Source organism: Nitrospirillum amazonense (genome assembly GCF_007828045.1).
Classification (GTDB): Bacteria; Pseudomonadota; Alphaproteobacteria; order Azospirillales; family Azospirillaceae; genus Nitrospirillum; species Nitrospirillum amazonense_C.
In genome coordinates this window covers 56,175-113,158 of sequence record NZ_VITN01000003.1, presented here as the reverse complement: position 1 = coordinate 113,158, position 56,984 = coordinate 56,175, and the positions used below count along the sequence as shown (strand labels likewise).

Genomic DNA, 56,984 nt, shown 5'->3' with positions numbered 1-56,984 from the left:
ACGGCGTCCGACACGATGGACCGGGCGAAGGGGAACAGCAGGCGCGGCGCCTCGATCAGCAGCACGGCGCGGGTCTGGTCCAGCGGCATGGGCGGCATGGAGAAGATGCCGGCGTAGGACAGCTCGACGATGAAGGCGGTGCGGCCTTCGTGGCTGGCCTCGGCACGGATGTTCAGCGCCACCTCGTGCACGTTTTCCGCCACGTTGCGGGCCTGCACGTCGACCTGCAAGTCGACCTTGGGCTGCTGGGCGTTCATCAGGCTGGCCGGGGCGTTCGGGTTCTCGAACGACAGATCCCGGACGTACTGGGCATTGACCACCAGCGGCAGCATGCCGGCGCCTTCAGTGGCGGTGGCGCCATTGCCGCCGTCTGCGCTCCCGTTGGGGGCGGCGCCGTTCAGGCTGGTCTCATCGGACATAGGTCTGGGACTCCCGGTAAAGCAAATCAGCTATTCCGCCGACGCGGACTGACGCGCGCGGGACTAGCACGGAAGCGGCCGGCCGGCAACCGGGCATTATGGCCTGGGCACTGCCCGGACCCCTTTGGAGTCCTCCGCGGTCCGCCGATGTAGCCGGCCGCCAGCCAGGCCGTTCCCGGACCGTGTGCCGGCCCGGCTGCATTGTCGCGATGACAAGGTGGCCGTTGACGCTTCCCCCGGGGCAGGCCTAAAACCAATCCCCGTGGTGATTTGCTGACCGGCTTGCAGACCACGTTAAACAAGCTGCTAAAAGGTCGGGCCGTACATAAGGTACACCGACCACATTGCACCGTGCCGGTCGCGGTTGCCTTATGATCGGAGTGACGGCCATGGGCCAGACGCCTGACAATTCCAATCCCCCGGCCACCTTGCGTCCCCGTACCCAGCTGGTGCACGGCGGTACCCGCCGCAGCGGCTTCGAGGAAACCTCCGAAGCCTTGTTCCTGACCTCGGGCTTCATCTACGGCAGCGCCGAGGAGGCCGAAGCCGCCTTCGTCAACGACGGCTCGCGCTTCGTCTATTCCCGTTTCCGCAACCCCACCGTGGCCATGCTGGAGGAACGGCTGGCCGGCTATGAGGGCTTCGCCCGCTGTATCGCCACGGCCAGCGGCATGGCGGCCGTCAACCTGGCGGTCATGGGCCTGCTGAAGGCCGGCGACCGGGTGGTGGCGCCGCACGCGCTGTTCGGGTCCTGCCTCTACATCATAAAGGATCTGGCCCCGCGCTACGGCATCCGGTGCACCCTGGTGGAGGGCACCGACCTGAAGCAGTGGGAAGAGGCGCTGTCCACCCCGGCCACCGTCGTCTTCCTGGAGAGCCCCAGCAACCCCACCATGCAGGTGGTGGACGTGGCGGCCGTGGCCGACTTGGCGCACAAGGCCGGCGCCCGCGTGGTGGTCGACAATGTCTTCGCCACCCCTGTGCTGCAGCGCCCCAAGGACATGGGCGCCGACGTGGTCGTCTATTCGGCCACCAAGCATATCGACGGCCAGGGCCGCTGCCTGGGCGGCGCCGTGCTGTGCGATGACGAGGTGGCGGCCCTGATCTCCCCCGTCCTGCGGCACACCGGCCCGTCCATGAGCCCCTTCAACGCCTGGGTGCTGCTGAAGGGCCTGGAGACGCTGGAACTGCGCGTGAACGCCCAGGCGGCCTCCGCCCTGGCGCTGGCCCAATTCCTGGAAAGCCACCCGGCGGTGGAGACGGTGCTGTACCCCGGCCTGGCCAGCCACCCGCAGCATGACCTGGCCATGCGCCAGATGAAGGCCGGCGGCACCCTGGTCACCTTCGACGTCAAGGGTGGGAAGGAGGCGGCGTTCCGCCTGCTGAACGCGTTGAAGATCATCAGGATCTCCAACAACCTGGGCGACGCCAAGAGCCTGATCACCCACAACGCCACCACCACCCACCAGCGCCTGACCGACGAGGAAAAGGCCAAGGTGGGCATCAGCCCCGGCACCCTGCGCTTTTCCGTGGGGCTGGAGGACGCGGACGATCTGCGCGACGATTTGGCCGCCGGTCTGGCCGCCGCTGCCGGCTAAATCACCATCACTACAGGTGTGGGCGGCGGCGCGGACTTGACCCCGCGCCGCCGCGACATCGGCCGGGCTATCCTCTAGCCCGGTGGCGCCTTAGACTTTGGATCGAGGGCTGGCGCCCACTTCCTTTATGGACGCGACGACGCGTTTCCCCTAATGTTGCAGCGCACCATCGCGGCGCAACATAAGGGAGCGCTCACCATGCCGGATCGGCATATCCCTTACCCCACCGCCCCGCGTCCGGCCAAAAGGGCGGGCAGGGGGCGCATCGGCATGGTCATTCCCGGCACGCCGGAGGCCATGCACCTGAAGCGGGCCCAGGTGGAACTGGACCGGGTGGCGGCCCGGGTGCATGAGACCGCCTTCGCCTCCGCCCACACCATCACCGCGCGCCTGGGCTTGCTGGCCCAGACCGGCGGCGACCCGGTGGCGTTGGGCACCAATCCCGAATTCGAACGCATGGGCCGCGAAAAGGTCGAGGCCTTCACGGACTCCGCCCTGGCCCTGGTGGGGGGCATGCGCGCCTTTCACGACGCCTGGTGGCGCTGGCGCGACCACCAGGTCGATGCGCTGGGCGAATTCGCCCGCGCCGCCTGGTCGTCCTGGCATCCCGGGGATTGGGTGACGGCGGAGCGCCGGCTGGTCACCTCCACCCTGCGCGCCGCCACCGGCGCCTTCACCCGTTTCAGCCATGCCACCAGCCGCCTGGGCGGCCTGGGCTTGGCGCCCATCCACCGCGCCGCCTCGGCCAACGCCCGCCGTTTGTCGCTGGTCCCGCGCCTGCTGCCACGCCGGGGCATGGAGGGACGGGATAAACCGGCGTGAAGCGCGTGCCCGATGACAGGGAGGGGCGCGCGTCAGGATCAAGTCAGCCTGAAGCCTGAAAACGGAACAACAAATCCGGGAGGCTGCCATGGGACATATGGGCAGGGATGGGTCCGCCGGCACATCGGGAGCCGATGACGCCGCGGTGATTGACGAAAAAGCGATTGGACCCGGAAAAGAGTCCGGGAGCAAACGGCTAGCCAAGGCATCGGGCCGCGCATGGGGTGATGCGTGGGAAAAAGTTTGTGCCATACTCCCGGTCCGTCCCGGGACCCGCGGTGCTGGTGCCCCGACCCTGGATGGCGCCCGCCCGCCCGGCTGGAACCGCCGGGCTTTGCCAGAGATTCGCCGCGCCATGTCCCCTGTCGCCAAAACCGCCCCGATCCCGCTGGATGAAACCGCCTTGCCGGAGGCGCTGCCCACGGCCGAGGCGCTGACCACCCGCATGGCCAACCTGGCGGATGGCGACCTGCGGCCGGACGCCCTGCGCGCCGGCATCCTGGCCCTGATGCGGCAAACGTTGGACCAGGGCCGTGCCCTCATCCGCCGTCGGCTGGAAAATGGCGGCCGGGGAGAGGTCTGCCTGCGCGAGGCCACGGCCTTGACCGACGCCATCGTCGTGTCGCTGGCCGACTTCGCCCTGCATCGCGTCTTCCCCACCGCCGGCCCGACGCGCGGTGAGCAGTTCGCCGTGGTGGCCACCGGCGGTTACGGCCGCAAGGAGATGGCGCCCTTCTCCGATGTCGACCTGTTATTCCTTCTGCCCTACAAGCGCACGCCGCGCATCGAGCAGGTGGTGGAATACGTCCTCTACCTGCTGTGGGACATGGGCCTGAAGGTCGGCCATGCCGTGCGTTCGGTGGATGAATGTGTGCGCCAGGCCCTGGGCGACATCACCATCCGCACCAGCCTGCTGGAGGCCCGCTTCCTCTATGGCGACGACAAGCTGTACGCGGAGTTCCGCAAGCGTTTCACCAAGGAGGTGGTGGCCAACACCGGTCCCGCCTTCATCGAGGCCAAGCTGGCCGAGCGCGACAGCCGCCACCTGAAGTTCTGTGACAGCCGCTATGTGCTGGAACCGAACGTGAAGGAGGGCAAGGGCGGCCTGCGCGACCTGCAGACCCTGTTCTGGATCGCCAAGTACGTCTACCAGGTCGACAAGGTGAAGGATCTGGTGGCCAACGGCGTGCTGCTGGCTGAGGAGGCGCAGCGCTTCGCCAAGGCGCAGAACTTCCTGTGGACCTGCCGCTGCCACCTGCACTACCTGACCGGCCGGGGTGAGGACCGCCTGACCTTCGACGTGCAGGGCGAGATGGCGCGGCGGCTGGGCTACACCGACCACGCCGGCACCAGCGATGTCGAGCGCTTCATGAAGCACTATTTCCTGATGGCCAAGGACGTGGGGGATCTCACCCGCATCCTGTGCGCCACCCTGGAACAGGAAAGCCAGCGGCCGCCCCGCTTCGCCTTCCTGCGGCGCGTGAAGCCCAGCGAGCTGGAAGGCTTCGTCATCGACAACGGCCGCCTCAGCATCCGTGACGAGCGGCATTTCCGCGACAAGCCGGTGGACATGGTGCGCCTGTTCCGCGTGGCGCAATGGCATAACCTGGACATCCACCCCAAGGCGCTGCGGGCGCTCGCGCGCTCCATCTCCGCCCTGGGCCCCAAGGTGCGCAACGATCCGGAGGCCAATCGGCTGTTCCTGGAAATCCTGGGCTCGCGCAAGGATCCCGAGGTCACGCTGCGCCGCATGAACGAGGCCGGGGTGCTGGGCCGCTTCCTGCCGGATTTCGGCCGGGTCGTGGCGCAGATGCAATACGACATGTACCACATGTTCACGGTGGACGAGCACACGCTGTTCGCCATGGGCATCCTGCACGACATCGAAAAGGGCAACCTGAAGGACGAGGTGCCGCTGGCCTGCGAGGTCATCCACACCCTCAGTTCCAAGCGCGCGCTGTCGGTGGCCCTGCTGCTGCACGACGTGGCCAAGGGCCGGGGCGGCGACCATTCCATCCTGGGCGCCAAGGTGGCGGAAAAACTGTGCCCGCGCCTGGGCATGACGGAGGAGGAGACGGAGACGGTGGCCTGGCTGGTGCGCCAGCACCTGACCATGTCCATCGTCGCCTTCAAGCGCGACCTGGATGACGAGAAGACCATCCGCGACTTCGTCGACATCGTGAAGTCACCGGAACGCCTGAAGCTGCTGCTGGTCCTGACCGTGGCCGACATCCGCGCCGTGGGCCCCGGCCGCTGGAACAATTGGAAGGCCACGCTGCTGCGCCAGCTGTACTGGCGGGCGGAGGAAATGATGTCCGGCGGCGTCGTTGGCGCCGATGGGCGCGAGGCGCGCATCATCAATGCGCAAGGCGCGTTGCGCGCCCAGTTGCCCGACTGGGCCCCGGCCGATGTCGACCACCATCTGGCGCTGGGCTACCCCAACTACTGGCTGGCCTTCGACCCGCCCACCCTGGCCCAGCACGCCCGCCTGATCCATGAGGCGGAATCCGGGCAGGCGCCGCTGACCATCGAGACTCGCTACGACCCCGGCCGCTCGGTGACCGAGGTGACGATCTACACCGCCGACCATGCCGGCCTGTTCTCCCGCCTGGCGGGGGCCATGGCGCTGGCCGGCGGCGACATCGTCGACGCCCGCATCACCACCATGACCAACGGCATGGCGCTGGATGTCTTCTCCCTGCAGGGGGCGGGCCCCAGCGGCGCCCGCTTCGACAGCGGGGAAAAGCGCACGCGGCTTAAGTCCTCGGTGGAAAAGGCGCTGGCCGGCGACATCAAGCTGGCGCCGGAACTGGCCAAGCGCGCCTCGCCCCTGCCGTCGCGCACCCGCGTGTTCCGCGTGCCGCCGCGCGTGCTGGTCGATAACAAGGCCAGCGCCGGCTACACCGTCATCGAGGTCAATGGTCGCGACCGGCCGGGCCTGCTGTATGACCTGACCCGGGCGCTGACAGCGCTGAACCTGCAGATCGCCTCGGCCAAGATCTCGACCTATGGCAACGCGGCGGTCGATGTGTTCTATGTGAAGGACATCTTCGGTTTGAAGGTGGCGCACGAGGCCAAGCTGACCCAGATTCGCAAGGAACTGCTGGCTGTGCTGGACGACCCCGATCCGGCGGCGGAACAACCCAAGGCCAAGCCGGCCGCCCGGCGCCGCACCGCGGCGGCGGCGGAGTGAGCGCCGGGCGCTTGAGAACACACGAACAACACTGGTGTGGGCCCACGTTTTCGGATAATGCGCGAGCACTATGAGCTTCGCACGCGCTACCGCCACCGTCGGCGGCCTCACCCTCATCTCCCGCGTCGGCGGGTTTATTCGTGACCTGCTGACCGCCTGGGTGCTGGGGGCGGGGGTGTCGGCCGACATCTTCATCGTGGCGCAGCGCCTGCCCAACTACTTCCGTTCCATGTTTGCGGAAGGGGCCTTCACCGTCAGCTTCGTGCCCATGTACTCGGCCGACCTGAAGGCGCGGGGGCGGGGGCCGGCGGACCAGTTCGCCGACCAGGCCTTATCCTTCATGGTGCTGGTGCTGCTGCCCATCACCGCCCTGGTGATGATGGCCATGCCCTGGGTGATGCTGGGCTTGGCCAGCGGGTACGCCGACCAGCCGGAACACTTTTCCCGGTTGGTGGAGCTGGGGCGCATCACCTTCCCCTACCTCATGTTCATCTCCATCACCGCCCTGCAGACCGGCGTGCTGAACGCGCTGGGCCGGTTCGCGCCGGGGGCGGCGGCGCCCATCGCCTTCAACATCTGCATGATCGCGGCCTTGGGCTGCACCGTCTGGCTGCACCTTGAGGCCAATTTGGGCCAGGCCTGGGGCCTGACCATTTCGGGCATGGTGCAGATGATCTGGCTGGCGGTGTCCTGCCACCGGGCGGGGGTGGCGCTGCGCATCACCTGGCCACGTCTGACGCCGGATCTGAAGCGCCTGTTCCGCCAGATGGTGCCGGGCGCCATCAGCGCCAGCGTCATCCAGATCAACCTGATCATCGGCACCCATGTGGCCTCGCTGCTGCCCTCGGGGTCCATCTCCTACCTTTATTATGCCGACCGCCTGAACCAGCTGCCGCTGGGGGTCATCGGCATCGCCATCGGCACGGCCCTGCTGCCCACCCTGTCCCGCCATGTCCAGGCTGGGGAGCGGGACGCCATCGACCACCATGTCAGCCGGGGCATCGAGTTCGGTCTGCTGCTGGCCCTGCCGGCGGCCTTCGCCCTGGGTCTGGTGCCGGAGCCCATCTACAAGGCGCTGTTCCATGGTGGCCGCTTCGGCCTGGCGGAGGCGCACCAGACCGCCCTGGCCCTGGCCGTCTACGCCCCCGGCATCCCGGCCTATGTCGCCTCCAAGGTGCTGACGGCCATTTATTTCGCCCACCAGGACACGCGCACCCCCATGCGCATCGCCATCGCCACCCTGGCGGGCAACATGGTCCTGGCCACGGTGCTGGCGCTTTACACGCCGCTGGCCCATGTAGGCATCGCGCTGGCCAGCACCATCACCGCCTGGGGCAACATCAGCCTGCTGGCCCTGTCGCTGGCCCGGCGCGGCTGGCTGCGGCTGGACCGCCAGCTGCTGACCCGGGCGCCGCGCATCCTGGCGGCCAGCCTGGTCATGGCGGGCTGCCTTATCCCCCTGGCGACGGCACTGGATCCGTATTTCGTGGACAGCGTCTGGGTGCGCGTGCCGGCGCTGGCGGGGCTGGTGACGGCGGGGCTGGTGACCTACGGCGTCGCGGTGGTGGCCTTGCGGGGCGTGGTGGTCACCGACTTCCTGGCGCGCCTGCGGCGTAGACGCAAGTGAGGGCGCGGAAGTGAGGGGAGCCCCGGCCTGGCTTGACCGCCAGGGGGCCGGGGCCCTACTTTCGCCATCCGGTTTTATCTTCCTGCCAAGGCCATATCCATGAACCGCATCTTCTCCGGCATGCAGCCGACCCGCCTGCTCCATCTCGGCAATTACCTGGGCGCGCTGCGGAACTGGGTGGCCTTGCAGGACCAGTACGAATGCATCTTCTGCGTCGTTGATTTGCACGCCCTGACCCTGCCGCAGGACGCGCCGACGCTGACCAAGAACATCCGCGCCGTGGCCGCGGCCTACATCGCCGCCGGCATCGATCCCGACCGCAACCTGATCTACAACCAGTCGGCCGTGTCGGGTCATTCCGAACTGGCCTGGATCTTCTCCTGCCACACCCCCATGGGCTGGCTGAACCGCATGACCCAGTTCAAGGAGAAGGCGGGCAAGCAGAAGGACATGGCGGCCCTGGGCCTCTACGCCTATCCTGTGCTGATGGCCGCCGACATCCTGCTGTACAAGGCGACCCACGTGCCGGTGGGCGAGGACCAGAAGCAGCACCTGGAACTGGCCCGCGACATTGCCGGCGCCTTCAACCGGTTCTATGAGAAGGACGTGTTCCCCCTGCCGGAACCGCAGATCCTGGGCGAGGCGACCCGGGTGATGAGCCTGCGCGACGGCACCAAGAAGATGAGCAAGTCGGACGAGTCCGATTACAGCCGCATCAACCTGACGGACGACGCCGACGCCATCGCCCTGAAGATCCGCAAGGCCAAGACCGATCCGGAACCGTTGCCGGCCACGCTGGAGGAATTGGCCAAGCGGGCCGAGGCCGACAACCTGGTCACCATCTACGCGGCGCTGGAGAACATCTCCAAGCAGGATGCCCTGTCCCGCCACGCCGGCGCCACCTTCTCCGCCTTCAAGGCCGATCTGTGCGACCTGGCGGTGGCCAAGCTGTCGCCCATCACCGACAAGATGAACCAGCTGCTGGCCGACCCGGCCGAGCTGGACCGGATCCTGCGCAAGGGGGCCGACAAGGCCAACGAGATCGCGGCCCGGACCATGGCCGAGGTGAAGGACATCGTGGGCCTGCTGCGGCCCTGAGCCGCGCGGAGGTTCCGGTGCTTTGAGATCAACGGCATGGGGCCCGTTCCCGTGCCGTTTTTCTTTGGGCGCGGCGGCAAGGGCCATGGCCCGCGTGCCGCCGCTCGGGTAGAGTTGGACCCATGGCCGGCACGCCTTAAGGGTCCCATGCAAATCTACCTGCCGATCGCCGAGATGTCGGTCAACGTCTTCTGGGTCCTGGGCCTGGGGGCCATGGTCGGCTTCCTGTCAGGCCTGTTCGGCGTGGGCGGCGGTTTCCTCATGACGCCGCTCTTGATCTTCATCGGCGTGCCGCCGGCGGTGGCGGTGGGCACCCAGGCCAACCAGCTGGTGGGGGCCGGCGTCTCCGGCGTCATGTACCACTGGCGCAAGCGCAACGTGGATGTGAAGCTGGGCCTGGTGATGCAGGCCGGCGGCATCGTCGGCACCGTGCTGGGCGTCCTGCTGTTCGGCATGTTGCAGCGCCTGGGCCATATCGACCTGGTCATCTCCTTGTCCTACGTCATCTTCCTGGGCGGCATCAGCGGCCTGATGCTGATGGAAAGCGTGCGGGCCCTGTTCCGCGGCCGGCGCAAGGGGGCGACGCGGGGCAAGCTGCACCATCACACCTGGCTGCACGGCCTGCCGTTCAAGATGCGCTTTCCCCGCTCTCGCCTGTACATCAGCGTGCTGCTGCCGGTGGGCATCGGCTTCATCGGCGGCGTGCTGGTGGCCATCATGGGCATCGGCGGCGGTTTCCTGCTGGTACCGGCCATGATCTACATCCTGGGCATGCCCACCACCCTGGTGGCCGGCACCTCGCTGCTGCAGATCATCCTGACCACGGCGGTCGCCGCCGTCCTTCAGGCCGCCACCAACCACACGGTCGACATCCTGCTGGCCATGATGCTGCTGATCGGCGGCGTGCTGGGGGCCCAGCTGGGGTCGCGGGCCAGCGGCTATCTCAAGGGCGAACAGGCCCGCGCCCTGCTGGCCCTGACCGTGCTGGGGGTGGCCGTGAAGCTGGCGGTGGACCTGGTGCTGACGCCGGACGACCTCTATTCCATCACCACCACGGCGGGCCCGAAATGAGGGCGCGGCGCTGGGGCGGGGCGATGGCTGTGCTGGCGTTGCTGGCAATTTGGACGCCGGCGCGAGCCCAGACCCTGGTGGCCGACCTGTCCAGTCATTTGATCGCCATCACCACCGGTTTCACCGGCACCGACGTGGTGCTGTTCGGCGCCATCGACCAGCCCGGCGATGTCGCCGTGGTGATCGAGGGGCCGGAAACCTCGCAAACCGTGCGGCGCAAGGACCGCATGGCCGGCATCTGGATCAATAACGAGACCCTGAAATTCTCCCATGTGCCCGGTTTCTACGGCGTCGCCAGCAACAAACCGCTGGATGCGCTGCTGCCGCCGGCGGTTGCCCAGCGCCACGAAATCGGGCTTGATCATGTGCGCATGCTGCCGCGCGCCGATGTTGATGCGGCCACGGTGGCGGAATTCCGCGCCGCCCTGATCCGCAACAAGCAGCGCGAGGGGCTGTACGGCACCGAGGTGGGGGAGGTGGTCTTCCTGGGCCAGCGCCTGTTCCGCACCTCGATCAGCTTTCCGGCCAACGTGCCGATCGGGCTGTACACCGTCAGCGTCTACCTTATCCGCGACCAGGACGTGGTGGGGGCTCAGACCACGCCGCTGGCCGTCAGCAAGATCGGCTTCTCCGCTGACATCTTCGACTTCGCCCAGCACAACGGCCTGGTCTATGGCCTGCTGGGCGTGCTGTTGGCGATGGGCGCCGGCTGGCTGGCCGGCAGCGTCTTCCGCAAGGGCTGAGGCCTGGTCGTTCCAATCGTTGAGCAGAGGGGTGCCGCGTCCCATGTCCACAGAAGATCCCACCTCCGCGCTGAGCGCCGCTCCCGCCGCCTGCCAGACCCGCATCTTCCTGGTGGTGGTGGACGAGACGGAGGAGATGACCGTCGCCCTGCACTACGCTGCCCGGCGCGCCCGCAGCACCGGCGGCCGCGTCGCCCTGATGCACTGCATCGAGCCCGGCGACTTCCAGCACTGGGCGGCGGTAGAGGACCTGATGCGCCAGGAACGACGGGAGGAGGCGGAGCAGCTGCTGCAGCGCCTGGCCCGTGACGTGGTGGACATCTGCGGTTCCCCTCCGGCGATCTATCTGCGCGAGGGCGACACCCGCGACGAGCTGCTGGCCCTGATCGCCGAGGAGCCCACCATCTCTATCCTGGTGCTGGCCGCCGGCACCGGCACCGCCGGGCCCGGCCCCCTCATTACCTATATCGTGGGCAAGATGTCGGGCACGCTGCGCATCCCCATCACCATCGTTCCCGGCTCGCTGAATGACCTGCAGCTGGATTTGATAACTTAAGCATGCCTCAAACGCCGGCGGGGCATCCGCCCCCGGGCTTGTCCTCGCTCCGCCCTTCGGTACCCGCTCCGGCGGCCCCGGTCGGGGCCTATCAAGGGCGGCAGAGGCGGTGGGGTGAGGGCGTTGCAAGGATCGTTTCGCGGGCTGTTTTAAAACTGTGACCGGGATTTTAAAAGCGGTGATGGCGGGTCATTCCGCTTTTGAAAATCCGATCTTTTAAAATCCGACAGCGCTCGCAATCGCGGGCGCGGCATCGCGTCGCCAGAGGCACTAATTCCAGGCGATTGCGAGGGTTTTCGCGGCTTGTTTTGCGGCCGTGCCAGTCCCGGCGCGGGGTCGCGCAGACCGGGTCTGTGACGGGACGCCTTGATATTGGCGGACAATCGCCCCATTTTGGCTAAAATGCTGGTGCACATACGGCGCGCTGCCGTATTTTAAATCCGCATTTCCGTATTGTCTTTCAAGGTTTTCCGAATGTTCATCCAGACCGAGGACACCCCCAATCCGGCCACCCTGAAGTTCATTCCGGGCCGGGAGGTGTTGGCGCGGGGAACGGCCGATTTCGCCGACCGGACGGCCGCCGACCGCTCTCCCCTGGCGCAGGCGCTGTTTGATGTCGATGGCGTGGAACGGGTCTTCCTGGGCGGTGATTTCGTCACCGTTACCAAGGGCGGAAGCCAGGATTGGTTTACGCTGAAGCCCCAGATCCTGGGCCGGATCATGGAGCATTTCGCCGCCGAACGCCCCGTCCTGCTGGATGAGGCGGAAGACGGCCACAGCGAAGGTGAAGAAGAAGATTCCGAGATCATCACCCAGATCAAGGAATTGCTGGACACCCGCGTGCGTCCGGCCGTGGCGCAGGATGGTGGCGACATCACTTTCCACGGTTTCGACAAGGGCGTGGTCTACCTGACCATGAAGGGTTCGTGCGCGGGCTGCCCCAGCTCGACCGCGACATTGAAGGCCGGCATCGAAAACATGCTGCGTTACTACATTCCTGAGGTTGTCGAAGTGCGCGCTGCCCGCTAGTATGCGCGCCGCCCACCCCCCGGATCGGAACGGGGAGGATGTTTGGTGGGCGGCACCTGATGGGGATTGGGACCGACAGAGACGCGCCCCCCCGACGGTGTAAGGTACCGTGCAGCCATGCCGGCCTGGAGAATGGCCCACATAGTGGCGGGCCCATTGGGCATGGCTGAACGGATTATCCCGGATTTGATTTCCGGCAGCAAAAACGTCCCATGGACGCGTACCCCGATCGCCCTATGTCCCTGAACTGTGGACGCGATCGATGGGGCGGGCGTCTGGACGTTCCTCGGTAACTGTTCGGAGCATTCATTAATGGCGAAGGTCGACACTGCGGGGATTCCCGCGCAGCGCTGGCTGGCTATTGGTTCCGTGCTCGTGATGGTTTTCGCGGTGTTCCCGTTGACCCTCGCTGAGCTGGCGTCCGGAAGCGGTCCGCTTCTGGCACCCACCGGTTTTATCATTCCCGTGACGCGCCCGGCCGCCCCGGCCGTGGTTCAGGTACAACAGCCCGTGACCGTCCAGCCCAAGCTGGATGCGCAGAACCTGCTGGCCCTGTTCAAGGAAAAGAATTTCACGCTGGACGAGGTGCGCACCGGCGAGCGTCCGGTGCCCCGCATCGTGCTGGCGGGCCTCCCCCGCGACTTGGGCAAGATGGACAGCGTGGACGACCGCAAGCAGATCTTCGTGAACACCATGCTGCCCCTGCTGCTGCTGGTGAATGAGGAGATCGAGCGTGACCGCGCCCGCCTGATGGCGCTGCGCGACAGCATGAAGGGCGTGCCGGCCGATGCCGCCGCCAAGGCCGCCCCAAGCAATTCCGGTGGACCCAATTCCAATGCTTCCACCGGTGCACCCACCGGCGGCAAGGTGGTCACCGCCGCCCTGCGCGCGGCGGCCCCGGGCGTAGCGCCGCATGGCGCTATCGATCCCGCCCCGGCCGACGCCGCGCCGACCCCGGGTGCGGCCATGTCGCCGCTGGACCAGGTGTGGGTGGCGCGGCTGGCGGTCCGCTACGGCATGGATCCCGCCCGCAAGATCGACCTGGACGCCCTGCTGCGCCGGGTGGACGTGGTGCCGGTGTCCATGGCGCTGGCCCAGGCGGCCGAGGAAAGCGGCTGGGGCACCTCCCGCTTCGCCCAGCACGGCAACGCCCTGTTCGGCCAGCTGACCTGGTCGGAAGAGGAGAAGGAGGGCATCACCCCCCGCAACCGTCACCCCGGCGACACCTCACGCTTCCGCAAGTTCGAGGATCTGCTGGAATGCGTGCGCGTCTACATGCAGAACCTGAACACGCACGACGCCTACGCCCAGTTCCGTGCCACCCGTGCCACCCTGCGCCGCCAGGGCAAGCCGCTGGACACCATGCTGCTGCTGAATACGCTGGATAAGTATTCCGAGCTGGGTCCGGTCTATGTGAAGGCGGTGCGCTCCCTCATCCGCACCAACAACCTGCGCGATTTCGACCAGGCGGTGCTGCACAACGAGCCGCAACAGACCGTGGTGCAGGTGAAGCGGGCCAGCTGACGGGCCCACTTGCCCAAGGCTCACTTGCCAAGGCCCACTTGCACGCGCCCGCCCGCTCTCTTGACGGTTTCTTGATTTTCCGGGCGCCGCAAAGCCGGCAGTCTTGCGGCGCCCCGGACCCCCCGGCATGCTTCGGGGTGCCACCCGGACAATCACAGGCAGGAAACCGGATCCCATGAGCGAACCCTTGACCGAGGCAGGCAAGGACCTGCTGTTCCGTACCGCGCGCACCCAGAACGGCTGGATCGACAAGCCGGTGCCCGAGGCGCTGCTGCGCGAACTCTATGACCTGTTCAAGTTCGGCCCCACCAGCGCCAACTGCAGCCCGGCCCGCGTCGTCTTCGTGACCTCGGCCGAGGGCAAGGAACGGCTGAAGCCCGCCCTGTCCGGCAACAACACCGAAAAGACCATGAAGGCGCCGGTCACCGCCATCATCGGCCATGACCTGGCCTTCTATGACCAGCTGCCCCGCCTGTTCCCCCATGCCGACGCCCGGTCCTGGTTCACCAGCAGCGAGGAGCTGGCCCGCACCACGGCCTTCCGCAACGGCACCCTGCAGGGCGCCTACCTCATGCTGGCCGCCCGCTCCCTGGGCCTGGACTGCGGCCCCATGTCCGGCTTCGACAACGCCAAGGTCGATGCTGAGTTCTTTCCCGACAGCACGGTGAAGTCCAACTTCCTGTGCAACATCGGCTACGGTGATCCGTCCAAGGTGTTTCCGCGCCTGCCACGCCTGGAGTTCGAGGAAGCGTGCAGCATCGTTTGAGGTTTGACCGGACGGCCTGGGCGCTGGCTCGGGCCGTCACCCTCGGGCGGAAAGGCGGGGTCCCAGTGCGCCGTCGTCCACCAGCGGGTAGCGGTGGGCGTCCGGCAACTGGTAGTGCCACCATTCCGACATGTAGTGTGTCCACCCCGCCACGGCCATGATGCCCGTCAGCAGGGCGCGGTTGCGCTGGACCTCCGCCGGCACCGTGTCATCGGTGTGGTAGGCGCGCGGGCTCATGTCGTCGAAGCCCGTGCCCATGTCCAGCGGCGTGCCGTCGCCTTGAGCCAGGGTCAGATCCACCGCCACGCCGCGCGTGTGGTTTGAGCCCTCGCGGGGGTCGGCGATGAACACCGGATCCGGCAGGGCCCGCCACAGCGCCCACTGCGCCTGCGGCGGGCGATAGGCGTCGAAGATGCGCAGCCGCAAGCCCAGCGCGCCGGCGCGGGTGACGGCCCGGGCCAGGCAGGCGGCGGCGGCCGGATGCAGCAGGCAGGTCGGCCGGCTATACAGGGGGCTTCCCGTCAGGTTGTCGGCCGTGGCATAGCGAAGGTCGAGGTCGACGTCGAACCCCGTCTCTGGGGCGATGGTCATGAAATGCGGTTGACCGGTGGGCGCCATGGTCGCGTGCTGCCTCGTTTGGGTATGTCTTGGGTTCGGGAACGTTCTAGGGAAACCGCCATATGGGCCAAACCAGCGCCAGCTCACCGGCCGATGCCTTCGTGCCGGGGCCCACGATAGCATTGGGCATCGACACCGCCACCAGCGTCTGCGCCGCGGCCCTGTGGCGGGTGGATCCCGTCACGGGCCAGTCCCGCGCCCTGGCGGCCAAGGCGGAGGCGCTGGCCCGGGGCCAGGCCGAGCGCCTGCTGCCCCTGGTGGAAGAGGTGCTGGCCGAGGCCGGGCTGGATTACGCCGCCATCGACCGCTACGGCGTCACCATCGGCCCCGGTGCCTTCACCGGCCTGCGCGTGGGCTTGGCGGCGGCGCGCGGCTTGGCGCTGGCCGCCGGCCGTCCGCTGATGGGCGTCACCGGCCTGCAGGCCTTCGCCCACGCCGCCGTTCATGGCCTGGGGGGCACGGTGCCCGATGGCCGGCCCCTGTTGGTCGCCATCGACAGCCGGCGCGAGGATTTCTACCTGCAGGCGTTCGACGCCGCCGGCGTGGCCCTGTCCGAACCGGATGCGGTGCTGCCGGCCGACGTGCCGGCCTTCGCCGCCCGCCTGACCGGCATGCCGCTGCTGCTGGGCGACGCGTCGCCAGCGGTGGCGACGGTGCTGAGCATCGCCGGCTGTGACCATTTGGTGGCCGCGCTCTCCGCCGAGGGGCCGGCGCTGGCGGTGGCGCGCATGACGGCGCTGGCCATCCCGGCCGTGTTGGCCGCCCATCCGGCCAACCCCCTCTACATCCGGGCGCCGGATGTCACGGTGGCCCCGGGGAAACCGGCCTGATGGCGACCGCCTGGTGGATCCGCCCCGCGTCAGCGGTCGAGGCCGAGGTGTTGGCGGCGGTGCACGCCCTGTGCTTCGCCGATCCCGACGTGGCCGGACCGCCCTGGTCGGCCCAGGCCATCGCCGATCTCATGGGCCTGCCCGGCGTGGCCGCCCTGATCGCCCAGGATGAGCAGGAACCCCTGGGCATGGCCCTGATCCGCACCGTGGTGGACGAGGCGGAGATCCTGACCATCGGTGTTACCCCCACGGCCCGGGGCCGGGGCCTTGGCACCGCCCTGACCCAGGCCTGTGTCGATACGGCCGCCACCGCCGGCGCCGCCGCGCTTTATTTGGAAGTGGCGGAGACCAACGCGCCGGCCCGCCGTCTTTACGCCGCCACAGGGTTTGAACCGGTGGGCCGCCGGGCGAATTACTACCACCTTGGCGGCCAGCCGGTGGCGGCGCTGCTGCTGCGTCGCGTGGTGGACGCCAATGCCGTGGTGTAAAGCCGCACGCCCGGCCACGGAAACAAAATAAGCGGGTGGATTTTACTTTGTTACACGTATTCGGTGTATGCCTTCCGGCTGATCAATCCGCTCCGGCCCGCGCAACTCCACTGTATAGCCGTGTTCGGCCAATGACCTCGGAACGTTCTGAAGCGGCTCACCGCTGTTGAGCCGAATTTCCAGCGTTTCACCTGGCTTCAGCTTTTCCACCGCAAGCTTGGCTCTCACAAAGGTAATAGGGCAAACCTGTGTCGTTATATCCAAAAGACTGGGTATAGGCGTCTCGGTTATCAATCTGTCCTCACGCGATGGACTTGAACGTTATTGCCATGCCTATGGTTTAGACTTATACAAGTCAGGTACTGAATCCTTGGAGTAAGGAAAATGACCGGTCCGTCCGCGGCGAGTGAGTTGTTATCCCTGACCACGGAAATTGTTTCCGCCCACGTCTCCAATAATACAGTGCCCCCGGCCGACCTGACGGCGCTGATCGAACAGGTCTACAAGACGCTGACCAACATTGGCCAGGATCAGCCGGTGGCGGTGGAGAAGCCCCAGCCCGCCGTTCCGATCAAGCGGTCGGTCACGCCTGAATACATTGTGTGCCTTGAGGATGGAAAAAAGCTGAAAATGCTGAAGCGCCATCTGAAGACGGCCTACAACATGACGCCCGAGGAATACCGCGAGAAGTGGTCCCTGCCGACGGATTACCCCATGGTGGCCCCGAACTACGCCAAGCAGCGCTCGCGCCTGGCCAAGGAAATCGGGCTGGGAACCCGGGCGCGCGGCGACGCCTGAGACCCCCGCGTAGGCCTCGGCACGGTCGGCTTTGCCTGTCGGCCGAGGCGAAACGCCGGATCCGGCCGGCCGCAGGGCAGGGCTGCGCCGCGGCCGTCCAGCGCCCCTGCGGCCTCCGGAATGGACCACGCCGCCCACCTTTCGGCCATGGGTGCGGGCCGGGGCCCGCGAAGGTTGGGGGGCGGACCGCCCCAACCCGTTTTCCAAGCGATGGTGCCATTCGCGGCCGCCCTCCCCATCGGTGCCGGGCGCGCTGGACAGGCCCCGCCGCCAGCCGAGCGCCGGGCGTTTCCACAGCTTTGGCGAAACCGTGGGGATTGTTTCTTCGACCTAACAGACGCGTGAATCTTTCGTGACCCGGTGGGGTTCCCCCGCATGAGTCGGTTGACCGCCCCGCGTTGCTTTGTGGTATGCCAATGTCGGAAGCGTCCTCCCGGGGGGTCGTAAGCCCGGCTTCGACAGGCCAGGACTTCGAACGGGAACGCGTCACGCAAATCGCGACCGCCTCTGGCGCCGCTCAAGGACCGCGAACGAGAGCATGGCTGACATCACGATCGACGCTCTGACCTCTGGCGATCTTCGCATGGGGAGCCTGGAGGTCCGCCTCGCCGAAACCAAGGCTGAGGTCGAGGCCGCCCAGGCCATCCGCTACCAGGTCTTCTACGAAGAGATGGAAGCGCGCCCGACGCCGGAGATGCTGCGCCTGCGCCGCGACTTCGATGATTTCGACCCGCTGTGCGATCACCTGCTGGTCATCGACCACGCCCGGGGCGCCGGCCCCGCCGGGGTGGTGGGGACCTACCGCCTGATCCGCCGCGCCGCCGCCGCCCGCGCCGGTTCCTTCTACTCCTGCGACGAATACGACATCGCCCGCCTGGAAGAATACCGGGGCGAGATCCTGGAGCTGGGCCGTTCGTGCGTGGACGCCGCCTATCGCAGCCGGCACGCCATGCAGCTGCTGTGGCGCGGCATCGCGGCCTATGTCGCCGTGCACGACATCCACCTGCTGTTCGGCTGCGCCAGCCTGCCCGGTACCGACCCCAAGGCGCTGGCCCTGCCGCTGTCCTACCTGCACTATCATCACCTGGCCCCGCCGGCCCTGCGCCCGGTGGCCCTGCCGCACCGCTACGTCGATATGCGGCTGATGGAAGAGCATGACGTGGATCCTCGCCGCGGCCTGGCCATGGTGCCGCCGCTGATCAAGGGCTATCTGCGTCTGGGCGGTTTCGTGGGCGATGGCGCCGTGGTCGACCATCAGTTCAACACCACCGACGTCTCTATCGTGGTGAAGACCGACATGATCACCGACAAGTACCTGCGCCATTACGAGCGGCGCGGCTCGTCCCTGATCTGATCCTGTCCGCTTCCCCCGCATCCGCAACCTCGTCCGGAGGAGGGCATACCATGGCGATCGGCTCCACCCGTGCCGGTTTCCTGCGCTTGGCCCTCTACATGGCGTGGACCTTCCTGTGCATTCCGGTGCAGGCGGTCCTGGTATCGCTGAACCTGCCGGGGCAGGCGCGCTTCCCCCGTTTCTACCACCGGGTCTGCTGCCGGTTGATGCTGGCGCTGGACGTCGATGTGGTGGGTGAACCGTCGGTGGGCCGGCCGACGCTGTTCGTCTCCAACCATTCCTCCTACCTGGACATTCCGGTCCTGGGCTCCCTCATCAACTGCTCCTTCGTGGCGAAGTCCGAGGTGGGCTTGTGGCCGCTGTTCGGCCTGCTGGCCAAGCTGCAGCGTACCGTCTTCGTCAACCGCGCCAACAAGCGCGAGGCCGGGAAGCAGCGCGACGACATGGCGGGCCGCCTGATCGGGGGGGACAGCTTGGTACTGTTCCCCGAGGGCACCAGCAGCGACGGCAACCGCGTCCTGCCGTTCAAGACCGCCCTGTTCGCCGTGGCCAACACCCAGGTGGACGGCCACCCGGTGGCGGTGCAGCCGGTCAGCGTGACCTGCACCCACCTGGACGACCTGCCGCTGGGTCATGAACTGCGTCCCTTGTACGCCTGGTATGGCGACATGGAGCTGCCGCCCCACCTGTGGCAGATGATCGGCGCCGGCCGCCTGCGCATCCGGGTGGAATTCCACCCCGTGGTGTCGCTGGAGGACTTCTCCTCCCGCAAGGCCTTGGCCGACCATTGCTGGCAGGTGGTGGCCGCCGGCGTGGACCGCGCCGTGTCCGGGCGCTGGTCGCGGGCCTTGGCATCCACCCGCCCCGCATCGTCCGCACCGGCGGGCATCACGCCGGAAGCGGCGGCCGGGGCGGCCTGACCAGCGTCATGACGTGCTCCGCCCCGCTTGCCGCCCGGATCAGCCCAGGCCGAACCCCACCTTGACTACGATCCCCGGCCGCCTAATGTTACGGCCAGCGCGCCAGCCCCGAGCCGGCGCGCTTTTTCCCGTTCGTGCGGTGCCCGCGGCCTGTGATCCGGCGCGGCAAGGAGTTCGGTGTGGCGACGTCGCGTAAGAAGCTGTTCATCAAGACCTACGGCTGCCAGATGAACGTTTATGACAGCGGCCGCATGGCCGACGTTTTGGCGCCGCTGGGCTATGAGCCGGCGGAGCAGGCGGAGGGGGCCGACATGGTCATCCTCAACACCTGCCACATCCGCGAGAAGGCGTCGGAGAAGGTTTATTCCGAACTGGGCCGGCTGCGCCTGCAGCAGCAGGAGAAGGCGGCGGCGGGCGAGCGCATGATCATCGCCGTGGCCGGCTGCGTCGCCCAGGCGGAGGGCGCGGAGATCATGGCGCGGGCCCCCCATGTCGACATGGTGTTCGGGCCGCAGACCTATCACCAGCTGCCGGAGATGGTGACCCGCGCCGTGCGTGGCGCCGGCGGCGTCATCAACACCGATTTTCCGGTGGAGAGCAAATTCGACCTGCTGCCGGGCGAGGGCGCTACGCCCCAGGGGCCGTCGGCCTTCGTCTCCGTCCAGGAAGGCTGCGACAAATTCTGCACCTTCTGCGTCGTGCCCTACACGCGGGGTGCGGAATATTCCCGGTCCGCCGCGCAGATCCTGGAAGAGACGCGCCGCATGGTGGCCAACGGCACGGTGGAGATCACCCTGCTGGGCCAGAACGTCAACGCCTACCACGGCGAAGGGCCGGCCACATCGTCCGGGGGGACCGGCACCTGGGGCCTGGGCCGGCTCATCCGTGAGCTGGCGGAGATCGATGGGTTGCGGCGCATCCGCTACACCACCTCCCATCCCCGCGACATGGACGACGACCTGATCAGCGCCCACGGCCAGGTGCCGCAGCTGATGCCCTTCGTCCACCTGCCGGTGCAAAGCGGGTCGGACCGCATCCTGGCGGCCATGAACCGCAAGCACACGGCCGACGACTACCGCCGCATCGTCGACAAGCTGCGCCAAGCCCGGCCGGGCTTGGCGCTCAGCAGCGACTTCATCGTCGGCTTCCCCGGTGAGACGGCGGAGGATTTCGCCGCCACCCTGCGGCTGATCACCGACGTGACCTACGCCAGCGCCTATTCCTTCAAATACAGCGCCCGCCCCGGCACCCCCGCCGCCGCCATGGCGGAGGGCCGCCTGACCGAGGACGACAAGTCGGCGCGGCTGGAGGCGGTGCAGTACCTGCTGGCCGAACAGCAGCGCGCCTTCAACGCCGGCCTGCTGGGCACGGTGCAGGAGGTGCTGTTCGACCGCCGGGGCAAGCATGCCGGCCAGCTGCTGGGCCGCAGCCCCTACATGCAGGCCGTCCACGCCGCCGCCCCCGACCGCCTGCTGGGCCAGGTGGTGCCGGTGCGCGTCACCGCGGTGTCGGCCAGTAGCCTGGGCGGCGAGGTCGTGACCACCGAAAGCGTGCACGGCGAGGCCCAGCAGGGCGCGGGCGGCCCCCCGTCCTTCATCAGCCCCGATATCAAGGCCAATCATCAGGAGATGACGGCGTGACCCAAGTGTCCGGACCGGACCAGCGTATCGATCTGCAGTTCGATGACAATCGCCTGCTGCCCCTGCTGTTCGGGGAACATGAGCAGTATCTGAGCCGAGTCGAGCGCCAACTGGGCGTCAACCTCATCAGCCGCGGCAACTGCCTGACGATCACCGGGCCCGAGGATGCCACGGGTGCCGCCCGCGCCGCCCTGGACGCCCTATGGGAACGGCTGAAGCGCGGCATGCCCGTGGGGCCGGCCGAGGTCGATGCCGCCATGCGCATCGCCACCGGCGTGGACGCCGAAAGCCGGGGCCGGGCCCTGGCCTCCATCACCCGGCCGGAGGCGGTGCTGAAGACCCGCCGCCGCGACATCACCCCGCGCTCCCCCACCCAGGCCGCCTATCTGAAGGCGCTGGCGGAGAACGAGCTGGTGTTCGGCCTGGGCCCCGCCGGCACGGGCAAGACCTATCTCGCCATGGCGCAGGCCGTGTCGCTGCTGATCACCGGCCGGGTGGATCGCATCGTCCTGTCCCGCCCGGCGGTCGAGGCGGGGGAGAAGCTGGGCTTCCTGCCCGGCGACATGCGCGAGAAGGTGGACCCCTACCTGCGCCCGCTGTACGACGCGCTGCACGACATGCTGCCGGCGGAGCAGGTGGCCAAGCGCCTGGTGTCGGGCGAGATCGAGGTGGCGCCCCTGGCCTTCATGCGCGGCCGCACCCTGGCGAATGCGTTCGTCGTGCTGGACGAGGCGCAGAACACCACGCCCATGCAGATGAAGATGTTCCTGACCCGCCTGGGCGAAGGCAGCCGCATGGCCATCACCGGCGACCTCAGCCAGGTGGACCTGCCCAGCGGCGTGAAGTCCGGCCTGCGCGAGGCGGTGGAGGTGCTGGAGGGTGTGGAGGGGGCGGCCTTCGTCCACTTCTCCGCCGCCGACGTGGTGCGCCATCCCTTGGTCGGACGCATCGTCGACGCCTATGACCGCGCCGACGCCCGCAGAAGGCGCCTGGCGGATAAGGCCAAGGCGCCGGTGGACGCCGTGGAATGACCATGGACACGACCCGGGCCGACGCCCTGGAGATCATCGTCGAGGTCGAGGCCGGCGACTGGCAGGCCACCATCCCCGGCGTGGAGGATCTCGTGACCGCCGCCGCGCGCAAGGCCCTGCGCCAGGTGCTGGCGGTGGACGCCGACGCCCTGCCGGAGGGTGAGGGCGAGGTTTCCATCCTGCTGTCCGACAACGCCGCCGTGCGGGTGCTGAACCACCAGTACCGGGGCAAGGACAAGCCCACCAACGTCCTCTCTTTCCCCATGCTGGGTGACGAGGATGAGGACGAGGAATTTGAGCTGCCGGAAGGTATGGAACGCCCGCCCTACCTGCTGGGCGACATCATCCTGGCGTATGAAACCTTGATGACGGAGGCGGCGGAACAGAACAAACCCGTCGCCAACCACTTGACCCACCTTGTGATCCATGGCGTGCTGCACTTATTGGGCTATGATCACATTGAGGACGCCGAGGCCGAGACCATGGAACGGCTGGAGACGGCGATCCTGGCGGACATGGGCATCGCCGATCCCTACCGGGACGGTGCCGGCCCCACCCGCGAAGACCCTCAGAGCGAAGAGACCACGCACTAACCGATGGCCGATCTTTCCGACAGTCGAACGCCCCGTGAAGACGGGGCCGAAGATCACGGGTCACTGACCCAGCAATTCCGGGGCTGGCTGCGGGCCGCCTTGGGCGGGCGCGTGGATCCCACGCTGCGCGACACCATTGAAGAGCTGATCGAAGACAGCAGCGCGGACGAGACGTCCGTGGGCGGCAATGAGCGCACGCTGCTGGCCAACATCCTGAAGCTCCGGGGGCGCACCGTGGTCGATATCATGGTGCCGCGCGCCGACATCCTGGGCATCGAGGCTTCGATCAGCCTGCCCGACCTCATCCGTCGCTTTTCGGAGGACGCGCACTCGCGCATGCCAGTCTACCGCGAGACCTTGGACGACGTCATCGGCATGGTCCACATCAAGGACATCCTGGCGGTGGTGGCCGACCAGCGGCCTTTCGACCTGGAATCCATCGTGCGCGAGGTGCAGATCGTGGCGCCCAGCATGCCGGTACTGGACCTGCTGCTGCATATGCGCCAGGCGCACCAGCACATGGCCTTGGTGGTGGATGAGTTCGGCGGCATCGACGGCCTGGTGACCATCGAGGATCTGGTGGAGGAGATCGTCGGCGAGATCGAGGACGAACACGACGACGCGGTGCAGCCGCGTATCGTGGAACGGCCCGACGGCACCCTGATCGCCGACGCCCGCCTGCCGTTGGAGGATTTCGAGGCGCGCGTCGGTGCCGTCCTGGATGACGAGGAGCGGGAGGAGGTCGACACCTTGGGCGGCCTCGTGTTCTCGCTGGCCGGCCGCATCCCCCGCCGGGGCGAAACACTGGTCCACCCCTCGGGCATCGAGTTCGAGGTGGTGGACGCCGACCCCCGCCGCATCAAGCGGCTGCGCGTCCGCAACCTGCCCCAGGCGGCCGGCCAGGATATGCCGCTGGCGACCGGCTCCTGAACGTCCCGGCGCCGCCCGTAATCGGAGACCACCCCCATCGTGAGCCTGCCTGACCGTCTGGCCCGCCTCGCCACCCGCCTGCGCGGGGGCGGACGCTGGCGCCGCCTGGGCTTGGCCGCCCTGCTGGGTGGCCTCGCCACCCTGGCCATGCCGCCCGTCAACGCCGTGCCGGTGCTGTGGCTGGCCTTTCCTGGGCTGATCTGGCTGCTGGACGGGGTGGAGCGCCCGGCCGCCGCCTTCTGGACGGGCCTGGCCTTCGCCTTCGGCCATTTCGTGCTGAGCCTCTACTGGGTGGGCGAGGCGCTGCTGGTCTTCCCCCGCTTCTGGGCGCTGCTGCCCTTCGCCGTGGCGGGTTTGCCCTTCCTGCTGGGCCTGTTCGTGGGCACCGGCACGCTGCTGTGGTGGGCCCTGGTGCGGCGCTTTCGGATCGGGGGTGTCGCCCGCTGCCTGCTGTTCGCGGTGCTGTGGACGGTGGTGGAGTATGTGCGCGGCCACGCCTTCACCGGCTTTCCCTGGAACCTCATGGGCTATGTCTGGGTGGGGCTGCCGGGGCCGGCGCAGGTGGGTTCCCTCATCGGGGTCTACGGCCTGTCGCTGCTGACGGTGCTGCCCGCCAGCCTGCCGGCGGTCCTGGCCGACGGCGGGCGGCGGCCCTGGATGGCGCCGGTGGCGGGCCTGGGCCTGGTCATCCTCATGGCCATCTATGGCGTCGCGCGCGTGCCGGCGGGTGAGGCGCCCCTGGTGCCGGGCGTCATGCTGCGCCTGGTGCAGCCCAACATCGCCCAGACCGACAAGTGGAACGCGGATGTGGAGTTGGACCACGTCCGCCTGCTGCTGGCCCTGTCTCGCCAGCCGCAGCCGCCGGGCCAGGCGCCCATCACGACCCTGGTCTGGCCGGAGACGGCCGTGCCCTACCTGCTGGAGGACGAGCCGGAACTGCTGAAGGCCGTGGGCCAGGTGACGCCGCGCGGCGGCCTGACCCTGACGGGCAGCCTGCGCCTGACGCCCGCCGGCACCCCCGGCGCGCAGGACGGCACCGACACCTACTGGAACAGCCTGGTGGTGGTGAACGATCAGGGCCAGGCGCTGGGCCATTACGACAAGGCCCACCTGGTGCCGTTCGGCGAATACACCCCCTTCCGTCGCTGGCTGCCCCTGCGCGCGGTGGCGCTGGTGTCGCCGGGCAACTCCATCCTGGGGTCGGGGCCGGGGCCCCGCACCCTGGACCTGCCCGGCCTGCCGCCGGCCAGCCCGCTGATCTGCTACGAGGTCATCTTTCCCGGCATGGTGACGGCGCAGGAGGCGGAAGCCGGTCCCGGAGGAGACCAAAGCGGAAATGCGGATGCGACAAAGAACCGCCCCCTCCAGGAACGTCCGAGATGGTTGCTGAACGTCACCAACGATGCCTGGTTCGGCCGCACGGCGGGGCCGCACCAGCACCTGGCCATCGCCACCATGCGCGCCATCGAGGAAGGGCTGCCCCTGGTGCGCGCCGCCAATACCGGTATTTCCGCGGTGGTAGATCCCTATGGACGCGAACTGGGTCATTTGGCATTGGGCTCTCGGGGAGTCCTGGACCTTCCGCTCCCGCAGTCTACACCCCGGCCTACACCTTATGCCCGATGGGGTGATGGCCCCTTGGCCGCTTTACTCTTGGCTGTATTGGGCGTTATCTATTTTTTCACGCTTCGGATGTATCAGGGTAGGCAGTGCCCTTGAGATGTCCATGACCGGATGTCCGTGATCGGGCGTCGAAGGGACCCGTGGCGGAGCCGTCGGGGTCAATGACCCCGCGATTGTCACCAGGACCAGGCGCCGGCTTGTGGTCGTATGGATCACGCCCCCATATGAGGTTGGCGGACCGAACAAGGGCTGGGGAGCGGGACGGTGGGATGCGGGCGGCGTGCCTTGACCACCCCTGAACGCTTGGCTTAGGGTCGTAATCGATCCGTAACGTGAGGATTTGGATCATGGAGAGTGTAATTGGGGCCCGCCGTTCCACCGGTGGGCGGCCTCGGATCGGAAAGCCCAACCCGATCGACGTTCACGTCGGCAGCCGCGTGCGCCTGCGCCGTACCCTGCTGGGCATGAGCCAGGAAAAGCTGGGCGAGGCCATCGGCCTGACCTTCCAGCAGGTGCAAAAGTACGAGCGCGGCGCCAACCGCATCGGCGCCTCGCGCCTGTTCGACCTGTCGCGCGTGCTGGACGTGCCGGTGTCCTTCTTCTTCGACGACATGGCCGGCGACACGCCAAACGACGTCGTGGATGAGGCCCTGTCGCCCGATATGGGCTTCGACGCCGACCCGATGGCCAAGCGCGAGACCCTGGAACTGGTCCGCGCCTACTACCGCATCTCCGATCCCGCCGTGCGCAAGCGCCTGTTCGAACTGACCAAGGCCGTCGCCAATTCCGGTGTGGAATCTGTGTCCGACGTCGCGTGATAAGCCTGCCTCTTGACCATTCTGTAGAAGCCTGCGAAAAAACGCCGCCTGGTTGCGAAAGCCCGGGCGGCGTTTTTTGTCGATATCACACACACTCCGCCGTAAATAGCCGTCGTTAATTTAGCCGAGGCGTCCCGTGGCCCAATCCAATTACATCTTCACCAGCGAGTCCGTTTCCGAAGGTCATCCGGATAAGGTTTGCGATCAAATCTCCGATGGCGTGGTCGATCTTTTCCTGGCCCAGGACCCCTACGCCCGCGTGGCGTGCGAGACCCTGGCCACGACCAACCGCATCGTCATCGCCGGTGAGGTGCGCGGGCCGGAAGGCCTGCTGAAGGAGATCGAGGGCGTCGCCCGCGACACGGTGAAAGCCATCGGCTATGAGCAGGATGGCTTCCACTGGAAGACGGCCGAGGTGCAGTGCTACCTGCACGCCCAGTCCGCCGACATCGCGGTCGGCGTCGACGCCGCCGGCAACAAGGATGAGGGTGCGGGCGACCAGGGCATCATGTTCGGTTACGCTTGCCGCGAGACCGACGACCTGATGCCGGCGCCCATCCATTATTCCCACCGCATCCTGAAGTCGCTGGCCGACGCGCGCCACGGTGGCGTGAAGGAACTGGGCCCCGACGCCAAGAGCCAGGTCAGTCTGCAGTACATCGACGGCAAGCCCGTCCGCGCCACCTCGGTGGTCGTTTCCACCCAGCATGCCGACGGCCTGGACCAGGAAGCCGTGCGCGAGATCGTGCGCCCGCATGTGCTGAAGGTCCTGCCCGAGGGCTGGATGTGCGACGAGGCCCACTTCTACGTCAACCCGACCGGCCGCTTCGTCATCGGCGGCCCGGATGGCGACGCCGGCCTGACCGGCCGCAAGATCATCGTCGACACCTACGGCGGTGCCGCTCCGCACGGCGGCGGCGCCTTCTCCGGCAAGGACCCGACCAAGGTGGACCGTTCGGCCGCCTATGCCGCGCGCTACCTGGCCAAGAACGTGGTGGGCGCCGGCCTGGCCGACCGCTGCACCATCCAGCTCAGCTACGCCATCGGCGTGTCGCACCCGCTGTCGGTCTACATCGACACCGCCGGCACCGGCCGGGTGGATGAGGAAAAGCTGTCCGACGTGCTGCGCCAGCTGATGAACCTCAGCCCCCGCGGCATCCGTGAGCACCTGAAGCTGAACCGCCCCATCTACGCCCGCACCGCGGCCTACGGCCACTTCGGCCGCACGCCGGACGCCGACGGCGGCTTCTCGTGGGAGAAGCTGGATCTGGTGGACGAGCTGAAGCGCGCGTTCTAAGGTTCTTCTGTTCTGACGCCCGGGGCCTTGGCCGATCGATGGATCGGCCAAGGCCCTTGGCTTTTCTGCCCCGCTTTTCTGACCCTTGCCCGTCCTTGATCGCATCATGACCGACGACACCCCCGCCCAGCACCGTCCCCTGCTTTACGGGCGTCGTCGCGGCCGGCCGTTGCGCCAGCACCGCACCAGCCTGATTGAGGAGTTGCTGCCGCGCCTGCAATTGGATCCGCCGCCGGCGGGGGGGATCATCGATCCCGCGACCCTGTTTCCCACACCCAAGCGTGACCTGTGGTTCGAGGTGGGCTTCGGCGGCGGCGAGCATCTGGCCGAACAGGCGGCGGCCAACCCCGACATCGGCTTCATCGGGTGCGAGCCCTTCATCAACGGCGTTGCCAACCTGCTGCAGCATGTCGAGGCCAAGGACTTGTCCGGCAATATCCGCGTCTGCCCGGACGACGCCCGTCCCATCTTGGATGCCCTGCCAGAGGCCAGCGTCGGCCGCGTCTTCGTGCTGTTCGCCGATCCCTGGCCCAAGCTCCGCCACGCCGAGCGCCGTTTCATCGGTCCCGCCAACCTGCCCCGCCTGGCCCGCGTGCTGCGCGACGGCGCCGAACTGCGCCTGGCCACCGACGACCAACAGCTGTGCCGCTGGATGCTGGAGCACACCTGGCGGTATCCGCAGTTCGAGTGGCTGGCCGACAAGGCGTCGGACTGGCGCGTGCCCCCGGCCGACTGGGTCCAGACCCGCTACGAACAGAAGGCGCTGGAGGCTGGCCGGGTCCCGGTGTACCTGCGCTTCCGGAGGCGGAAGCGTTAAGGGTTTTCCTCAAGTGCCGGGCGCAGCCATCCGGCTGCTTGGCTTATCCTCAGTTTCCAGTCCGCTACGCTCCCCGGAAACTTCCGGCGGAAACTTCCGGCGGACGCGGTCGCGTCCTACGGCGGCATGGGGTTGTCTCATGCCGCTGATGTGGCGTTATGTTTAAGCGCGAGGTTCCGCGCCCAGCAGCGCGTCGGCGAACTGGTCCATGGTCTTCTGAGACAGGGCGGTGTTGTTCATCAGCACCACCGTGCGCCTGCCGTCCAGCCGGTGGCCCAGCACCAGGCGGTAGCCCGCCGTGCGTCCCGTTTCCCAGCCCGCCGGCACGGTCCGACCCTGAATGGTCAGGCGGCGCACCCGGCCGCCCAGGGCATAGTCTTCCGTGGGCACCTCGACATGGGTCAGCTGGCGGCGGGACTCCGCCGTCAGGAAATCCGTGTCAAACACCAGATGGGCGGCACGCATCAGGTCCGGGGCCGTACTGGCATAGCCGCCCGAGGCGGCCAGATAGGGCCGCCGGTCGTTGCCCCAGCGTTCGGGCGGGTTGACGGTGCGGTATGAGGGGGCCGCCCTCTCCAGCATCGCGTCGGTGGCGCCCGTCGCCTGCAGGCCCAGCGGGTCCAGGGTGATGGACCGTACCGCTGCCTGGAAGGGCAGGCCGGTCACCCTTTCCACGGCGGCAATGACCACGATCCAGTTCACCGGGTGGTAGTCGAACCGGGCACCCGGCTCGAACGCCAGGTCGCCCTGGGCGAAGCGGGCCAGGGCCTGGGCCGTGGTCAGATCGGTCTTCAGCAGGGTGGGATCGGCCTTGGCCTCGGCGATGAACAGGTTGGGCAGGCCGCTGGCGTTGCACAGCAGGCGGCGCAGGGTCAGCCTGGCGCCGGTGTCGGCACGATAATCGGGCAGGGCCCAGGTCAGGGGCGCGTCCAGGTCCAGCAGGCCGCGCTCCACCAGCTTCAGCACGGTCACCGTGGTCAGCCATTTGCTGATGGAGGCGATGGCGTAAGGGGTGTCGGGCCTGGCCGGCGCCCTGGCCTCGACATCGGCATAGCCCACGGTGCGGACGTAATTGGCCTTGCCCGCGTGGCCCAGCATGACCACGCCCTGGAATCCGGCATCACGGACGAAGGCGTCCACCACGGCGTCCGGATGATGGGCGGCGAAAGCGGACGTGGACAGCAGCGGCAGGGCGGTGCCCGCCCGCAACAGGGCGCGGCGGTTCAGCATGGGGCCCCGCCACCCAGCAGCTCACCCACCTGGCGGGTGATCAGGTCCAAATCCTGGGGCCGGGACAGGCGATGATCGCCGTCCTTCACCAGGGTGACGCGCACGTCGTCATGGGCGATGGCCGCCGCCAAATCCAGGCTGGTCCGCCACGGCACGTCGGGGTCGCGCTGGCCGTGGATCAGGCGCACGGGCACGGGCGGCAGCGCCAGGGGCCGGTCCAGCAGCAGGTGGCGCCGGCCATCCTCGATCAAGGCCCGGGTGATGGGATAGCCCGCGTCGTCATAGAGCGAGGGCTGGCGCCATTCGCCGTCACGCTCCAGCGTGGCGCGGGCCTCCGCATCCATCTGGGCCCACATCAGCCGCTCGGTGAAGTCCGGCGCCGGGGCGATTCCCACCAGGGCGCGCACGCATTCCGGCCGGGCCAGGGCCGCCAGCAGCATGATCCAGCCGCCCATGCTGGACCCCACCAGGATCTGCGGGCCCTCCGTCACTGCGTCCAGCACGGCGATGGCGTCGTCCGCCCAGGTGCCGATGGTGCCGTCGCGGAAATCGCCGCTGGACACCCCGTGACCCTGGTAGTCGAAACGGACGAAGGCGTGGCCGCGCTCTTGCGCGTAGGCTTCCAGCGCCGTGGCCTTGGCTCCCGTCATGTCGGACTTCAAACCGCCCAGGAAGACAATTCCGGGGCCGCGGCCGGGGCACCGTCGATAGGCTATGGTGGCGGCCCCCCGCTGTACGCTATGTATCGACGTCCCCGCCATGCTTGCCTTCCCCAGATGACCCTGACCCACACCCCTGGCACCGTAACGGCCTCGACCGACACCGGCAATCCCGCGCCGGCCCCCGATGGGGCCAGTTCCGATGGGGCCCCCGATGGGACCACTATCGCCGGTTGGTTCGGGGGCGGCCGGCCCGTGGTTTTGCAGGTGATCCCCAACCTGGTGACGGGCGGGGCGGAGCGCGGCTGCGTCGATATGGCGGCGGCCCTGATGCGTGCCGGCGGCACCGCCCTGGTGGCCTCCGGCGGCGGCCCCATGGCGCGTGAGCTGGAACGCTACAAGGCCGAGCACATCACCCTGCCGCTGGCCTCCAAGAACCCTTTCACCATCTGGCGCAACGCCAGCCGGTTGGAAACCCTGATCCGTGAGCGTGGGGTGGACATCATCCACGCCCGCTCCCGTGCCCCGGCGTGGAGCGCCTGGATCGCGGCGCGGCGCACCGGTATCCCCTTCGTCACCACCTTCCACGCCCCCTACAACTTCAAGGGCGAGATGAAGCGCCGCTACAACGCGGTCATGGCCAAGGGCGACCGGGTCATCGCCGTCTCCCGCTTCGTGGCGGAGCATGTGGCGAGCCAGTACGGCGTGGGGCCGGAGCGGCTGCGCACCATCCCGCGCGGCGTCGATACCGTGAATCTGGACCCCGAGCGGGTCAGCCAGGAGCGGCTGATCAAGCTGGCGCGCGACTGGCGCCTGCCGGAGGACCAGCGCATCGTCCTGCTGCCCGGGCGCCTGACGCGCTGGAAGGGTCAGCTGGACCTGATCGAGGCCATCGCCCGGCTGAAGCGCGACGACGTGCGTGCCGTGCTGGTGGGTTCCGACCAGGGCCGCACGGAGTACCGGGCGGAATTGGTGGCCCGCATCCGCGACCTGGGCCTGGAAGGCCAGGTCACCATTGCCGACCACTGCAACGACATGGCCGCCGCCTATCTGCTGTCCGACGTGGTGGTCAGCGCCTCGGCCCGGCCGGAGGCTTTCGGCCGCGTGATCGTGGAGGCCCAGGCCATGGGCAAGCCCGTCATCGTCACCAACCACGGCGCCGTGGCGGAAACGGTGGTCGATGGCGAAACCGGGCTGGTGGTGCCGCCGGGCGACCCCGCCACCATGGCCGCCGCCATTGCCGAGGCCCTGGCCCTGGATGGCCTGCAGCGGCGGGCGCTGGCGGCCGACGCCCGCCGCTTCGTGCTGCAGAACTACACGCGTGAGCGCATGTGCGACGCCACGCTGGCCGTTTATGCCGAGCTCTTGCACCTGCGGGCCACCGTCGGCATGGCCGCCTATCGCAAGGCCGGCCAGTGACGGGACCTGAAGCCAAGCGCATCCTGGTCATCCGCCTGGGTGCGCTGGGCGACCTGGTGCAATGCTTCGATGCCTTCCAAGCCATCCGCCGCCATCACCCACAGGCCCATGTCACACTTCTGACCGGGCCGGCCTTCGTCGGCTTCGGCCGGGCCATGCCCTGGTTCGACGACGTCTGGGCCGATCCGCGTGGCCGTAGCCCGCTGGCCTATTGGCGCTTGCGCCGCCAGTTGCGCGCCGGCCGCTTCGACACCATCTATGATCTGCAGAACAAGCCGCGCACCGCCCGCTACTTCTGGCTGATGGGGCCGGGGCGCCGGCCGCTGTGGTCGGGGGCCGTCCCGGGGGCCGCCTTTCCGGTGCCCGATCTCAAGGGCCTGCACAACCACGATCGCTACCGCGTCCAGCTGCAGGCCGCCGGCGTGCCCGACACCGGTCCCGCCGACCTCGGCTGGCTGGCGGGCGACGTGGACGGCCTGGCGCCGGAGGGGCCCTTCGTCCTGCTGGTGCCGGGCTGCTCGCCCCACCTGCCGCACAAGCGCTGGCCGGCCGAGCGCTATGCCATGCTGGGCCGGCGCCTGGCCGACCGGGGCCTGACCCCGGTGGTGGTGGGTGCCGAGGCCGACCGCGATGCGGCGCGGGCCATCGTGCGCGACTGCCCCTGGGCGGTCGACCTGGTGGGCCGCACCAGCCTGGGCCAGCTGGCCAACCTGGCACGGCGGGCCGAGGGCGCGGTGGGCAACGACACGGGCCCCATCTTCCTGACGGCGGCCCTGGGCTGCCCGACGCTGATGGTCATGTCGCATCACACCGATCCCGCCCGCTCCGCCCCCTGGGGGCCGGACGCGGCCTGGATCAAGGTGCTGGACCTGGCCGACCTGGGGGTGGACGCGGTGGAGACCGCGCTGCGCCTGCGGCCCAAGCCGGATGTGGCCCCAGATGGGGAGACGGATGGGGCAAGCGCCCCGGCTTAGGCCGATTGTTCCACTTGTTGCGCGCGCCTGTGCCCGGGGGGACACAGCCATGCGGCGCTTATGCCCCGCCAGCCGGCTTACCCCCGGGCCCAACGCTTGACAGTTCAGCCCCCGCTACCCAAAGTCGCCTTTCTTCAATTTGGACAAACCCTGAACGCCATGACGACCGCCGAAAACCTTGACCAGCCCCAGATCGCGATCACGTTGCCCGACGGCAACGTGCGAACTTACGCGGCGGGCGTCACGGGCCTGGAAATCGCGCAGTCGATCTCCAAGAGCCTGGCCAAGGCGGCGCTGGCCGTTACGGTGGACGGGGAGGAGCGCGACCTGTCGCGCGCCATCGAGCACGACGCCAAGATCGCCATCCTGACGCGCGACGCGCCCTACGCGCTGGAGCTGATCCGCCACGACTGCGCCCATATCCTGGCGGAGGCGGTGCAGCAGCTGTACCCCGGCACGCAGGTCACCATCGGCCCGGCCATCGCCACGGGCTTCTACTACGACTTCGCCCGGGATGAGCCGTTCACGCCCGACGACCTGGTGAAGATCGAGAAGCGCATGCACGAGATCGTGGACGCGGACAGCCCCTTCACGCGTGAGGTCTGGGACCGGGACGAGGCCATCGCCCACTTCAAGTCCATCGGCGAGCATTACAAGGCCGAGATCATCGGCGACATCCCGGCGGGTGAGAAGATCACCATCTACCGCCAGGGCGGATGGTACGACCTCTGCCGCGGCCCGCACCTGCCGTCCACGTCCAAGGTCGGCCACGCCTTCAAGCTGATGAAGGTGGCGGGCGCCTATTGGCGCGGCGACAGCCGCAACCCCATGCTCCAGCGCATCTACGGCACCGCCTGGCGCACGGAGAAGGAGCTGGCGGAGCACCTGCACCAGATCGAGGAAGCGGAGAAGCGCGACCATCGCAAGCTGGGCCGCGAGATGGACCTGTTCCATCTGCAGGAAGAGGCGGCGGGCAGCGTCTTCTGGCACCCCAAGGGCTGGACCCTGTGGCAGGCGCTGGAACGCTACATCCGCGCCAAGCTGAAGGAGGCGGGTTATCTGGAGGTGCGTACGCCGCAGCTCTACGACAGCAGCCTGTTCAAGGCGTCCGGCCACTGGGACATGTATGGCGACAACATGTTCAAGATCCGGGAGTCGGTGGACGACCAGGGCCGTGAGAAGTTCCTCGGGCTCAAGCCCATGAACTGCCCGGCCCACGTCCAGATCTTCCGCCAGGGGCTGAAAAGCTACCGCGATCTGCCCATGCGCCTGGCGGAGTTCGGCGCCTGCCATCGCAACGAGCCATCGGGCGCGCTGCACGGCATCCTGCGCGTCCGCGCCTTCACCCAGGACGACGCCCACATCTTCTGCACCGAGGATCAGGTACCGTCGGAAGCGGCGGACTATTTCAAGCTGCAGCTGGGTGTTTACAAGGATCTGGGCTTCGACAAGATCGCCGTGAAGCTGGCGTTGCGCCCCGACGTGCGCGCTGGCAGCGACGAGGTGTGGGACAAGGCCGAGCAGGGCCTGCGCGATGCCTTGACCGCCAACGGCCTGGAGTTCGAGGAGTTGCCCGGCGAGGGCGCCTTCTATGGCCCCAAGGTGGAATTCCACCTGACCGACGCCATCGGCCGCACCTGGCAGTGCGGCACCCTGCAGCTGGACTTCGTGCTGCCGGAACGCCTGGACGCCAGCTACATCGGCGCCGATGGCGCCCGCCACCGGCCGGTGATGCTGCACCGGGCCATCCTGGGCTCGTTCGAACGCTTCATCGGCATGATGATCGAGCATTACGCCGGCAAGTTCCCGCTGTGGCTGTCGCCCGTCCAGGCCACGGTCTGCACCATCACGTCCGAGGCCAACGCCTATGCCGAGGACGTGGCCAAGGTGATGGCCAAGGCCGGCCTCCGCGTGGAGGTCGACACCCGCAACGAGAAGATCAACTTCAAGGTCCGCGAGCATTCGCTGGCCAAGGTGCCGGTCCTGGTGGTGGTCGGCGGCCGCGAGGCGGAGAACCGCACCGTGGCCCTGCGCCGCCTGGGCGGCAAGGATCAGGAGCTGCTGTCGCTTGACGAGGCGGTGGCGGCGCTTAAGCTTGAGGCACGGGCCCCTGTCCCTTCGGAGGGAGTGACGGAGGCCGCGTTCTGAGGATAATTATGGTCTGACCAGCGCCCAACGGGGCTGTGGAGAGAAATCCGCAGTTGCGCGGCGCCGGCTTTTCTTACAAGTACACATCCACGTCTTTTTTACCCGGTGTCGCCGCCCGCCCCGTCCCGGGGCATCCACCCACCCCGCGGCCACCGTAAACCAGGGAGAAGGTTCCATAGCCAGGCCCAGCCAAGAGTCGGCCCCCACCCGTGAGGGGCCGCGCGTTAACCGGGAGATCAACGCTCGTTCCGTCCGCCTCATCGACGCCGAAGGCGAGATGGTTGGCGTCGTTAGTCTGCGCGATGCACTGATCGCCGCCGAAGAGGCCGGCCTCGACTTGGTCGAGGTCTCGCCCAACGCCGAGCCCCCCGTCTGCAAGATCCTCGACTACGGCAAGTTCAAGTACGAGGCGCAGAAGAAGGCCGCCGAGGCGCGCAAGAAGCAGAAGATCATCGAAGTCAAAGAGATCAAGCTGCGTCCCAACATCGACGACAACGACTACGACGTGAAGATGCGCAGCGCGCGCCGCTTCCTGGAGGAAGGCGACAAGGTGAAGGTCACCATGCGCTTTCGCGGTCGTGAAATGGCCCACCAGGATCTGGGCATGAACGTGCTGGTGCGCGTGAAGGACCTCCTGGACGACTTGGCCAAGGTCGAGCAGATGCCCAAGCTGGAAGGCAAGCAGATGATCATGATCCTGGCGCCCCGCTGAGCGCAGGATCGATCTTCTGATCGCGGCCACCGCGACGGATACCAAAGGCCCTCGGAATCATCGGTTCCGAGGGCTTTGGTTTTTGTTCATCCCTCAAGCGCCGGGCGCCAGCATCCGCTGGCTCGGCTCGTCCTCGCTTTCCAGTCCACTGCGTTCCCCGGAAAGCTCCGGCGGACGCGGTCGCGTCCTATAGAGGCACAAGGCAAAACCCCGCGCCGCTGGTATAACCGACGAAGCGAATAAGGCCGAAGCACGAGGGAACTCCATGAAGGTGGCGGGCGAGGCGATGCGGACCATCTGGGTGGAGCCTGACGGCCGCACCGTCGGCATCATCGACCAGACGCGGCTGCCCTTCCGGTTCGAGACCGTGGCGCTGACCGACGTGGCGGCCATGGCCACGGCCATCACCACCATGCAGGTGCGGGGCGCCCCCCTGATCGGCGCGGCCGCCGCCTACGGCATGGCGCTGGCGATGAGGATGGGGGTGGAGGATGGCGATGTGGAACGGGCGCATGCCCGCCTCATGGCCACGCGGCCCACGGCGGTCAACCTGCGCTGGGCCCTGGACCGCATGCGCGAGGTGCTGCTGCTGACCCCGCCGGGGGACAGGCTGGACCGGGCCTATGCCGAGGCCGGCGCCATCGCGGACGAGGATGTGGAGATCTGCCGCGCCATCGGCCGCCACGGCCTGCACCTTATCCGCGCCGCCCACCAGCGCAATCCCGACCGGCCGGTGCGCATCCTGACCCACTGCAATGCCGGCTGGTTGGCCACGGTGGACTGGGGCACCGCCACCGCCCCGATCTACCTGGCGCACGAGGCCGGCATTCCCCTGCATGTCTGGGTGGATGAGACGCGGCCGCGCAACCAGGGCGCCTTCCTCACCGCCTGGGAACTGGGGCAGCACGGGGTGCCGCACGCCGTCATCCCCGACAACACCGGCGGCCACCTGATGCAGCACGGCCTGGTGGACCTGGCCATCGTCGGCACCGACCGCACCACCGCCAAGGGCGACGTGGCCAACAAGATCGGCACCTACCTGAAGGCCCTGGCCGCCAAGGACAACGACGTGCCCTTCTATGTCGCCCTGCCGTCCAGCACCATAGACTGGACGCTGGACGACGGCGTCGCCGGCATCCCCATCGAGGAACGCCCGGGCGACGAGGTGGCGCGCATCACCGGCCTGGCCGGCCATGGCGATCTTGAAACCGTGCGCCTGGTGCCCGAGGGCAGCCCGGTGGTGAACTACGCCTTCGATGTCACCCCCGCCCGCCTGATCACCGGCCTCATCACCGAACGCGGCGTCTGCAGCCCCCCGGATCTGGCCCACCTGTTCCCCGACCACCAGCCGCCGGAGCGCATGGGCCAGGTGGCGGTGAATGATGAGTAGACTGGATCAGCCGTCGTCGTCTGTCTGATCGCTCTTGTTAAAGACCGCTAGCTTCGATGCCTTGAGATGCACGCCGCCATGATCGATCAGGGCGGCGAGCGTCGTCTTGGGATCGGCGCCTAATGCCTTCAGGATGATCATCAGCTCCAGAATATCGACGCGGCGCTGACCACTCTCATAGGCTGACACGAACGACTGCGGTTTGCCCAACTGGGCCGCCAGTTCGTCCTGGGTGACCCCAGCCTGCCTCCTGATCGTGGCCAGATAATTCCCAACGATCTGATGATCTTTAGGCTGAACCCACATCGCACGCGCTCCTGACCCGTAACGGGCAGAGCAGCCCTAAATCGGGTAATCGGATATTCAAAAATCCGATATCGGATGATCCGATATCTTGGTAGGATGGATTCTTAAAGGTCGTAAAAATCATGTTGTATGCAAGCCGCTGGACGGCCACCTGCGCCAGAAAGAGGAGAAAGGTCGTGATTGAATTCAACAATCAACAAATCTTCTCAGCTGAAGATATAAATTCTATCAAAAAATACTGCACCGGATCTAACGTAATATGCTTCGGTGCATCGGTTCTTTATATGAGCTGCTACAAAAAGAACGATGGTATGATGATACACATCATCATGAATTGCATTGTCGTCGGCATGAATCATTCGCTTGACGGTTTCAGTCTCCAACTCGCCGCGCCTCTGGGTGACGGTAATTATGTCCGGATGGCGGCTGGCGAGATGGCCAGCCTCACGATTGCCGCTCCCCTCTTCGAGGCGCCTGTCATCGCCGTCGCCGACAACCGCTACATCGATATCATCACGGGCTTCCTTAACAGTGGCGGTTCGCCAACGGATCCCAAGCCCCAGTTGCGGCTCGTGAAGTCATAAAGGTGGCTTGCCCCAGGCCGGCAGTTCCTTTGATGGTGTGAGCAAGGAACTGCTGGCTGGAGGCTCGTAAGCGACGGCTACAGCGCGTCCAGCCCCAGCCCGCGCTTGTCGACGGGCCCCACCGCGTTCACCGTTCGCCGCACATGCCGGGCGGCCTCAGTCACGGACCTGATGGTGGGATAGCGGCCGGTTTCCACCATCAGCGACCGGGCGAGCGCCAGGCAGCGGGTCTCGCACAGGGCGCGCATGTCGGGGTCGGCGATCTTCTCCAGGTCGATGTTGTGGGCCAGGCCCAGAATGCGGCGGGTGATCTTGGCGCCGGCATAGCCCAGGGCGTCGGTGAACAGCCGGTCCAGATAGGCACGGCGCTCCGTCTCCAGGCAGGCGGTGCCGTCGGGGCCGGAGAAAAGGGCGGCGGGATAGGCGTCGCCCTCGCCGCTGGTGCGCCACAGGTGCAGGAACTTGGCGCGGAACAGGGTCCACAGCTGCTCCACCGTTTCCAGCACCCAGTCCTGGTAGGCGTCGCGGGGATGGTCCTCCGTGGCATGCCCATCCTGGGACAGGTAGTTCAGCAGCAGGTTGCCGATGATGGCGCCGACGTCGAAGCCCATGGGGCCGAAGAAGGCGAACTCCGGATCGATGACCCGCGTGTCCGTCTCCGTCACCATGATGGACCCGGTGTGCAGGTCGCCGTGGATCAGCGCCTCGGGGCTGGCCATGAACTTCAGCTTCAGCCGGCTGGCCGCCAGCTTCCACGCCGTGTCCGTCCGCACCGCCTCGGCCGTGGCGTCCAGTTGCGGGCTGGTCCAGCGGTTTTGGGGATGCTTCATGTAGGGCTGGGTGAAGATCACGTCCTCCGTCAGGCGGCAGAGGGCGTCGTTGGCGGTGAAGGCCGCCACCAGGGGCCGCTTCTTGGAGGCTGGCAGGGCCAGGTCGCTGGTGGCGTAGAGCGTGCCCGCCAGATAGTCGCTGACATGCTCCGCCAGCCGGGGATAGCGGATGCCCTGCACCAGGCCGCGGCGCAGGATGACGTGGGGGGACAGGCGCTCCATCACGATGGCGTACAGCGTGGGGTCATAGTGCAGCAGCGCGGGCGCCCGGCCGGCGGCGCCGGCGGCGTGCAGGGCCATGGCCCGCTGCTCGAACCAGGCGCGGTTGAGATCCAGGGGCCAGCCTTCGCCCACCAGGCGCAGATAGGGCAGGGACTGCTTGACGCACAGGCCGGCGGCCTTACCGTCGTGACCCGGCCCTTCCACCAGGAAGACCAGGTTCAGGTTGCCGTCGCCCACCTCGGTCACCCGCCAGTCGGCGGGGGAGCCGCCCAGGCGTGTCGCCAGGGCCGGCACGGCGGCCAGGAAGTCGGGCAGGGTCGCATCGCTCAACGGGGCATAGCCCGGCGGCGTCTCCAGGGTCATGAGTGGCGCACTCCCAGCTGTTTCGTCGCCGCCTCGTCGGGCGGCGCTGGGGCTAGTGTGGGCCCGAACGGGCGCGCCCGTCCAGGCGCGCATCTGGTGAGGCCCTCAATCGCTGGCCGCCGCAATCCGGCGGCTTGGCTTCCTCGCCTTTCAGTCCAATCCGTTCCCCGAAAGGCTCCGCCGGACGCAATCGCGTCCTAAGCGGCGGGTGTCACCCGCCACTAGTGGCCATCCATGCGGGCGGGAAACTCCAGCGCCTGCGGCGTACCGGGCGGCAGGTCCTTGGGCTGGCGGCCGTAGGTGGCGAAGCGGCGCAGCACCTCCGCCATCTCCTCCTCGCCCAGGATGACGGGCGTGCCCATCATGCGCGCATGCCAGTACTGGCGGGCCAGGCTTTCCACCTCCACCGCCAAATCCAGGGCGCGGCGCAGGTCGGCGCCGAAGGCGATCATGCCGTGGTTGGCCAGCAGGCAGGCGCGGCGGGGCCCCAGCGCCGCCATCATGGCGTCGGACAGCGCGGCCGTGCCGAAGGTGGCGTAGTCCGCCACCTCGATGCGGGTGCCGCCGGCCACGGCCACCATGTAATGGAAGGCCGGGATGGGTTCGCGCAGGCAGGCCAGGGCTGTGCAGAAGGTGGAATGGGTGTGCACCACCGCTCCGGCCTGGGGCCGTTCCTGATAAATCGCCAGGTGCATGCGCCACTCGCTGGACGGTACCATGATACCGCGATACCGGCCGTCCAAATCCATGAAGACGATGTCCTGGGGCGTCAGCGCCTCATAGGGCACACCCGAGGGCGTGACCAGGAAGCCGCCGGCGCAGCGGGCGCTGACGTTGCCGCTCTTGCCCTGGTTGATGCCCAGCGTGTTCATGGCCCGGGCGGTGTCGATCACCGCCTGGCGCAGCGCCTGGTCGTCCTCCGGCGGCAGGGTCGTGTCCATCACTCACCCACCTCTTCCTTGGGGTAGACGCCCCAGACCTCATCGCGCTGCAGCCAGCCGCGGAAGCCGCCCACGTCCACTTGGCACCACGGGCCCTTGCACTTGCGCAGCTTGGCGATGACGCCGGGGTCCAACTGGGCCACCGCTTCCGAGGCGGACGCGGCGTCGCGCCGCAGGGTGCGCGACTGTTGTCCGGTGACGATGATGCCGCGCCGGCCGGACAGGGTGCTCTGGTGCACCCAGCCTTGCGTGCCCTCCACATCCCGGATGCGGCGCCATGTGTCGAACTCCGCCGTGATCTCCACCGGCATGCCGGCCTTCACGAACACCCACTCCACGGGATAGCGCACACCGGGCCCGGTGCGGACATTGACCTCGTTGGACCGCAGGGTGACGAAGCGCGGCACGGGCAGGCCGCTGCGCACCACCGCGTCGGGGTGGGCGGCGTCGCTTTGCGGCTCCCCCTCCTGCTGGTCGCTGGCGGCACCGGTGCCGTCGGTGCCGGTATGGGTGGGCGGGGCGGCCGGGGCGGACGCGGCGGCGAAAGCTAGGACCATCGCGGCGAGGGGCGCGGCGAGGGGCAACGCGTGCCGGAAGAACCTGACCATGGGCGACCGTTTCAAGGCTGTCCCCGTTCCTGGGAAAAAAGGCGGGCGGAAAAAAGGCGGGCGGAAAAAACGCGGGCGGAGCCGCGGCCCCGGTGTTTTCGGCCCCCAATAGAAATCGGCCGTCCGCCGGGGTCAAGCGTCGCCCCTGTCACGGGTATCATCGGGCCACGAACCCGGCATGCGTCCCAGGGCCGCTGGACAGCGGCGCCCCTCGCTGCTATGGCAAGAACGCTATCTCGGGAGGAACCATGTCCGAGCGGAAAAAGCCCCTCGTCATCGTGACGCGCAAGCTGCCCGATGTCATCGAGACGCGGATGATGGAGCTGTTCGATACACGGCTCTCCACCGACGACCATGCCATGACCCCCGCCGAACTGGCGGAGGCGGTCAAGGTCGCCACCGTCGTCGTCCCCACCGTGACCGACCGCCTGGACGCCACCGTCTTGGCCCACGCCGGCCCGCAGCTGAAGCTGATCGCCAACTTCGGCAACGGCGTCGACCACATCGACCTCAAGGCGGCGCGCGAGCGCGGCATCATGGTCACCAACACGCCCGGCGTCCTGACCGAGGACACGGCCGACATGACCATGGCCCTGATCCTGGCGACCGCCCGGCGCGTGGGCGAGGGCGAGCGGCTGATCCGCGCCGGCCAGTGGACGGGCTGGGGCCCCACCCTCATGCTGGGCACGCGCATCTGGGGCAAGCGCCTGGGCATCGTCGGCATGGGACGCATCGGCCAGGCGCTGGCCCGCCGCGCGCGGGGCTTCGGCCTGTCGGTGCACTACCACAACCGGCACCGCGTCCACCCCGAGATCGAGCAGGAGCTGGAGGCGACCTACTGGGAAAGCCTGGACCAGATGCTGGCGCGGATGGACATCATCTCCATCAACTGCCCGCACACGCCGGCGACGTACCATCTGCTGTCCGCCCGCCGCCTGAACCTGCTGCGTCCCAACAGCATCATCGTCAACACCGCGCGCGGCGAGGTGATCGATGAGAACGAGCTGACGCGCAAGCTGGCAAAGGGCGAGATCGGCGCCGCCGGCCTGGACGTGTTCGAGCAGGAACCGGCCATCAACCCCAAGCTGCTGGCGCTCGGCAACGTGGTGCTGCTGCCGCACATGGGCTCCGCCACCATCGAGGGGCGCCAGGACATGGGCGAAAAGGTCATCGTCAACATCAAGACCTTCGTCGATGGCCACAAGCCGCCCGACCGCGTCATCGAATCCATGTTCTGACGCCTGCGAAAAAGATGTTTCGGCGGCCTTGACCGGGGGCGCCGGACATCTTGACGGGGGCTGTTTTTCACACCATATGGGGCTCGCTGGTGTTTAACGGCACCAGCGCTGGTGGGGATGATGACAACCGGCGGCGACGCTGGCCTGCATCCCTTCCGGCACATGGCGGATGGCGCATGAAAACCCTTTGCGCAAAACGCCGTGGCGACTATGATCCGCCGCAGCAATCCTCATAACGATCCGGCCATCGACAATCTGGTGGCTGGCTGGAACGCTTTGCGGGTGGGCCATTGGCCCACTTTTTTTATTATCTGGGGTCGGCGATGTCAGGCGGGCAGGTTTCGCCCCATAACCGTCCCCAAGCGAAGGCGGGGACGGCCCGATCGGCCGTTCCCTGGATAGAGATCGATGGACGTACACGAACGCATCGCCGGTATCATCGCCCCCTCGGTCGAGGCCATGGGCTATGACCTGGTGCGCGTGTCGCTGACGGGCAACGCCCGCCCGACGCTGCAGATCATGGCCGAGCGCGTGGACGGCGCCGCCATGACGGTGGATGACTGCGCGGAGATCAGCCGCGCCGTGTCGGCCCTGCTGGACGTGGAAGACCCCATCGATGTCGCCTATACGCTGGAGGTCAGCAGCCCCGGCATCGACCGGCCGCTGACCCGGCCCAAGGATTTCGAGCGCTTCGCGGGGTTCGAGGTGCGGGTGGAGACGTCGCAGCCGGTGGATGACCGGCGCCGCTTCATCGGCATGCTGAAGGGCATCGAGGACGGCAAGGTGCTGGTGGAAATGTCCACGGGCCCGGCCGCCGTGCCCTTCGACCTGATCCTGCGGGCCAAGCTGGTGATGAACGACGCGCTGCTGAAGGCGGCCGCCGAGGGCAAGCACCAGCACTGACCCCGTTTCCCCCTAGTCGCCCCACATCATACCAACAGTCGTTCTTACTGACGTAACAGAAGGCAAGGTTCGCTTCGATGGAACTTCTTCAAGTCGCTGACGCCGTCGCCCGCGAAAAGAACATCGAGAAAGAGCATGTGCTCGAGGCGATGGAAGAGGCCATCAAGAAGGCTGGCCGGTCGAAGTACGGTCACGAGCACGACATCCGCGCCCGCATCGACCGCAAGACCGGCGACATCCACCTGATGCGCTATCTGGAAGTGGTCGAGACGGTCGAGGACGAGGCGACCCAGGTTTCCGTGGCCCAGGCCAAGCGCAAGCGCCCGGACGCCAAGGTCGGCGACTTCCTGATCGACCCGCTGCCGCCCATCGATTTCGGCCGCATCGCCGCACAGACCGCCAAGCAGGTGATCGTGCAGAAGGTGCGCGAGGCCGAGCGCGACCGTCAGTACGACGAGTACAAGGACCGCATGGGCGATATCGTCAATGGCCTGGTCAAGCGCGTGGAATACGGCAACGTGACCGTGGACCTGGGCCGCGCCGAGGCGGTGCTGCGCCGCGACGAATGCCTGCCGCGCGAGCACTTCAAGAATGGCGACCGCGTGCGCGCCTACATCTACGACGTGCGGCGCGAGCCGCGCGGCCCGCAGATTTTCCTGTCGCGCACCCATCCCGCCTTCATGGCCGGCCTGTTCAAGCAGGAAGTGCCGGAAATCTACGACGGCATCATCGAGATCAAGGCCGTGGCCCGCGACCCGGGTAGCCGCGCCAAGATCGCCGTCATCAGCAATGACAGCGCCATCGACCCCGTGGGCGCCTGCGTCGGCATGCGCGGCAGCCGCGTCCAGGCCGTGGTCGGCGAGTTGCAGGGCGAGAAGATCGACATCATCCCCTGGAACCGCGACGCTGCCACCTTCGTGGTGAATGCGCTGGCCCCGGCCGAGGTCGCCAAGGTGGTGCTGGACGAAGAAACCAAGCGCATCGAGGTGGTGGTGCCCGACGACCAGCTGTCGCTGGCCATCGGCCGCCGCGGCCAGAACGTCCGTCTGGCGTCCATGCTGACCGGCTGGGACATCGACATCATGACGGAGCAGGAGGAATCCGACCGTCGCACCGAGGAATTCAAGACCCGGTCGCAGATGTTCATCGAGGCCCTGGACGTTGACGACGTGATTGCCCATCTGCTGGTGGCCGAAGGCTTCACCTCGGTGGAGGAGATCGCCTACGTCGATACCGAGGAACTGACCTCCATCGACGCCTTCGACGAGGACGTGGCCGAGGAACTGCGGGAACGCGCCCGCAATTTCCTGGAAGAGCAGAACAGCCGCCTGGAGAACCGCCGCAGGGAACTGGGTGTCACCGACGAGGTGGCGGCCATCGAGGCGCTGACGGCTCCCATGCTGGTCAAGCTGGGTGAGAAGGGTGTCAAGACGCTGGACGATTTCGCCGACCTGGCGGGCGACGAGCTCATCGAAATCCTGGGCAAGGACTCGATGAGCGAGGATGAGGCCAATGAGTTGATCATGGCCGCCCGCGCCCACTGGTTCGCGGACGAAGAGTCCGGCGCGGACGCCTGAGGGGGGCCTGGTTCATGGTCTCCCCGCAGGTCTCGGGACCGGCGATAACACCGGACCCCGACGCGCCGCTGCTGCCGGAAGGCGAGGCGGAGGTGGTCGGGGGGGCCAAAAGCCCACTGCGCCGGTGCATCGCCAGCGGGGTGGTCGGAAAGAAGGACGGGATGATCCGTTTTGTCGTCGGACCCGACGGCACGGTCGTCCCCGATGTGGAGGAAACCCTGCCCGGACGCGGGCTGTGGTTGACGGCGGACCCCGCCTTGGTTGAAAAGGCGGTCGCCAAAGGTTTGTTCGCCAAGGCGGCGCGCCGGTCGGTGCGTACCCCGGCGGACTTGGGGGCCCAAGTGTCGGGCCTTCTGCGTCGCCGTTGTCTGGACCTGGTCGGGCTTGCCCGGCGGGGCGGCCAGGCGGTGGCGGGGTTTGAGAAGGTGGCCGCGGCGCTACGCGCCAAGGCCATCGGTACGCGGTCGGGCATAGGGCTCAGGCTGGAGGCGTCCGATGGGGCTGCCGACGGCCGGTCCAAGCTGGACGCGCTGTCCCCCGGCATCCCGGTGGTCGATATCTTCGACCGGGGGGAGCTGGGCATGGCGCTGGGCCGCGATGACGCGGTGCATGCCGTGGTGGGTGCCGGACCGCTGGTCCAGCGCCTGCAGCGGGAGGCGGACAGGCTGCGCGCCCTCTCCAAGGGGCGCTAGGCCCAGCGCTGGGTAAGGGATGGCCTTGGGGCATCGGCCCCGGGGCGACAACGATGAAACAGTCGGAAAACGTATGACTGACACGAGCGACCAGGACCGCAAGAAGTTGAGCCTTACCGGTCGAGGCAAGCTGGAGCTGAAGAAGACGGTGGACGCGGGATCCGTGCGCCAGAGCTTCTCGCACGGCCGCACCAAGACCGTTGCGGTTGAGGTCAAGCGCAAGCGAACGTTTGAACAGGGCGCCCGTCCGGGCGTGGCCGATGGCGGTGCCGCCGCCCGCGCGGCCGCCGAGGGCCGTCCCGCGCAGGGCGGTGGCCGTGGCCAGCCGCCGCGTGGCGGCGCCCCCCGCCAGCTGACCGACAGCGAGCGTGAAGCCCGTCTGCGCGCCCTGCGCGCCATGGGCGAGAACCCCGCCCAGGAGGACGTGGCCGACGAGCTGCTGGACGAGGTGGCCGCCGACGACCTGCCGATGGCCGATGAGGCTCCGGCCGAGGCCGCGCCCGCGCCTGAGCCGTTGGTCGAGGAGCCGGTCAACGACGGTCCCCTGGACGACGAAACCCTGCGTCGCCGCGAGCTGGAAGAGCTGCGGATGATTCAGGAAGAGGAAAAGCGCGTCGCCGCCGAGGCGGAGAAGCGCCGCCAGGAGGAAGAGGCCAAGCGCAAGGAGGCCGAGGCCGCCCGCAAGGCCGAAGAGGCCCCGCGCGCCGCCCGTCCCGCCACCGGCAACACCGCATCGACCACGACCGCCGCCACGGACGCCGCGGCCCCGCGTGGCCCCCTGGCCCCGCGCGCCGTCGATGACGAGGATGACGAGGGTGGACGCCGCCGCGCCGGCCCCGGTGGTGCCGCGAAGACCGCCAGCAAGGTCGCGGCCCCGGCCCCGGCCAAGGCTGCCAAGGGTGGCGAGCGTCGCCGCAACGCCGGCAAGCTGACCATTTCCCAGGCGCTGAGCGACGAGGGCGGTGGCGCCCAGCGTGGCCGCAGCATGGCCGCGCTGCGTCGCGCCCGTGAACGTGAGAAGCAGCGCCTGAGTGGGCGTCAGGATACGCAAAAAGTGACCCGCGACGTCATCATCCCCGAAGTCATCACCGTGCAGGAACTGGCCAACCGTATGGCCGAGCGTGGCGCGGATGTGATCAAGGCGCTGATGCGCATGGGCGTCATGGCCACCATCACCCAGAACATCGACACCGACACGGCCGAGCTGATCGTGACGGAATTCGGCCACCGTGCGCACCGCGTGTCGGAAGCCGACGTCGAAGTGGGCGTGAAGGGTGACGTTGACCGGGACGAGGATCTGTCGCCGCGTCCGCCGGTCGTGACCGTCATGGGCCACGTCGACCACGGCAAGACTTCGCTGCTGGACGCCCTGCGCCACACCGACGTCGCCAGCCGCGAGGCCGGTGGCATCACCCAGCACATCGGCGCCTACCAGGTGCAGCTGGCGTCGGGCTCGCGCATCACCTTCATCGACACCCCCGGCCACGCCGCCTTCACCGAGATGCGCGCCCGCGGCGCCAACGTCACGGACGTGGTGGTGCTGGTGGTGGCCGCCGATGACGGCGTCATGCCGCAGACGGTCGAGGCCATCCAGCACGCCAAGGCGGCCGAGGTTCCGATCATCATCGCCATCAACAAGTGCGACCTGCCCGGCGCCAAGCCGGACCGGGTGCGGCAGGAACTGCTGCAGCACGGCCTGGTGGTCGAGGCCATGGGCGGCGACGTCCTGGACGTCGAAGTGTCGGCCAAGACAGGCAAGGGCCTGGACAAGCTGGAGGAAAACATCCTCCTGCAGGCCGAAATCCTGGAGCTGAAGGCCAACCCGGCGCGCACCGCCGAAGGCGTGGTCGTGGAAGCCAAGCTGGAACGCGGCCGTGGCTCCGTCGCCACCATGCTGGTGCAGCGCGGCACGCTGAAGGTGGGCGACATCGTCGTCGCCGGCAGCGAGTGGGGTCGTGTCCGCGCCCTGGTCAACGACCGTGGCCAGAACGTCGAGAGCGCCGGTCCCGCCACCCCGGTGGAGGTGCTGGGCCTGAACGCCACGCCGCTGGCCGGTGACGAGTTCTCCGTGGTGGAGAGCGAGGCCCGCGCCCGCGAGATCACCGAGTTCCGTCAGCGCAAGAAGCGGGAGGCCCAGGTCGCCCAGTCGGCGCGTGGGTCGCTGGAACAGATGTTCAAGCAGATCCAGGCGGGTGAGGTGAAGGAACTGCCGCTGGTCATCAAGGGCGACGTGCAGGGCTCGATCGAGGCCATCTCCGGCACGCTGGAAAAGCTGGCCGGCGACAATGCCGAGGTCAAGGTGCGCGTCCTGCATTCCGGTGTGGGCGCCATCAACGAAAGCGACGTCACGCTGGCCAACGCCTCGCGCGGCATCATCATCGGCTTCAACGTCCGCGCCAATCCGCAGGCCCGTGAAATGGCCAAGCGGGACAATGCGGAGATCCGCTACTACTCGGTCATCTACGACATCATCGACGATGTCCGCGCCCTGCTGACCGGCATGCTGAAGCCCGTCCTGCGCGAACGCTTCCTGGGCAACGCGCAGATCCTGGAGGTGTTCAACATCACCAAGGTCGGCAAGGTCGGCGGCTGCCGCGTGACGGAAGGCATCGTGAAGCGCGGTGCCGGCGTGCGCCTGCTGCGCGACAACGTCGTCATCCACGAGGGCACGCTCAAGACGCTCAAGCGCTTCAAGGACGAAGTCAAGGAAGTGCGCGAAGGTTACGAGTGCGGCATGGCCTTCGAGAACTACGACAACATCCAGCCGGGCGACGTCATCGAAGCCTATGAGATGGAAGAAGTGGCCCGCGCCCTGTAAGCGCGGCCCGCCTTCCTCGCCTGGATCAGCGTGTTTGCCTGACAACCCGGCCGTCCGGTCCAATCCCGGACGGCCGTTTTGGCTCTTACCCGAGCCGTTTGGACCCGGCACCGTTCCCCCGATGGGACGGGCGGGCCGGCCCTCCCCCTGAATGAAATGGGGCGGGGCCCTTATTAGGATAGTGACCCATGAGCCGACATGGTGACGCCGGCCTGCGCGCCGGCAAGGCCCCCTCTCAACGTCAGCTGCGCGTGGGCGAGGAATTGCGCCACGCCCTGGCCGACATCCTGCGCCGGGCCGATTTCCGCGATCCCGACCTGCATGACCTCAACGTGACGGTCAGCGAGGTGCGCATCAGCCCCGACCTGAAGAACGCCACCGCCTTCGTCATGCCCCTGGGCGGCGGCCATGTCGAGCAGATCAAGGCGCTGAACCGCGTCGCCCCCTATCTGCGCAGCCAGGTGGCCAAGGCCATGAGGCTGCAGCATGTGCCGCGCCTCAGCTTCCAGGTCGACGTGTCCTTTGACTATGCCCAGCGCATCGACCAGCTGCTGCACCGCCCCGACGTGCAGCGCGACCTGGATCATGCGGACGGCGACCATGACGACGGCGCCGACGCGGAGCGCCACGATGGCCCGTAAGCGCAAGGGCCGGCCGCTGCACGGCTGGCTGGTGCTGGACAAGCCGCCGGGCATGACCAGCACCCAGGCCATGGCCAAGGTGCGCTGGCTGATGCAGGCGGAAAAGGCGGGGCACGCCGGCACGCTGGACCCCATCGCCACCGGCATCCTGCCCATCGCCTTCGGCGAGGCCACCAAGACCGTGTCCTACGCCATGGACTGCGGCAAGACCTACCGCTTCACCCTGCGCTTCGGTGAGTCCCGCACCACAGACGATTTGGCGGGGGAGGTGACGGCCACCCACGACCACCGTCCCAGTGATGAGGACATCGAGGCGGCGCTGGAGAATTTCCAGGGCGAGATCAGCCAGGTGCCGCCGCAGTTCTCCGCCATCAAGGTGGCGGGCGAGCGCGCCTATGATCTGGCGCGCGAGGGCGAAAGGGTGGAATTGGCGCCCCGCATCGTGCGCGTGGACAGCTTCCTGCTGACCGGCCGCCCGGATGCCGACCACGCCGAGTTCGAGGTGGAGTGCGGCAAGGGCACCTATATGCGCTCGCTGGCGCGCGACCTGGCCCTGGCCTTGGGCACGGTAGGCCATGTATCCGTCCTGCGGCGTTTGCGGGTCGGGCGCTTCACCATGGATCAGGCGATTTCGCTTGACGAATTGGAACGGGTGGCGCAGACACCCACGGTCGAAGGACTTCTGCAACCGATCGAGACCGCGCTGGACGACATCCCGGCGCTGGCCCTGGCGGAAGCGGAAGCGCACCGACTAAGACACGGACAAACGGTGGCGCTGCTGCGCCGTCATGATCTGGAACGGCTGGACGCCATTCACGATCAGTTGGCGGGCGGGGAGCCCATCGCGCTTGCCATTTCAGGCGGCAAGCCGGTGGCGTTGGTCCATGTCGAGGGGGCGGAGGTCCGTCCGGTGCGCGTTTTGAACCTCTAAGTGATGGAGACGACGATGTCGATCACTGCCGAGCGCAAGCAGGCGCTCATTGCCGAGTACAAGACCGCCGAAGGCGACACCGGTTCGCCCGAGGTGCAGGTCGCGATCCTGACGGAACGCATCACCAACCTGACCGATCACATGAAGTCCCACAACAAGGACTTCCACTCCCGCCGTGGCCTGCTGGTCATGGTCAGCCAGCGCCGCAGCCTGCTGGACTACCTGAAGCGCAAGGACGCCGCCCGCTACACGTCGCTGATCCAGCGTCTGGGCCTGCGTCGCTAAGGGTATGGTCCGGACGACGCCCCTGGCGCAACCGACCGCAGTCACCGGTGGCACCGGCCGCCCGCCGTCCGGCGGGCCTGGCGCTCCGGCGCGGTCGCGCGGCACCGGGACCCGCGTCCGGATAACCCGCAAGCGCATCGGTTCTGGGTATTGAGTAGTAAGGATGGCCAGCCGGGTGGACCCGGCTGGCCATCTGTCATTTAAGGTTTCAAACGCGGGTGCTGCCGATAGGGCCCCGGCTCGGCCGTCCAATCCGGGACGTGCACCGAGTATCGGATGGAAGGAAGCAAGATATGTTCAAGGTTTTCCGTAAAGAGATGGAATGGGGCGGCCGCAAGCTGGTCCTCGAGACGGGCAAGGTCGCCCGTCAGGCTGATGGCGCTGTCATCGCCACCTACGGCGACACGGTCGTGCTCTGCACCGCCGTCGGCGCCAAGTCCGTGAAGCCCGGCCAGGACTTTTTCCCCCTGACCGTCAACTACCAGGAAAAGGCGTTCGCCGCCGGCAAGATCCCGGGCGGCTTCTTCAAGCGCGAGGGGCGTCCGACCGAGAAGGAGGTGCTGACCTCCCGCCTCATCGACCGCCCCATCCGCCCGCTGTTCGTCGACGGCTTCCGCAACGAGGTGCAGGTCGTCTGCACCGTGCTGAGCCATGACCTGGAAAACGATCCCGACATCGTCGCGATGATCGGCGCCTCCGCCGCGCTGACGCTGTCCGGCCTGCCCTTCCTCGGCCCCATCGGCGGCGCCCGCGTCGGCTACAAGGATGGCGAGTTCATCCTGAACCCGACGCTGGAGCAGGTCGAGACCACCGACCTGGACCTGGTGGTCGCCGGCACGCAGGAAGGCGTGCTGATGGTCGAATCGGAAGCCAAGGAGCTGTCCGAGGAGATCATGCTGAAGGCCGTCATGTTCGGCCACACCGCCTTCCAGTCGGTGATCAACCTGATCATCGACCTGGCCGAACAGGCCGCCAAGGACCCGTGGGACCTGCCGCCGCCGGCCTATGACAAGGCCGCGCTGAAGGCCAAGCTGAACGATCTGGTGGGCGCCGACATTCGCGCTGCCTACACCCTGACCGTGAAGCAGGAACGCTATGAGGCCATCTCCACCGCCAAGAAGAAGGCGGTCGAGGCCCTGACGGCGGACGCGGCCCACACGGCGGAAGCCGTCGGCAGCACCTTCAAGGATCTGGAGGCCGACGTGCTGCGCGGCACGGTCCTGGAGACCGGCAAGCGCATCGACGGCCGCACCACCATCGACATCCGCCCCATCGTGGCGGAAGTGGGCGTGCTGCCCCGGGCCCACGGCTCGTCCCTGTTCACCCGCGGCGAGACCCAGGCCCTGGTGGTCGCCACCCTGGGCACCGCCCAGGACGAGCAGATCGTGGACGCGCTGGAAGGCGAATACCGCGAAAACTTCATGCTGCACTACAACTTCCCCCCGTACTCCGTGGGTGAAGCCGGCCGCATGGGCAGCCCGGGCCGTCGCGAGATCGGCCACGGCAAGCTGGCCTGGCGCGCGGTGCACCCGCTGCTGCCGGCGAAGGAAGCCTTCCCCTACACCCTGCGTCTGGTTTCCGAGATCACCGAGTCCAACGGCTCGTCCTCCATGGCCACCGTCTGCGGCACCTCGCTGGCGCTGATGGATGCCGGCGTGCCGCTGCCGCGCCCCGTGGCCGGTATCGCCATGGGTCTGATCAAGGAAGACACCGGCGTTGCCGTGCTGTCCGACATCCTGGGTGACGAGGATCACCTGGGCGACATGGACTTCAAGGTGGCCGGCACCGAGGCCGGCGTGACCGCCCTGCAGATGGACATCAAGATCACCTCGATCACCGAGGACATCATGAAGGTCGCCCTGGCGCAGGCCAAGGACGGCCGTCTGCACATCCTGGGCGAGATGGCCAAGGCCATCGGCGGCGCCCGTGATGCCGTGAACCAGAACGCCCCGCGCATCACCGTGATCAACATCCCGAAGGAGAAGATCCGCGACGTGATCGGCTCCGGCGGCAAGGTGATCCGGGAGATCGTGGAGCAGACCGGCGCCAAGATCGACATCGAGGACGACGGCACCGTGAAGGTGGCGGCCGTGGACAGCAAGGCGTCCGACGCCGCCATCAAGTGGATCAAGGGCATCGTCGCCGAACCCGAGTTGGGCGAGATCTACGTCGGCAAGGTCGTGAAGGTCATGGATTTCGGCGCCTTCGTGAACTTCCTGGGCGCTCGCGACGGCTTGGTCCACATCTCCGAACTGTCGCCGCAGCGCGTCGCCAAGGTGACCGATGTGGTCAACCAGGGCGACGAGGTGAAGGTGAAGGTCCTGGGCTTCGACGATCGCGGCAAGGTGAAGCTGTCGATGAAGGTCGTCGACCAGGCCACCGGCGAGGACCTGAGCAAGAAGGACAAGGCCGAGGAGGCGTAAGCCCCGGGCCGGACCTTTTGCCCCAGCGGCAGGGGCACCTTGCCGCTGGTAGCCCGCCGTTTGAGGATGGGCTATAAAAAGCCCGAGGCATCCGGCCGCAGCCGATGCCTTTGGTTAAGGATTAAGCCGCCCAGGGTAGCTTGGGCGGCTTTTTCTATGTCCGCCGCGTGACGAGAACGATTCATTTGTGGCGAAGTCTGGGCACTAATTCGGTTTAGCCATGAAATAAGGGCCTAGTATTGATTTCCAGCCGTGCGTTGATGGCATGGAAAGTGTGATGATCCTCACAGGTCATGACCGTCCCGAGGGCGTAATGAATCGGTCATCCATCAGTAGTTACCCGCAATAGTAGCGCGATGGACTTGAAGGTGGTGACGAAACATCGCCGGAATACGCCCAAGATTTATTGCTTGCAGCAATGAAATTGTGGCGAATTAGGGACCTTAAAGGAGAGTTACCATGTCGCGTTTACGGACTATTGTCTTGGCTGCTTCGGCTCTGGTCGCGGTTGCCGCGACGCCGGCCCTGGCGCAGAGCACGTTCGATGGCGGCTATGTTGGTGCCAACGCCGGCTATGACTGGTTCAACGCCCATCAGCGGGCCACCGTCGGCGGGCAGCAGAGCACGCCCAGCCATGAGACCCAGGGTTTCAACGGCGGCCTCTTCGCCGGCTACGGCCAGACCGTTTATGACAACATCTATGTCGGCGCCGAAGGCGAAGCCAATTTCTACACCGGCGACCGGACCTACGGCGACGCCCTGGGCAGCTATCGCGTGCAGCCCAACTATAGCGCCGGCGTCAGCGCCCGCCTGGGCTACGTGGTTCAGCCCGACCTGCTGCTGTTCGGCCGCGTCGGTTATCAGCACACCTCCATCGACACGACCAACGCCCTGACCGGTGGCGCCTCCCGCCAGTACGCCCAGGACTATGACGGCGTGAAGTACGGCGTCGGCGCCGATTACGCCATCGATGAGCACCTGTTCACCCGCATCGAGTACGACTACACCGACTACTCGCATTCCACGCGGGATCTGGCCGGCGGCCAGCTGCGCACGACCCCGGACGAAAGCCAGGTCCGTGTCGGCGTCGGCATTCGCTTCTGATAAGAGCGTGCCTTCTTGAGGAAAAGGCCCGGGCTCACCCCCGGGCCTTTTTCATCTCGTGGCCGCCCCGCCGGCGCTTGGGGTGAGTTTTCCCAGGACGCGACCGCGTCCGCCGGAGCGTTTTGGGGAGCCGAAGGCGGACTGAAACGCGAGGATAGCCAAGGGGCGGATGCCCCGCCGGCGCTTGAGGTGAGTTTTCCTAGGACGCGACCGCGTCCGCCGGAGCGTTTTGGGGAGCCGAAGGCGGACTGAAACGCGAGGATAGCCAAGGGGCGGATGCCCCGCCGGCGCTTGAGGTGAGTTTTCCCAGGACGCGACCGCGTCCGCCGGAGCGTTTTGGGGAGCCGAAGGCGGACTGAAACGCGAGGATAGCCAAGGGGCGGATGCCCCGCCGGCGCTTGAGGCGAACCAAGACTCCGGCGAACCAAGACCCCGCCTGAAGCAAATGAATCACCGCGTGGAATACGTCGCCCAGGTGCGCACCGGGCCTGTATCCACGTGGGTGTGGCCGCTACCATCGTAGAAGGCGGCACCGCCGCGCTGCATGGTCTTGGCGATCTCGGTGATGGCGTCGCCCTTCAGCGCCGGGATACGGATGTCGGCGGCGCGGCCCTGCATGTGGAAGCTTTCGCGGGCGGCGTTGCGGTTGACCTTGACCAGGGCGGCGTTGGTCTCGGGTGAGCGGTAGCCCGACAGGATGTCCACCTGCGTGGTCGGCGGCAGGCTGGATCGCAGGATGACGCCGCTGATGAAATCCATCAGCGCCGGGTCGATGTCATGGGTCTCGCCGGCATGGCGATCGCGCATGATGTGCGCCACCTCGGCCATGGCGTGGGCATCGTAGGCGCCATCATGCCAGTAGATGACGTCCACCTTCTCCTTGCTGGGCGGATGCACCAGCACGACGCGGCGAATGGCGGCGGTATTTGCCGGCGGCAGGTCGGCCTCCGCCGGGGGCACGGGGAAGGGCTTGGGCGTGCCGCCGCCGCACGCCGCGACCACGGCCAGCATCAGGGAAAGGGATGCAGCCCGGGCGAACCGGGCCCGGGCGAACCGGAAAGAGGGTTTTGTCATGGGGCCAGCCGATATCCGCCGGGTTCCGTCACCAGCAGGACGGCGTTGGCCGGGTCCCGCTCCATCTTCTGCCGCAGGCGGTAGATATGGGTTTCCAGGGTGTGGGTGGTGACGCCTTCGTTATAGTTCCACACCTGTTCCAGCAGTTGTTCCCTGCTGATGACCGCGCCCTCGGCGCGGTGCAGATAGGCCAGGATTTGGGCTTCCTTGTCGGTCAGGCGGGTCTCGGCACCGGTGCCGTCCTCCCGCAAGGTGCGGGCGACCGCGCGGAACTCATAGGGGCCGATGCGCAGGGCGGGGTCGTCGCCCGTGGGCCGGGCGTGCTGGCGCAGCTTGGCCAGCAGGGTACCGATGCGAAACGGCTTCACCAGCCGGTCACTGCAGCCCGCGACATCGGGTTCCCCCTCCGCCGCCATCAGCAGGATAGGGCAGTCCACGCCAGCCCGGCGCAGGGCGGCGCAGACCGCGGCCCCGTCCATGTCGGGCAGGCGGCTGGCCAGCAGGATGGCCTCGAACGAAACATCCTGCGCGGCGGCCAGGGCCGTGGCGCCATCGGCGGCCTGTCGCACGTCGAATTCCTCCAGGGCCGTCAGCTGCTCGGCCAACAGGTGGCGCAGGGTTTCGTCATCCTCAACCAGCAACAGCTTCTTGGCGCCTGGGGTCGTCATAGGCCTGGACTAGGGAAACGGGGGATGGAGGCGGACAGTCTTGTCGTCTTCTTACCATGGGTGCGGATCGTTCGCACGGGGTCCATGGGCGCATGCCCCATGGGTTGGGCTTTCCCTTTATCGCCTGGCCCTCTATCGCCTGGCCAGGATGTCGGCGTGGCCCACGATCAGTTCCACCTGCATGACGGCGGCGCGGCGGCGCTCGCGCCAGGCGCCGATGCGGTCGGCCATGGCAGGGTCGCGCGCCTCCGCCTGGGCGGCCAGCATGTCCACCAGGTTCAGGTGCGCCTGCCGGGCGCGCAGGCCGGATAGCCGCCAGTCCGACCGGGCGCCGTCCAGGCGATAGCCCGCCGCCTCCAGCCTTTCCACCAGAACCGAGGATGCCTGGTCGCCCAGCGCCGGGCCGAAGCCGTAGTCGCGCCGGGCCGCGGCCGCCGCCAGTTCCACCACCATCCCGTCGTCCGGATCCTCCGGCCGCCAGAGCAGCCGGCCATCCTGCACCCCGGTGGCCAGTACGGGCGGCAGGCCGCTGGCCGTCAGTTCGACAACGAAATGGTCCAGCCATTCCGCCGATACGCGATCGAAGAAGGCATTGCCGGTAACGCCGTCATGGCGCTGGATGCCCAGGTCGTGCAAATCGGACGACATGTCCCGCTGGATCAGGGTCAGGCGGCTGCGCATGTCGTCGCCGAACAGGATCAACTCGCCCACCGCGCCCGGTGTCGCGGCTTCCGGCGGGTTGCGCGCCATGCCCCAGCCCAGTTCATGGGCCCAGCGCTGCATGCGCTCCGCCACGCCGCCCAGGACCGTGGCGTCGGTGTCCATCAGGGTCCAATCCTGGATCATGCGCCCCAGGCGGGGCAGCAGATGGCGGACGTTGGCGCCCAGGCCGGCGCCCAGATCCAGGACATGGGGGCGCGACGGCACCATGCGGGCGAATTCCCAGGCCAGCTCAATGGCCCGCGCCTTATCGTCCAGCGGCTCGCGCAGGGCCTGCCAGGCACTGTCGATGATCTGCGGCTGGATCATGCGCGGCCTCCGCGACCGCCGCCGGGTGGCGGGCCGAAAGAGGGGGCTGTGGCCGGGGTGTAGGCACGGAACATCCCGTTCGGATCCTGACGTGACGGGGCCGGCGCGGTGGCCGGAAACAAACGGAAAAGGGCTGGGAAACACCGTTGCATCAGGGGATTGCCGTGGTGTCCGCCACACCGCCGGCCTACCGCCCAATGCTCGGATGCGCCACTTACTCTGGTGTTTCCCGCCGGGAAAAGCCATGGCGCGATCGGTCATATCGGCTGGCCGTCCGGCGCGGGGCTGGTGCCGTGGTCGTCGCCGGCGCGGGATTTATTCCCGCGCGCCGTCCCACCGGCGGGCTGGGGACCCATGCAACGCTAGCGCTTCGCCCGTCCCCTGGGGACCGATACCGTGTTAAATGGCTGTGGATGGTTGTGCCGGGCGGGCTAAATGACCATCTGCTGCCCATACGCGGGGCGCCGCTGTTTCGCGCCTTTTCACAGTTTTTCACCCTTTCTTGTCATCCTTTCCCGTGTCGCCTGGATATACCCGCATGTCGCTCGCCGCCGAACCGATCTCGCCCCTGCTGCGGACCGCCAGCCGCTCCGTCCAGCGCGCGGTGTCCGAGCTGCGCCGCGGCGACCTGGTGATGCTGCAAGGCGGTGACGGCCGTGCCCTGCTGCTGCGCGCGGCGGAGATGGCGGACGCCCCGGCCCTGGCCCTGGTGCGCCAAGCGGCGGCCCAAGGCGGCGGGGGCGAGCCCGCCCTGGTGGTGACGGACAAGCGCGCCATCGCCGCCGGCCTGCTGGCCCAGGCGGTGGAACCGGCGCAGGCCGACCCCATGGGGGCGGGCACGGTGGTCATCGCCCCGGCCCCCGGGCCGTCGGGTCAAGGCCTGACACCCGATCTGGTGCGCCTGCTGGCCGACCCAACCCGCCCGGGTCACGCCACCCTGGACATCACGCCCACCGTCCGTCCCTTCCCCTCGGCCGAGGGTGAGGCCCTGCTGCTGGTCAAGCTGGCGCGC

The 56,984-nt window shown here is 67.7% G+C and carries 53 protein-coding genes and 1 riboswitch (2 of these 54 cut by a window edge); of the genes, 41 read left to right on the top strand and 12 right to left on the bottom strand.

What is annotated here, in order from left to right:
- Positions 1 to 419 carry the 5' portion of a protein-export chaperone SecB gene (secB, locus tag FBZ89_RS05790; RefSeq protein ID WP_211115122.1) on the bottom strand. The gene continues 109 nt to the left of window position 1, outside the view, so 419 of the gene's 528 nt are visible here — the first part of the coding sequence; its start codon is at positions 417 to 419; its stop codon lies off the left edge, out of view.
- 252 nt (positions 420 to 671) lie between these two features.
- Positions 672 to 749, top strand: a riboswitch (SAM riboswitch).
- A gap of 59 nt (positions 750 to 808) precedes the next feature.
- Here secB and metZ point away from each other — a divergent pair.
- The 11 genes from metZ to FBZ89_RS05735 all read left to right on the top strand — a co-directional run bounded on the left by metZ (position 809) and on the right by FBZ89_RS05735 (position 14,446).
- Positions 809 to 2,017 (top strand): O-succinylhomoserine sulfhydrylase, encoded by a 1,209-nt coding sequence (metZ, locus tag FBZ89_RS05785; protein WP_145749084.1) that lies wholly within the window; start codon positions 809 to 811, stop codon positions 2,015 to 2,017.
- A 198-nt stretch (positions 2,018 to 2,215) separates the two neighbouring features.
- Positions 2,216 to 2,839 carry a hypothetical protein gene (locus FBZ89_RS05780; protein WP_145749083.1) on the top strand — a complete coding sequence of 208 codons (624 nt, stop codon included), beginning with the start codon at positions 2,216 to 2,218 and terminating at the stop codon, positions 2,837 to 2,839.
- Between the two features lie 355 nt (positions 2,840 to 3,194).
- Complete coding sequence (locus FBZ89_RS05775) at positions 3,195 to 6,032, top strand: [protein-PII] uridylyltransferase (protein WP_145749082.1); 2,838 nt, start codon at positions 3,195 to 3,197, stop codon at positions 6,030 to 6,032.
- 70 nt (positions 6,033 to 6,102) lie between these two features.
- Positions 6,103 to 7,659 (top strand): murein biosynthesis integral membrane protein MurJ, encoded by a 1,557-nt coding sequence (gene murJ / locus FBZ89_RS05770; protein WP_145749081.1) that lies wholly within the window; start codon positions 6,103 to 6,105, stop codon positions 7,657 to 7,659.
- Positions 7,660 to 7,758: 99 nt separating this feature from the next.
- Complete coding sequence (gene trpS / locus FBZ89_RS05765; RefSeq protein WP_004271489.1) at positions 7,759 to 8,757, top strand: tryptophan--tRNA ligase; 999 nt, start codon at positions 7,759 to 7,761, stop codon at positions 8,755 to 8,757.
- Between the two features lie 147 nt (positions 8,758 to 8,904).
- Complete coding sequence (locus FBZ89_RS05760; RefSeq protein WP_145749080.1) at positions 8,905 to 9,828, top strand: sulfite exporter TauE/SafE family protein; 924 nt, start codon at positions 8,905 to 8,907, stop codon at positions 9,826 to 9,828.
- A gap of 23 nt (positions 9,829 to 9,851) precedes the next feature.
- Positions 9,852 to 10,571, top strand: coding sequence for a TIGR02186 family protein (locus FBZ89_RS05755; protein ID WP_145749079.1), 720 nt, complete (start codon positions 9,852 to 9,854; stop codon positions 10,569 to 10,571).
- Positions 10,572 to 10,614: 43 nt separating this feature from the next.
- Entirely contained in the window at positions 10,615 to 11,127 is a 513-nt protein-coding gene (locus FBZ89_RS05750) for a universal stress protein (RefSeq protein ID WP_145749078.1), read from the top strand.
- Between the two features lie 474 nt (positions 11,128 to 11,601).
- The gene (locus tag FBZ89_RS05745) at positions 11,602 to 12,156 is read left to right on the top strand and encodes a NifU family protein (protein ID WP_004271492.1); all 555 of its coding nucleotides are present in this window, start codon (positions 11,602 to 11,604) and stop codon (positions 12,154 to 12,156) included.
- A 510-nt stretch (positions 12,157 to 12,666) separates the two neighbouring features.
- On the top strand, positions 12,667 to 13,680 hold the full coding sequence (locus tag FBZ89_RS05740; protein WP_186457217.1) for a glucosaminidase domain-containing protein: 1,014 nt from the start codon (positions 12,667 to 12,669) through the stop codon (positions 13,678 to 13,680).
- A 175-nt stretch (positions 13,681 to 13,855) separates the two neighbouring features.
- Positions 13,856 to 14,446, top strand: coding sequence for a malonic semialdehyde reductase (locus FBZ89_RS05735; RefSeq protein ID WP_145622359.1), 591 nt, complete (start codon positions 13,856 to 13,858; stop codon positions 14,444 to 14,446).
- A gap of 36 nt (positions 14,447 to 14,482) precedes the next feature.
- On the opposite strand, the gene ddpX is transcribed toward FBZ89_RS05735, so the two are convergent.
- On the bottom strand, positions 14,483 to 15,064 hold the full coding sequence (ddpX, locus tag FBZ89_RS05730; protein WP_246172057.1) for a D-alanyl-D-alanine dipeptidase: 582 nt from the start codon (positions 15,062 to 15,064) through the stop codon (positions 14,483 to 14,485).
- A gap of 62 nt (positions 15,065 to 15,126) precedes the next feature.
- Between ddpX and tsaB the strand changes: the two genes are divergently transcribed.
- Positions 15,127 to 15,894: a tRNA (adenosine(37)-N6)-threonylcarbamoyltransferase complex dimerization subunit type 1 TsaB gene (tsaB, locus tag FBZ89_RS05725; protein WP_145749076.1), complete on the top strand. Its 768-nt coding sequence runs from the start codon at positions 15,127 to 15,129 to the stop codon at positions 15,892 to 15,894.
- The gene (locus FBZ89_RS05720) at positions 15,894 to 16,382 is read left to right on the top strand and encodes a GNAT family N-acetyltransferase (protein ID WP_246172056.1); all 489 of its coding nucleotides are present in this window, start codon (positions 15,894 to 15,896) and stop codon (positions 16,380 to 16,382) included. Before tsaB ends, FBZ89_RS05720 begins: the two co-directional genes overlap by 1 nt.
- Before the next feature lie 42 nt (positions 16,383 to 16,424).
- On the opposite strand, the gene FBZ89_RS05715 is transcribed toward FBZ89_RS05720, so the two are convergent.
- A complete protein-coding gene (locus FBZ89_RS05715) occupies positions 16,425 to 16,646 on the bottom strand; it encodes a sulfurtransferase TusA family protein (RefSeq protein WP_281292008.1) in 222 nt (73 codons plus the stop codon).
- 120 nt (positions 16,647 to 16,766) lie between these two features.
- On the opposite strand from FBZ89_RS05715, the gene FBZ89_RS05710 reads away from it, so the two are divergent.
- The 11 genes from FBZ89_RS05710 (at position 16,767) to trmB (ending at position 28,203) form a co-directional block, all read left to right on the top strand.
- A complete protein-coding gene (locus tag FBZ89_RS05710; protein ID WP_088870415.1) occupies positions 16,767 to 17,180 on the top strand; it encodes a Ros/MucR family transcriptional regulator in 414 nt (137 codons plus the stop codon).
- A 538-nt stretch (positions 17,181 to 17,718) separates the two neighbouring features.
- The gene (locus FBZ89_RS05705) at positions 17,719 to 18,534 is read left to right on the top strand and encodes a GNAT family N-acetyltransferase (RefSeq protein ID WP_145749075.1); all 816 of its coding nucleotides are present in this window, start codon (positions 17,719 to 17,721) and stop codon (positions 18,532 to 18,534) included.
- A gap of 50 nt (positions 18,535 to 18,584) precedes the next feature.
- Entirely contained in the window at positions 18,585 to 19,454 is an 870-nt protein-coding gene (locus tag FBZ89_RS05700) for a lysophospholipid acyltransferase family protein (protein WP_145749074.1), read from the top strand.
- 179 nt (positions 19,455 to 19,633) lie between these two features.
- On the top strand, positions 19,634 to 21,094 hold the full coding sequence (gene miaB, locus FBZ89_RS05695) for a tRNA (N6-isopentenyl adenosine(37)-C2)-methylthiotransferase MiaB (protein ID WP_281292004.1): 1,461 nt from the start codon (positions 19,634 to 19,636) through the stop codon (positions 21,092 to 21,094).
- 5 nt (positions 21,095 to 21,099) lie between these two features.
- Positions 21,100 to 22,125, top strand: coding sequence for a PhoH family protein (locus FBZ89_RS05690; RefSeq protein ID WP_186457245.1), 1,026 nt, complete (start codon positions 21,100 to 21,102; stop codon positions 22,123 to 22,125).
- Positions 22,122 to 22,718, top strand: coding sequence for an rRNA maturation RNase YbeY (ybeY, locus tag FBZ89_RS05685; RefSeq protein WP_145749073.1), 597 nt, complete (start codon positions 22,122 to 22,124; stop codon positions 22,716 to 22,718). Before FBZ89_RS05690 ends, ybeY begins: the two co-directional genes overlap by 4 nt.
- 3 nt (positions 22,719 to 22,721) lie before the next feature.
- Entirely contained in the window at positions 22,722 to 23,648 is a 927-nt protein-coding gene (locus FBZ89_RS05680; RefSeq protein WP_040847613.1) for a hemolysin family protein, read from the top strand.
- A 39-nt stretch (positions 23,649 to 23,687) separates the two neighbouring features.
- Positions 23,688 to 25,367: an apolipoprotein N-acyltransferase gene (gene lnt, locus FBZ89_RS05675; protein ID WP_145749072.1), complete on the top strand. Its 1,680-nt coding sequence runs from the start codon at positions 23,688 to 23,690 to the stop codon at positions 25,365 to 25,367.
- Positions 25,368 to 25,618: 251 nt separating this feature from the next.
- Positions 25,619 to 26,089, top strand: coding sequence for a helix-turn-helix domain-containing protein (locus FBZ89_RS05670; protein ID WP_040844755.1), 471 nt, complete (start codon positions 25,619 to 25,621; stop codon positions 26,087 to 26,089).
- A gap of 136 nt (positions 26,090 to 26,225) precedes the next feature.
- Entirely contained in the window at positions 26,226 to 27,386 is a 1,161-nt protein-coding gene (metK, locus tag FBZ89_RS05665) for a methionine adenosyltransferase (protein ID WP_145749071.1), read from the top strand.
- A gap of 106 nt (positions 27,387 to 27,492) precedes the next feature.
- Positions 27,493 to 28,203 carry a tRNA (guanine(46)-N(7))-methyltransferase TrmB gene (trmB, locus tag FBZ89_RS05660; protein WP_145749070.1) on the top strand — a complete coding sequence of 237 codons (711 nt, stop codon included), beginning with the start codon at positions 27,493 to 27,495 and terminating at the stop codon, positions 28,201 to 28,203.
- Positions 28,204 to 28,365: 162 nt separating this feature from the next.
- On the opposite strand, the gene FBZ89_RS05655 is transcribed toward trmB, so the two are convergent.
- Both FBZ89_RS05655 and FBZ89_RS05650 read right to left on the bottom strand, forming a co-directional pair.
- Positions 28,366 to 29,433: a serine hydrolase domain-containing protein gene (locus FBZ89_RS05655; protein ID WP_145749069.1), complete on the bottom strand. Its 1,068-nt coding sequence runs from the start codon at positions 29,431 to 29,433 to the stop codon at positions 28,366 to 28,368.
- Positions 29,427 to 30,083, bottom strand: a complete 657-nt coding sequence (locus FBZ89_RS05650) for an alpha/beta hydrolase (RefSeq protein ID WP_246172054.1) — start codon at positions 30,081 to 30,083, stop codon at positions 29,427 to 29,429. Before FBZ89_RS05650 ends, FBZ89_RS05655 begins: the two co-directional genes overlap by 7 nt.
- Before the next feature lie 126 nt (positions 30,084 to 30,209).
- Here FBZ89_RS05650 and FBZ89_RS05645 point away from each other — a divergent pair, with 126 nt between their 5' ends.
- From FBZ89_RS05645 to mtnA, 5 genes are all read left to right on the top strand, one after another.
- The gene (locus FBZ89_RS05645; protein WP_145749067.1) at positions 30,210 to 31,511 is read left to right on the top strand and encodes a glycosyltransferase family 4 protein; all 1,302 of its coding nucleotides are present in this window, start codon (positions 30,210 to 30,212) and stop codon (positions 31,509 to 31,511) included.
- Entirely contained in the window at positions 31,508 to 32,485 is a 978-nt protein-coding gene (locus FBZ89_RS05640) for a glycosyltransferase family 9 protein (protein WP_145749066.1), read from the top strand. Before FBZ89_RS05645 ends, FBZ89_RS05640 begins: the two co-directional genes overlap by 4 nt.
- Positions 32,486 to 32,644: 159 nt before the next feature.
- Positions 32,645 to 34,633, top strand: a complete 1,989-nt coding sequence (gene thrS, locus FBZ89_RS05635; RefSeq protein ID WP_145749065.1) for a threonine--tRNA ligase — start codon at positions 32,645 to 32,647, stop codon at positions 34,631 to 34,633.
- A 175-nt stretch (positions 34,634 to 34,808) separates the two neighbouring features.
- The gene (gene infC, locus FBZ89_RS05630; protein WP_145749064.1) at positions 34,809 to 35,345 is read left to right on the top strand and encodes a translation initiation factor IF-3; all 537 of its coding nucleotides are present in this window, start codon (positions 34,809 to 34,811) and stop codon (positions 35,343 to 35,345) included.
- A gap of 265 nt (positions 35,346 to 35,610) precedes the next feature.
- Complete coding sequence (mtnA, locus tag FBZ89_RS05625) at positions 35,611 to 36,735, top strand: S-methyl-5-thioribose-1-phosphate isomerase (RefSeq protein WP_145749063.1); 1,125 nt, start codon at positions 35,611 to 35,613, stop codon at positions 36,733 to 36,735.
- 6 nt (positions 36,736 to 36,741) lie between these two features.
- On the opposite strand, the gene FBZ89_RS05620 is transcribed toward mtnA, so the two are convergent.
- Entirely contained in the window at positions 36,742 to 37,041 is a 300-nt protein-coding gene (locus FBZ89_RS05620; RefSeq protein WP_145749062.1) for a helix-turn-helix domain-containing protein, read from the bottom strand.
- Between the two features lie 176 nt (positions 37,042 to 37,217).
- Between FBZ89_RS05620 and FBZ89_RS05615 the strand changes: the two genes are divergently transcribed.
- Positions 37,218 to 37,625 carry a hypothetical protein gene (locus tag FBZ89_RS05615; RefSeq protein WP_145749061.1) on the top strand — a complete coding sequence of 136 codons (408 nt, stop codon included), beginning with the start codon at positions 37,218 to 37,220 and terminating at the stop codon, positions 37,623 to 37,625.
- Positions 37,626 to 37,702: 77 nt separating this feature from the next.
- Here FBZ89_RS05615 and mtnK read toward each other — a convergent pair whose 3' ends face one another.
- From mtnK to FBZ89_RS05600, 3 genes are all read right to left on the bottom strand, one after another.
- Positions 37,703 to 39,040, bottom strand: a complete 1,338-nt coding sequence (gene mtnK, locus FBZ89_RS05610; RefSeq protein WP_145749060.1) for an S-methyl-5-thioribose kinase — start codon at positions 39,038 to 39,040, stop codon at positions 37,703 to 37,705.
- Between the two features lie 221 nt (positions 39,041 to 39,261).
- Complete coding sequence (locus FBZ89_RS05605; protein WP_145749382.1) at positions 39,262 to 39,981, bottom strand: class II aldolase/adducin family protein; 720 nt, start codon at positions 39,979 to 39,981, stop codon at positions 39,262 to 39,264.
- The gene (locus tag FBZ89_RS05600; RefSeq protein ID WP_145749059.1) at positions 39,981 to 40,589 is read right to left on the bottom strand and encodes an SH3 domain-containing protein; all 609 of its coding nucleotides are present in this window, start codon (positions 40,587 to 40,589) and stop codon (positions 39,981 to 39,983) included. The genes FBZ89_RS05605 and FBZ89_RS05600 overlap by 1 nt, the downstream gene beginning before the upstream one ends.
- 248 nt (positions 40,590 to 40,837) lie before the next feature.
- On the opposite strand from FBZ89_RS05600, the gene FBZ89_RS05595 reads away from it, so the two are divergent.
- From FBZ89_RS05595 to FBZ89_RS05550, 10 genes are all read left to right on the top strand, one after another.
- Entirely contained in the window at positions 40,838 to 41,827 is a 990-nt protein-coding gene (locus tag FBZ89_RS05595) for a 2-hydroxyacid dehydrogenase (protein ID WP_145749058.1), read from the top strand.
- 408 nt (positions 41,828 to 42,235) lie between these two features.
- Positions 42,236 to 42,730, top strand: a complete 495-nt coding sequence (gene rimP, locus FBZ89_RS05590) for a ribosome maturation factor RimP (RefSeq protein WP_145749057.1) — start codon at positions 42,236 to 42,238, stop codon at positions 42,728 to 42,730.
- 77 nt (positions 42,731 to 42,807) lie between these two features.
- The gene (gene nusA / locus FBZ89_RS05585) at positions 42,808 to 44,307 is read left to right on the top strand and encodes a transcription termination factor NusA (protein ID WP_145749056.1); all 1,500 of its coding nucleotides are present in this window, start codon (positions 42,808 to 42,810) and stop codon (positions 44,305 to 44,307) included.
- A 14-nt stretch (positions 44,308 to 44,321) separates the two neighbouring features.
- Positions 44,322 to 44,999 carry an RNA-binding protein gene (locus tag FBZ89_RS05580; RefSeq protein WP_145749055.1) on the top strand — a complete coding sequence of 226 codons (678 nt, stop codon included), beginning with the start codon at positions 44,322 to 44,324 and terminating at the stop codon, positions 44,997 to 44,999.
- A gap of 73 nt (positions 45,000 to 45,072) precedes the next feature.
- Positions 45,073 to 47,817: a translation initiation factor IF-2 gene (infB, locus tag FBZ89_RS05575; protein WP_145749054.1), complete on the top strand. Its 2,745-nt coding sequence runs from the start codon at positions 45,073 to 45,075 to the stop codon at positions 47,815 to 47,817.
- 188 nt (positions 47,818 to 48,005) lie between these two features.
- Positions 48,006 to 48,458 (top strand): 30S ribosome-binding factor RbfA, encoded by a 453-nt coding sequence (gene rbfA, locus FBZ89_RS05570; protein WP_145749053.1) that lies wholly within the window; start codon positions 48,006 to 48,008, stop codon positions 48,456 to 48,458.
- Entirely contained in the window at positions 48,448 to 49,389 is a 942-nt protein-coding gene (truB, locus tag FBZ89_RS05565) for a tRNA pseudouridine(55) synthase TruB (protein WP_145749052.1), read from the top strand. Before rbfA ends, truB begins: the two co-directional genes overlap by 11 nt.
- Positions 49,390 to 49,404: 15 nt before the next feature.
- A complete protein-coding gene (gene rpsO, locus FBZ89_RS05560; protein ID WP_145610851.1) occupies positions 49,405 to 49,674 on the top strand; it encodes a 30S ribosomal protein S15 in 270 nt (89 codons plus the stop codon).
- A 293-nt stretch (positions 49,675 to 49,967) separates the two neighbouring features.
- A complete protein-coding gene (gene pnp, locus FBZ89_RS05555; protein ID WP_145749051.1) occupies positions 49,968 to 52,097 on the top strand; it encodes a polyribonucleotide nucleotidyltransferase in 2,130 nt (709 codons plus the stop codon).
- Positions 52,098 to 52,580: 483 nt separating this feature from the next.
- Positions 52,581 to 53,201 (top strand): outer membrane protein, encoded by a 621-nt coding sequence (locus FBZ89_RS05550; protein WP_040843973.1) that lies wholly within the window; start codon positions 52,581 to 52,583, stop codon positions 53,199 to 53,201.
- A 450-nt stretch (positions 53,202 to 53,651) separates the two neighbouring features.
- On the opposite strand, the gene FBZ89_RS05545 is transcribed toward FBZ89_RS05550, so the two are convergent.
- The 3 genes from FBZ89_RS05545 to FBZ89_RS05535 form a co-directional block, all read right to left on the bottom strand.
- A complete protein-coding gene (locus FBZ89_RS05545; protein ID WP_145749050.1) occupies positions 53,652 to 54,275 on the bottom strand; it encodes a YcbK family protein in 624 nt (207 codons plus the stop codon).
- A complete protein-coding gene (locus FBZ89_RS05540; RefSeq protein ID WP_145749049.1) occupies positions 54,272 to 54,943 on the bottom strand; it encodes a response regulator transcription factor in 672 nt (223 codons plus the stop codon). Before FBZ89_RS05540 ends, FBZ89_RS05545 begins: the two co-directional genes overlap by 4 nt.
- A gap of 132 nt (positions 54,944 to 55,075) precedes the next feature.
- Positions 55,076 to 55,972, bottom strand: coding sequence for a hypothetical protein (locus FBZ89_RS05535; protein ID WP_145749048.1), 897 nt, complete (start codon positions 55,970 to 55,972; stop codon positions 55,076 to 55,078).
- A gap of 538 nt (positions 55,973 to 56,510) precedes the next feature.
- Here FBZ89_RS05535 and ribA point away from each other — a divergent pair.
- On the top strand, positions 56,511 to 56,984 hold the start of the coding sequence (ribA, locus tag FBZ89_RS05530) for a GTP cyclohydrolase II (protein WP_145749047.1). It continues 708 nt past the right edge of the window; only the first 474 of its 1,182 coding nucleotides appear in the window; the start codon lies at positions 56,511 to 56,513; its stop codon lies beyond the right edge, outside the window.

Coding starts and splice junctions, on each gene's coding strand:
- trmB (WP_145749070.1), top strand. CDS start 27,493: ATGACCGACGACACCCCCGCCCAGCACCGTCCCCTGCTTTACGGGCGT.
- murJ (WP_145749081.1), top strand. CDS start 6,103: ATGAGCTTCGCACGCGCTACCGCCACCGTCGGCGGCCTCACCCTCATC.
- FBZ89_RS05540 (WP_145749049.1), bottom strand. CDS start 54,943: ATGACGACCCCAGGCGCCAAGAAGCTGTTGCTGGTTGAGGATGACGAA.
- FBZ89_RS05670 (WP_040844755.1), top strand. CDS start 25,619: ATGGAGAGTGTAATTGGGGCCCGCCGTTCCACCGGTGGGCGGCCTCGG.
- FBZ89_RS05705 (WP_145749075.1), top strand. CDS start 17,719: ATGGCTGACATCACGATCGACGCTCTGACCTCTGGCGATCTTCGCATG.
- FBZ89_RS05720 (WP_246172056.1), top strand. CDS start 15,894: ATGGCGACCGCCTGGTGGATCCGCCCCGCGTCAGCGGTCGAGGCCGAG.
- FBZ89_RS05760 (WP_145749080.1), top strand. CDS start 8,905: ATGCAAATCTACCTGCCGATCGCCGAGATGTCGGTCAACGTCTTCTGG.
- rbfA (WP_145749053.1), top strand. CDS start 48,006: ATGAGCCGACATGGTGACGCCGGCCTGCGCGCCGGCAAGGCCCCCTCT.
- FBZ89_RS05680 (WP_040847613.1), top strand. CDS start 22,722: ATGGCCGATCTTTCCGACAGTCGAACGCCCCGTGAAGACGGGGCCGAA.
- trpS (WP_004271489.1), top strand. CDS start 7,759: ATGAACCGCATCTTCTCCGGCATGCAGCCGACCCGCCTGCTCCATCTC.
- tsaB (WP_145749076.1), top strand. CDS start 15,127: ATGGGCCAAACCAGCGCCAGCTCACCGGCCGATGCCTTCGTGCCGGGG.
- FBZ89_RS05745 (WP_004271492.1), top strand. CDS start 11,602: ATGTTCATCCAGACCGAGGACACCCCCAATCCGGCCACCCTGAAGTTC.
- ddpX (WP_246172057.1), bottom strand. CDS start 15,064: ATGGCGCCCACCGGTCAACCGCATTTCATGACCATCGCCCCAGAGACG.
- FBZ89_RS05755 (WP_145749079.1), top strand. CDS start 9,852: ATGGCTGTGCTGGCGTTGCTGGCAATTTGGACGCCGGCGCGAGCCCAG.
- truB (WP_145749052.1), top strand. CDS start 48,448: ATGGCCCGTAAGCGCAAGGGCCGGCCGCTGCACGGCTGGCTGGTGCTG.
- FBZ89_RS05700 (WP_145749074.1), top strand. CDS start 18,585: ATGGCGATCGGCTCCACCCGTGCCGGTTTCCTGCGCTTGGCCCTCTAC.
- metZ (WP_145749084.1), top strand. CDS start 809: ATGGGCCAGACGCCTGACAATTCCAATCCCCCGGCCACCTTGCGTCCC.
- rimP (WP_145749057.1), top strand. CDS start 42,236: ATGGACGTACACGAACGCATCGCCGGTATCATCGCCCCCTCGGTCGAG.
- FBZ89_RS05750 (WP_145749078.1), top strand. CDS start 10,615: ATGTCCACAGAAGATCCCACCTCCGCGCTGAGCGCCGCTCCCGCCGCC.
- mtnK (WP_145749060.1), bottom strand. CDS start 39,040: ATGACCCTGGAGACGCCGCCGGGCTATGCCCCGTTGAGCGATGCGACC.
- FBZ89_RS05735 (WP_145622359.1), top strand. CDS start 13,856: ATGAGCGAACCCTTGACCGAGGCAGGCAAGGACCTGCTGTTCCGTACC.
- FBZ89_RS05620 (WP_145749062.1), bottom strand. CDS start 37,041: ATGTGGGTTCAGCCTAAAGATCATCAGATCGTTGGGAATTATCTGGCC.
- pnp (WP_145749051.1), top strand. CDS start 49,968: ATGTTCAAGGTTTTCCGTAAAGAGATGGAATGGGGCGGCCGCAAGCTG.
- FBZ89_RS05605 (WP_145749382.1), bottom strand. CDS start 39,981: ATGGACACGACCCTGCCGCCGGAGGACGACCAGGCGCTGCGCCAGGCG.
- FBZ89_RS05600 (WP_145749059.1), bottom strand. CDS start 40,589: ATGGTCAGGTTCTTCCGGCACGCGTTGCCCCTCGCCGCGCCCCTCGCC.
- FBZ89_RS05780 (WP_145749083.1), top strand. CDS start 2,216: ATGCCGGATCGGCATATCCCTTACCCCACCGCCCCGCGTCCGGCCAAA.
- FBZ89_RS05595 (WP_145749058.1), top strand. CDS start 40,838: ATGTCCGAGCGGAAAAAGCCCCTCGTCATCGTGACGCGCAAGCTGCCC.
- nusA (WP_145749056.1), top strand. CDS start 42,808: ATGGAACTTCTTCAAGTCGCTGACGCCGTCGCCCGCGAAAAGAACATC.
- ybeY (WP_145749073.1), top strand. CDS start 22,122: ATGACCATGGACACGACCCGGGCCGACGCCCTGGAGATCATCGTCGAG.
- thrS (WP_145749065.1), top strand. CDS start 32,645: ATGACGACCGCCGAAAACCTTGACCAGCCCCAGATCGCGATCACGTTG.
- FBZ89_RS05645 (WP_145749067.1), top strand. CDS start 30,210: ATGACCCTGACCCACACCCCTGGCACCGTAACGGCCTCGACCGACACC.
- FBZ89_RS05535 (WP_145749048.1), bottom strand. CDS start 55,972: ATGATCCAGCCGCAGATCATCGACAGTGCCTGGCAGGCCCTGCGCGAG.
- FBZ89_RS05710 (WP_088870415.1), top strand. CDS start 16,767: ATGACCGGTCCGTCCGCGGCGAGTGAGTTGTTATCCCTGACCACGGAA.
- FBZ89_RS05650 (WP_246172054.1), bottom strand. CDS start 30,083: ATGACGGGAGCCAAGGCCACGGCGCTGGAAGCCTACGCGCAAGAGCGC.
- rpsO (WP_145610851.1), top strand. CDS start 49,405: ATGTCGATCACTGCCGAGCGCAAGCAGGCGCTCATTGCCGAGTACAAG.
- mtnA (WP_145749063.1), top strand. CDS start 35,611: ATGAAGGTGGCGGGCGAGGCGATGCGGACCATCTGGGTGGAGCCTGAC.
- infB (WP_145749054.1), top strand. CDS start 45,073: ATGACTGACACGAGCGACCAGGACCGCAAGAAGTTGAGCCTTACCGGT.
- FBZ89_RS05580 (WP_145749055.1), top strand. CDS start 44,322: ATGGTCTCCCCGCAGGTCTCGGGACCGGCGATAACACCGGACCCCGAC.
- FBZ89_RS05655 (WP_145749069.1), bottom strand. CDS start 29,433: ATGCTGAACCGCCGCGCCCTGTTGCGGGCGGGCACCGCCCTGCCGCTG.
- FBZ89_RS05545 (WP_145749050.1), bottom strand. CDS start 54,275: ATGACAAAACCCTCTTTCCGGTTCGCCCGGGCCCGGTTCGCCCGGGCT.
- FBZ89_RS05775 (WP_145749082.1), top strand. CDS start 3,195: ATGTCCCCTGTCGCCAAAACCGCCCCGATCCCGCTGGATGAAACCGCC.